63 protein-coding genes (1 of these 63 running past the window's edge) are annotated in these 57,671 nt (G+C 58.6%); 6 read left to right on the forward strand and 57 right to left on the reverse strand.

Going from position 1 to position 57,671, the window contains the following annotated elements:
- The 3 genes from BUB44_RS06530 to BUB44_RS06540 all read right to left on the reverse strand — a co-directional run.
- Positions 1–946: ISLre2 family transposase (locus BUB44_RS06530; protein WP_073164409.1), on the reverse strand; the 946-nt coding region annotated here is incomplete at its 3' end.
- Between the two features lie 377 nt (positions 947–1,323).
- The gene (locus BUB44_RS06535; RefSeq protein WP_073164412.1) at positions 1,324–2,466 is read right to left on the reverse strand and encodes an acyl-CoA dehydrogenase family protein; all 1,143 of its coding nucleotides are present in this window, start codon (positions 2,464–2,466) and stop codon (positions 1,324–1,326) included.
- Entirely contained in the window at positions 2,459–2,824 is a 366-nt protein-coding gene (locus BUB44_RS06540; protein ID WP_165611023.1) for a helix-turn-helix domain-containing protein, read from the reverse strand. The genes BUB44_RS06535 and BUB44_RS06540 overlap by 8 nt, the downstream gene beginning before the upstream one ends.
- Before the next feature lie 139 nt (positions 2,825–2,963).
- Between BUB44_RS06540 and BUB44_RS06545 the strand changes: the two genes are divergently transcribed.
- Entirely contained in the window at positions 2,964–4,199 is a 1,236-nt protein-coding gene (locus BUB44_RS06545; RefSeq protein ID WP_073164417.1) for an acyl-CoA dehydrogenase family protein, read from the forward strand.
- Between the two features lie 64 nt (positions 4,200–4,263).
- Positions 4,264–5,766 carry a class I adenylate-forming enzyme family protein gene (locus BUB44_RS06550; RefSeq protein ID WP_073164420.1) on the forward strand — a complete coding sequence of 501 codons (1,503 nt, stop codon included), beginning with the start codon at positions 4,264–4,266 and terminating at the stop codon, positions 5,764–5,766.
- Between the two features lie 49 nt (positions 5,767–5,815).
- On the opposite strand, the gene BUB44_RS06555 is transcribed toward BUB44_RS06550, so the two are convergent.
- The 24 genes from BUB44_RS06555 to BUB44_RS06670 form a co-directional block, all read right to left on the reverse strand.
- The gene (locus tag BUB44_RS06555; protein ID WP_073164423.1) at positions 5,816–6,379 is read right to left on the reverse strand and encodes a Uma2 family endonuclease; all 564 of its coding nucleotides are present in this window, start codon (positions 6,377–6,379) and stop codon (positions 5,816–5,818) included.
- A gap of 89 nt (positions 6,380–6,468) precedes the next feature.
- Positions 6,469–7,506, reverse strand: a complete 1,038-nt coding sequence (gene mreB, locus BUB44_RS06560; RefSeq protein WP_027355874.1) for a rod shape-determining protein — start codon at positions 7,504–7,506, stop codon at positions 6,469–6,471.
- 151 nt (positions 7,507–7,657) lie between these two features.
- Complete coding sequence (gene spoIIID / locus BUB44_RS06565; RefSeq protein ID WP_027355875.1) at positions 7,658–7,906, reverse strand: sporulation transcriptional regulator SpoIIID; 249 nt, start codon at positions 7,904–7,906, stop codon at positions 7,658–7,660.
- A 140-nt stretch (positions 7,907–8,046) separates the two neighbouring features.
- Positions 8,047–8,772, reverse strand: coding sequence for a M23 family metallopeptidase (locus BUB44_RS06570; protein WP_073164426.1), 726 nt, complete (start codon positions 8,770–8,772; stop codon positions 8,047–8,049).
- A 59-nt stretch (positions 8,773–8,831) separates the two neighbouring features.
- On the reverse strand, positions 8,832–9,788 hold the full coding sequence (gene spoIID, locus BUB44_RS06575; RefSeq protein ID WP_073164553.1) for a stage II sporulation protein D: 957 nt from the start codon (positions 9,786–9,788) through the stop codon (positions 8,832–8,834).
- A 549-nt stretch (positions 9,789–10,337) separates the two neighbouring features.
- Positions 10,338–10,739: a F0F1 ATP synthase subunit epsilon gene (locus tag BUB44_RS06580; RefSeq protein ID WP_073164429.1), complete on the reverse strand. Its 402-nt coding sequence runs from the start codon at positions 10,737–10,739 to the stop codon at positions 10,338–10,340.
- 1 nt (position 10,740) lies between these two features.
- Positions 10,741–12,144 (reverse strand): F0F1 ATP synthase subunit beta, encoded by a 1,404-nt coding sequence (atpD, locus tag BUB44_RS06585; RefSeq protein WP_027355879.1) that lies wholly within the window; start codon positions 12,142–12,144, stop codon positions 10,741–10,743.
- A 57-nt stretch (positions 12,145–12,201) separates the two neighbouring features.
- Positions 12,202–13,068, reverse strand: a complete 867-nt coding sequence (gene atpG, locus BUB44_RS06590; protein WP_073164431.1) for an ATP synthase F1 subunit gamma — start codon at positions 13,066–13,068, stop codon at positions 12,202–12,204.
- Positions 13,069–13,118: 50 nt separating this feature from the next.
- Positions 13,119–14,654: a F0F1 ATP synthase subunit alpha gene (gene atpA / locus BUB44_RS06595; RefSeq protein WP_073164434.1), complete on the reverse strand. Its 1,536-nt coding sequence runs from the start codon at positions 14,652–14,654 to the stop codon at positions 13,119–13,121.
- Positions 14,655–14,678: 24 nt separating this feature from the next.
- Entirely contained in the window at positions 14,679–15,221 is a 543-nt protein-coding gene (locus tag BUB44_RS06600) for a F0F1 ATP synthase subunit delta (RefSeq protein ID WP_027355882.1), read from the reverse strand.
- A complete protein-coding gene (atpF, locus tag BUB44_RS06605) occupies positions 15,215–15,709 on the reverse strand; it encodes a F0F1 ATP synthase subunit B (protein WP_027355883.1) in 495 nt (164 codons plus the stop codon). The genes BUB44_RS06600 and atpF overlap by 7 nt, the downstream gene beginning before the upstream one ends.
- Before the next feature lie 106 nt (positions 15,710–15,815).
- Positions 15,816–16,052 carry a F0F1 ATP synthase subunit C gene (gene atpE, locus BUB44_RS06610; RefSeq protein ID WP_013824414.1) on the reverse strand — a complete coding sequence of 79 codons (237 nt, stop codon included), beginning with the start codon at positions 16,050–16,052 and terminating at the stop codon, positions 15,816–15,818.
- A gap of 69 nt (positions 16,053–16,121) precedes the next feature.
- Positions 16,122–16,859, reverse strand: a complete 738-nt coding sequence (gene atpB / locus BUB44_RS06615) for a F0F1 ATP synthase subunit A (protein WP_073164437.1) — start codon at positions 16,857–16,859, stop codon at positions 16,122–16,124.
- Between the two features lie 19 nt (positions 16,860–16,878).
- Positions 16,879–17,334, reverse strand: coding sequence for an ATP synthase subunit I (locus tag BUB44_RS06620; RefSeq protein ID WP_073164440.1), 456 nt, complete (start codon positions 17,332–17,334; stop codon positions 16,879–16,881).
- Between the two features lie 6 nt (positions 17,335–17,340).
- Positions 17,341–17,592, reverse strand: a complete 252-nt coding sequence (locus BUB44_RS06625; RefSeq protein WP_341349369.1) for an AtpZ/AtpI family protein — start codon at positions 17,590–17,592, stop codon at positions 17,341–17,343.
- A 132-nt stretch (positions 17,593–17,724) separates the two neighbouring features.
- On the reverse strand, positions 17,725–18,870 hold the full coding sequence (gene wecB, locus BUB44_RS06630; RefSeq protein ID WP_073164442.1) for a non-hydrolyzing UDP-N-acetylglucosamine 2-epimerase: 1,146 nt from the start codon (positions 18,868–18,870) through the stop codon (positions 17,725–17,727).
- A gap of 66 nt (positions 18,871–18,936) precedes the next feature.
- Positions 18,937–19,545, reverse strand: a complete 609-nt coding sequence (locus BUB44_RS06635; RefSeq protein WP_027355889.1) for a hypothetical protein — start codon at positions 19,543–19,545, stop codon at positions 18,937–18,939.
- A complete protein-coding gene (locus BUB44_RS06640; RefSeq protein WP_073164445.1) occupies positions 19,533–20,189 on the reverse strand; it encodes an HAD family hydrolase in 657 nt (218 codons plus the stop codon). The genes BUB44_RS06635 and BUB44_RS06640 overlap by 13 nt, the downstream gene beginning before the upstream one ends.
- Before the next feature lie 66 nt (positions 20,190–20,255).
- Entirely contained in the window at positions 20,256–20,693 is a 438-nt protein-coding gene (locus BUB44_RS06645) for a deoxycytidylate deaminase (protein ID WP_027355890.1), read from the reverse strand.
- Between the two features lie 86 nt (positions 20,694–20,779).
- Positions 20,780–22,021, reverse strand: a complete 1,242-nt coding sequence (locus BUB44_RS06650; protein WP_073164451.1) for a serine hydroxymethyltransferase — start codon at positions 22,019–22,021, stop codon at positions 20,780–20,782.
- A gap of 35 nt (positions 22,022–22,056) precedes the next feature.
- Entirely contained in the window at positions 22,057–22,518 is a 462-nt protein-coding gene (gene rpiB / locus BUB44_RS06655) for a ribose 5-phosphate isomerase B (RefSeq protein WP_073164453.1), read from the reverse strand.
- A 100-nt stretch (positions 22,519–22,618) separates the two neighbouring features.
- Complete coding sequence (locus BUB44_RS06660) at positions 22,619–23,149, reverse strand: low molecular weight protein arginine phosphatase (protein ID WP_073164456.1); 531 nt, start codon at positions 23,147–23,149, stop codon at positions 22,619–22,621.
- An 88-nt stretch (positions 23,150–23,237) separates the two neighbouring features.
- Entirely contained in the window at positions 23,238–23,774 is a 537-nt protein-coding gene (locus BUB44_RS06665) for a manganese efflux pump MntP (RefSeq protein ID WP_073164459.1), read from the reverse strand.
- A 100-nt stretch (positions 23,775–23,874) separates the two neighbouring features.
- Positions 23,875–24,927, reverse strand: a complete 1,053-nt coding sequence (locus BUB44_RS06670; protein WP_073164559.1) for an L-threonylcarbamoyladenylate synthase — start codon at positions 24,925–24,927, stop codon at positions 23,875–23,877.
- A 163-nt stretch (positions 24,928–25,090) separates the two neighbouring features.
- On the opposite strand from BUB44_RS06670, the gene BUB44_RS15960 reads away from it, so the two are divergent.
- Positions 25,091–26,023, forward strand: a complete 933-nt coding sequence (locus tag BUB44_RS15960) for an ABC transporter ATP-binding protein (protein WP_083543136.1) — start codon at positions 25,091–25,093, stop codon at positions 26,021–26,023.
- On the forward strand, positions 26,020–26,790 hold the full coding sequence (locus BUB44_RS06680; protein WP_027355896.1) for an ABC transporter permease: 771 nt from the start codon (positions 26,020–26,022) through the stop codon (positions 26,788–26,790). Before BUB44_RS15960 ends, BUB44_RS06680 begins: the two co-directional genes overlap by 4 nt.
- A gap of 9 nt (positions 26,791–26,799) precedes the next feature.
- On the opposite strand, the gene BUB44_RS06685 is transcribed toward BUB44_RS06680, so the two are convergent.
- The 4 genes from BUB44_RS06685 to BUB44_RS06705 form a co-directional block, all read right to left on the reverse strand.
- A complete protein-coding gene (locus BUB44_RS06685) occupies positions 26,800–27,681 on the reverse strand; it encodes a metal ABC transporter permease (protein ID WP_051617815.1) in 882 nt (293 codons plus the stop codon).
- A 322-nt stretch (positions 27,682–28,003) separates the two neighbouring features.
- Complete coding sequence (locus tag BUB44_RS06695; RefSeq protein WP_073164468.1) at positions 28,004–28,759, reverse strand: metal ABC transporter ATP-binding protein; 756 nt, start codon at positions 28,757–28,759, stop codon at positions 28,004–28,006.
- Positions 28,756–29,676 carry a metal ABC transporter substrate-binding protein gene (locus tag BUB44_RS06700; protein ID WP_073164471.1) on the reverse strand — a complete coding sequence of 307 codons (921 nt, stop codon included), beginning with the start codon at positions 29,674–29,676 and terminating at the stop codon, positions 28,756–28,758. The genes BUB44_RS06695 and BUB44_RS06700 overlap by 4 nt, the downstream gene beginning before the upstream one ends.
- A 22-nt stretch (positions 29,677–29,698) precedes the next feature.
- Positions 29,699–30,154 carry a Fur family transcriptional regulator gene (locus BUB44_RS06705; RefSeq protein ID WP_034634352.1) on the reverse strand — a complete coding sequence of 152 codons (456 nt, stop codon included), beginning with the start codon at positions 30,152–30,154 and terminating at the stop codon, positions 29,699–29,701.
- A gap of 227 nt (positions 30,155–30,381) precedes the next feature.
- Between BUB44_RS06705 and BUB44_RS06710 the strand changes: the two genes are divergently transcribed.
- Complete coding sequence (locus tag BUB44_RS06710; protein ID WP_083543140.1) at positions 30,382–31,065, forward strand: nickel/cobalt transporter; 684 nt, start codon at positions 30,382–30,384, stop codon at positions 31,063–31,065.
- Here BUB44_RS06710 and prmC read toward each other — a convergent pair.
- From prmC to rpmE, 4 genes are all read right to left on the reverse strand, one after another.
- A complete protein-coding gene (gene prmC / locus BUB44_RS06715) occupies positions 31,062–31,934 on the reverse strand; it encodes a peptide chain release factor N(5)-glutamine methyltransferase (RefSeq protein WP_073164477.1) in 873 nt (290 codons plus the stop codon). The genes BUB44_RS06710 and prmC overlap by 4 nt on opposite strands.
- A gap of 16 nt (positions 31,935–31,950) precedes the next feature.
- Positions 31,951–33,024 carry a peptide chain release factor 1 gene (prfA, locus tag BUB44_RS06720; protein WP_027355900.1) on the reverse strand — a complete coding sequence of 358 codons (1,074 nt, stop codon included), beginning with the start codon at positions 33,022–33,024 and terminating at the stop codon, positions 31,951–31,953.
- Positions 32,987–33,889 (reverse strand): DUF1385 domain-containing protein, encoded by a 903-nt coding sequence (locus BUB44_RS06725; protein WP_027355901.1) that lies wholly within the window; start codon positions 33,887–33,889, stop codon positions 32,987–32,989. Before BUB44_RS06725 ends, prfA begins: the two co-directional genes overlap by 38 nt.
- Positions 33,890–33,973: 84 nt before the next feature.
- The gene (gene rpmE / locus BUB44_RS06730) at positions 33,974–34,174 is read right to left on the reverse strand and encodes a 50S ribosomal protein L31 (protein ID WP_013824439.1); all 201 of its coding nucleotides are present in this window, start codon (positions 34,172–34,174) and stop codon (positions 33,974–33,976) included.
- A 178-nt stretch (positions 34,175–34,352) separates the two neighbouring features.
- On the opposite strand from rpmE, the gene BUB44_RS06735 reads away from it, so the two are divergent.
- Positions 34,353–35,669 carry a diguanylate cyclase gene (locus BUB44_RS06735; protein WP_051617820.1) on the forward strand — a complete coding sequence of 439 codons (1,317 nt, stop codon included), beginning with the start codon at positions 34,353–34,355 and terminating at the stop codon, positions 35,667–35,669.
- On the opposite strand, the gene BUB44_RS06740 is transcribed toward BUB44_RS06735, so the two are convergent.
- From BUB44_RS06740 to iorA, 22 genes are all read right to left on the reverse strand, one after another.
- Positions 35,647–36,897 carry a radical SAM family protein gene (locus BUB44_RS06740; protein ID WP_242655882.1) on the reverse strand — a complete coding sequence of 417 codons (1,251 nt, stop codon included), beginning with the start codon at positions 36,895–36,897 and terminating at the stop codon, positions 35,647–35,649. The two genes, BUB44_RS06735 and BUB44_RS06740, sit on opposite strands and share 23 nt — an antisense overlap.
- 371 nt (positions 36,898–37,268) lie before the next feature.
- The gene (locus BUB44_RS06750; protein ID WP_051617822.1) at positions 37,269–38,162 is read right to left on the reverse strand and encodes a peptidoglycan DD-metalloendopeptidase family protein; all 894 of its coding nucleotides are present in this window, start codon (positions 38,160–38,162) and stop codon (positions 37,269–37,271) included.
- Positions 38,163–38,431: 269 nt separating this feature from the next.
- Complete coding sequence (rho, locus tag BUB44_RS06755; RefSeq protein WP_027355903.1) at positions 38,432–39,748, reverse strand: transcription termination factor Rho; 1,317 nt, start codon at positions 39,746–39,748, stop codon at positions 38,432–38,434.
- Positions 39,749–39,994: 246 nt separating this feature from the next.
- Entirely contained in the window at positions 39,995–40,450 is a 456-nt protein-coding gene (locus BUB44_RS06765) for a DUF2062 domain-containing protein (RefSeq protein ID WP_073164480.1), read from the reverse strand.
- Between the two features lie 21 nt (positions 40,451–40,471).
- A complete protein-coding gene (fsa, locus tag BUB44_RS06770; RefSeq protein WP_027355906.1) occupies positions 40,472–41,119 on the reverse strand; it encodes a fructose-6-phosphate aldolase in 648 nt (215 codons plus the stop codon).
- Between the two features lie 89 nt (positions 41,120–41,208).
- Positions 41,209–42,069 carry a class II fructose-1,6-bisphosphate aldolase gene (locus BUB44_RS06775; protein ID WP_027355907.1) on the reverse strand — a complete coding sequence of 287 codons (861 nt, stop codon included), beginning with the start codon at positions 42,067–42,069 and terminating at the stop codon, positions 41,209–41,211.
- Between the two features lie 231 nt (positions 42,070–42,300).
- Positions 42,301–42,822, reverse strand: coding sequence for a hypothetical protein (locus BUB44_RS06780; protein WP_073164483.1), 522 nt, complete (start codon positions 42,820–42,822; stop codon positions 42,301–42,303).
- Between the two features lie 39 nt (positions 42,823–42,861).
- On the reverse strand, positions 42,862–43,269 hold the full coding sequence (locus tag BUB44_RS06785; protein WP_027355908.1) for a response regulator: 408 nt from the start codon (positions 43,267–43,269) through the stop codon (positions 42,862–42,864).
- Positions 43,270–43,377: 108 nt separating this feature from the next.
- On the reverse strand, positions 43,378–44,094 hold the full coding sequence (locus BUB44_RS06790; protein WP_027355909.1) for a Yip1 family protein: 717 nt from the start codon (positions 44,092–44,094) through the stop codon (positions 43,378–43,380).
- 3 nt (positions 44,095–44,097) lie between these two features.
- Complete coding sequence (sppA, locus tag BUB44_RS06795; protein WP_027355910.1) at positions 44,098–45,072, reverse strand: signal peptide peptidase SppA; 975 nt, start codon at positions 45,070–45,072, stop codon at positions 44,098–44,100.
- 56 nt (positions 45,073–45,128) lie between these two features.
- Positions 45,129–46,739: a CTP synthase gene (locus BUB44_RS06800; protein WP_073164486.1), complete on the reverse strand. Its 1,611-nt coding sequence runs from the start codon at positions 46,737–46,739 to the stop codon at positions 45,129–45,131.
- A 218-nt stretch (positions 46,740–46,957) separates the two neighbouring features.
- Positions 46,958–47,119: a XapX domain-containing protein gene (locus BUB44_RS06805; RefSeq protein ID WP_073164565.1), complete on the reverse strand. Its 162-nt coding sequence runs from the start codon at positions 47,117–47,119 to the stop codon at positions 46,958–46,960.
- Between the two features lie 46 nt (positions 47,120–47,165).
- Positions 47,166–48,842: an arginine--tRNA ligase gene (gene argS, locus BUB44_RS06810; protein ID WP_073164568.1), complete on the reverse strand. Its 1,677-nt coding sequence runs from the start codon at positions 48,840–48,842 to the stop codon at positions 47,166–47,168.
- Between the two features lie 8 nt (positions 48,843–48,850).
- Entirely contained in the window at positions 48,851–49,279 is a 429-nt protein-coding gene (locus tag BUB44_RS06815) for a YwiB family protein (RefSeq protein ID WP_242655883.1), read from the reverse strand.
- A gap of 226 nt (positions 49,280–49,505) precedes the next feature.
- On the reverse strand, positions 49,506–49,679 hold the full coding sequence (locus BUB44_RS15370; RefSeq protein WP_157832958.1) for a hypothetical protein: 174 nt from the start codon (positions 49,677–49,679) through the stop codon (positions 49,506–49,508).
- Positions 49,680–49,969: 290 nt separating this feature from the next.
- Positions 49,970–50,677 carry a hypothetical protein gene (locus BUB44_RS06820; RefSeq protein ID WP_073164488.1) on the reverse strand — a complete coding sequence of 236 codons (708 nt, stop codon included), beginning with the start codon at positions 50,675–50,677 and terminating at the stop codon, positions 49,970–49,972.
- 28 nt (positions 50,678–50,705) lie between these two features.
- Complete coding sequence (locus tag BUB44_RS06825) at positions 50,706–52,019, reverse strand: sulfite exporter TauE/SafE family protein (protein ID WP_073164490.1); 1,314 nt, start codon at positions 52,017–52,019, stop codon at positions 50,706–50,708.
- Positions 52,020–52,258: 239 nt separating this feature from the next.
- Complete coding sequence (locus BUB44_RS06830) at positions 52,259–52,813, reverse strand: CBS domain-containing protein (RefSeq protein ID WP_073164493.1); 555 nt, start codon at positions 52,811–52,813, stop codon at positions 52,259–52,261.
- A gap of 41 nt (positions 52,814–52,854) precedes the next feature.
- Positions 52,855–54,507, reverse strand: a complete 1,653-nt coding sequence (locus BUB44_RS06835; protein WP_073164496.1) for an IS1634 family transposase — start codon at positions 54,505–54,507, stop codon at positions 52,855–52,857.
- Between the two features lie 366 nt (positions 54,508–54,873).
- Positions 54,874–56,388 carry an SLC13 family permease gene (locus tag BUB44_RS06840; protein ID WP_073164499.1) on the reverse strand — a complete coding sequence of 505 codons (1,515 nt, stop codon included), beginning with the start codon at positions 56,386–56,388 and terminating at the stop codon, positions 54,874–54,876.
- Positions 56,389–56,442: 54 nt separating this feature from the next.
- Positions 56,443–57,030: an indolepyruvate oxidoreductase subunit beta gene (locus BUB44_RS06845; RefSeq protein WP_027355919.1), complete on the reverse strand. Its 588-nt coding sequence runs from the start codon at positions 57,028–57,030 to the stop codon at positions 56,443–56,445.
- Positions 57,023–57,671, reverse strand: the 3' end of a protein-coding gene (gene iorA, locus BUB44_RS06850; protein ID WP_073164502.1) for an indolepyruvate ferredoxin oxidoreductase subunit alpha. 1,124 nt of this gene lie beyond the right edge of the window; only the last 649 of its 1,773 coding nucleotides appear in the window; its start codon lies off the right edge, out of view; the stop codon is at positions 57,023–57,025. The genes BUB44_RS06845 and iorA overlap by 8 nt, the downstream gene beginning before the upstream one ends.

Consider the following 57,671-nt stretch of genomic DNA (forward strand, 5'->3'; position numbering starts at 1 on the left):
AAATAGCTGTGGCCACCTTCCGGAAGGTTTCTTCATCATACCAGAGTGCTTCGGTTAAATGCTTGCTCAGATGGTATGGGTCTAACCGATATTCGGCGCCGGGAAAGTATTTCATTCCCTGCTTGAGCCATTCTGCCCCATCGCCGCCAATGTAGATCTTTTGGGTCCGGCTCAGATCCCATTTCCCTCCGATTTCCGCATAACCTTCTTCCCAGATTGCCTCACCTTCAGTTAAGCTGCTTAACACATGCTTGTTTTTCAGGACAAAGCGATCCCGGCCTACTTGCTTTTTGCCTTCGTATGCTACCATGTGTTTGATTTCTCCTCGTTTCTGCTCTGCCCTTTGCAGGCGGATCATCACCCCGTCGGCTTCGATGCACAACTCCGGGGCCACCTCTTTCCCACCGGGAGCTTCGCCATCTTCAAAAACCGCTGCTCTTTTTTCTTTTCCTTCTTGCTGGAGGACCTCGCCTACTTCCCGGGTGGCCTGCCAGATGGTCATGGGGCTTACTCCGGGAACAAGGTAGCTTAAAATCTCCGCGGCCCGATCAAAGGGAAGCTCGGTGCTTAGTTTGACAGCCAGTTCTTTTAAGCGGGGGGTGATCCTGGCCCGGGCCGGCCAGCCCAGTAGCTCATCTAAAAAGAAGCTGGTTTCCCCGGTTTTTTTGTTTTTGTACAGGCGCCTTTTGTAGAGAAATTCCCCAAAGGTGCTGATGGCTGTTTTATCCCGAAACCCGACCACTTCCCAGGTGCTCCGGTCACGTTCATTCATCAGGCGGGTATCGAGCTGTTCCAGTGCCCAGGTGAATATTTGGTTGCTGACCTTCTGACAAAGCTCGTGGATACCTTTTTCAAGTTCATAGAAGTCTTTGCACCCACCAATTAATTTAACCAGGCCGGTGACGAAAAGAAGGACTGCACCCACTATTTGGCGAATATTTAGCATGAGACCTCACACTCCTTTTTGGGGTGTTTTGGCGCGCGAGGTCTCATTTCTTTTTCAGGGGGCTGATCCCCTTCTGGTGCCTACTGAAATTTTACACGACCCAAGACTCTATATGTGCCCCGGTTTTACATTAGGAGCGGCCTGGAGTGAGCGCTGCCGGGCCAGGCCACGTGCCGCGGACCGGATGTCCGCGGAGGCCACCTGAGCACAGGATGTGTGAATGTGGCCGGTACCCGCCGAAGACCGGAGCCGGGGCCTTTTGGCCCGGCCAGCGAAACGACCGGGAGCGACGGGTAAAACCGGGGCACATCCTGAAAAAGCTAGCCTGCAACCTAGCCGGGACCGGAGGCCGTGGGAAAAAGCCGATAGAGGCCATTTTACAGCAGGGAAGCGATGACGGCCTTCTGGACGTTATCGGTGCCCTCGATCAGGGGGAGCACCCGGGCGTCGCGCAAATACCTTTCCACCGGGTGACCCTGCAGGTAGCCCTCCCCGCCGCATATTTCCATGGCCAGCGCCGCTGCCTCCACGGCCGCCCGGCTACCGGCAAGTTTGGCCATGGAGGAGGCCATGGTATAATCCAGATCCCGGTCGATGAGCCAGCACGCCTTCCAGACCAGCAGCCGGGCCGCTTCAATTCTGGCGGACAGCTCGGCCAGGGCAAAGGAAACCCCCTGGTTGGCATAGACGGGGCGCCCGAATTGAATCCTCTCCCTGCTGTACTGCAGGGCGTATTCAAAGGCAGCCCTGGCTATGCCCACCCCGATGGCTCCGGCCAGCGCGCGCCCCCGGTCGAAGGTCTGCATTAAGAGCAGGTAGGCGCTGCCCGGCCCGCCGATGGCGTGTTCCTCCGCCAGCTCCAGGTTTTCAAACAACAGCTGGACGGTATGGGCATAGCGGATGCCCATTTTCCGGCGCACGGCACCCACCTTTAGTCCCGGCGTGCCCTGCGGCACCACCAGGCAGAGCATGCTCCCCCTCACATTGCGCGGGCTGGTGGCCGTAAAAAGGGTGACAAAACTGGCTACACCGCCATTGATGACGTAGTCCTTGGCCCCGTTGACCACCCACCTCCCTTCCCTGGCCACCGCCAGCGATTCCATGGCTCCAATATCCGAACCGGCCGATTTTTCCGTCAGGGCAAAGGCGGCCAGGTGGGGGGTGGAACGCGTGAGAAGGGGTAAATAGGTGTATTTCTGCTCCGGCGTACCGGCCAGAATGATGGGGCTGGCGGCGTGAATGTTGGCCGTAACCACCGCCGCCAGGCCGGCACAACCGGCCCCCAGTTCCTCCAGCAAAAGTGCGGTGGTAAAGTAGTCCAGCCCCCGGCCGCCGTATTCCCGCGGGATGGTGGGGGTGAGCAAATTGTCCCGGGCCAAAAGCGCGGCCAGGGAAAAGTCAAATTCCTCATCCCCGGCCCGGTCGAACCTGTGGGCGGCCGGGGCAATCTTCTCCCGTACCAGGGCGCGCACCTCTTCCACCAGCAGCGACTGCTCCCGGGTCAGGGCAAAATCAACCATTTTGCGCTTCCTCCCTTTCCTTCATCCACAGGACAAAATCCACCACCAGTTTTCTTGAGGCCGGCGAGAGCTTCTGCAGGGCGTCCAGCACCGCCTGAATTTCGGCATCGTCCGGGGCTGCCACAGAGCGGTGCGGCGCCGCACTTTTTTCTTCCACGGGCTGAAAAAAGTAGTCGATGGGTTTCTGCAGCACCTGCGCAATTTTTTCCAGCTGGGCGAGGTACAGCCGGCGCTTGCCCTGTTCATAATGGGAAAGGGTGGACTGGGAGCAGCCTATCTTTGCCGCCAGCTGTTCCTGGCTCAGGCCGGCTTCCTCCCGGGCCAGCTGGATGCGCCTGCCGATGGACTTATACCCCACTGGCATTCCCCCACAAGCGTATAACCGCTATATAAATTTTTGAATATTCTTGACTGCATTACAAACCGTAATATATTATTACAATAACAAATACCTCTTAAACCTTTATAATTCCTTCTGCTACGGGAGGGGTTAAGTGATGTTTGATTTCATGCTCACCCCGGAGCAGTTAAAGCTCCGGGAAGAAGTGCGCTCCTTCGTCAAAGCGGTGCCCCGCCAGCTGGTCCTGGATATGGACGCCGAGCGCGTGCAGTTCCCCCGCCAGTTCATAGAGGAAGCGGGGGCCAGAAATCTGCTCGGGCTGCGCTTCCCCCGGGAGTACGGCGGCCGGGGCCTGAAGTGGTGCGACGAAATAATTGCCCTGGAAGAAGTGGGAGTCCTGAGCATGGCCCTCTCCTGCCTGTATTCCATGCCCAGCATTGTGGGCGAGGCCATCGACAAGTTCGGGACCCCCGCCCAGAAGGAAAAGTTTTTAAAACCCACCCTGGCCGGCAAAATGGCCTCCGCCGAAGGCCTGACCGAACCCAGGGGCGGTTCCGACTTCTTCGGGGCCACCACCGTGGCCAGAAAGGAAGGGGATTATTATGTGCTGAAGGGCCAGAAAAGGTTCATCGTGGGAGCCGAGGGAGCCGATTATTTCCTCATTTACGCCCGGACCGCTCCCGGCGCCCCGCCCCACAAGTCCCTGTCCGCCTTCCTGGTGGAAAGGGGCCCCGGGGTGAAGGTGGAGTACGTCTACGGGTTGATGGGCACCAGGGGGGGCGGCACGGGACGCCTGGTGCTGGATAACTGCCGGGTACCGGCGGAAAACCTGCTGGGGCGGGAAAATGAAGCGGCGCAGATTTTTTACCAGATGATGATCCCCGAGCGCATGACCAGCGCCGCCGGTTCCCTGGGGATGGCCAGGGCCGCGCTGGAGGTGGCCGCACGTTATACCACCCGCCGCAAGGCTTTCGGCCAGACCATCAACCGGTTCCAGGCCGTCAGCTTCAAAATTGCGGACAGCATCACCATGCTGGATGCGGCCCGGGGGCTGGTCTACGCCGCCGCCAGGGCCATAGATGCAGGGGCGGATCCCGCCCGCTGCCGGCGGATGGTTTCGGAGGCCAAAAAATTTGCCACGGAAACGGCGTGGGCGGTAATCAACAATGCCATGCAGGTCATGGGGGGCATCGGCTATACCCGGGTCTACCCCATTGAAAGGCTGCTCCGGGACGCCCGCCTGGGCATCATCTGGACGGGTACCAGCGAGATCATGAACCTGATCATTCAACACGAATACTACAGGGAATTAACCGGCCTGCCGTCTTCCCACCGCGACGTGGAACATGATGCCCATGACGCCGAACGGGTGGAAGAAAAGGTGTACGAGTAACTTCACAGCAAAAAACCTGCCGAGTAGAGAGCCTTCCACACCTTATCAGAATGAGGTGAAAGAAATGGGCGAACTGGTTCACCGGTTACTGGAGAGAAATGCATCCAAGTATCCCCGGGCGCTGGCCGTCCGGTGGCCCCAAGGGGATGTTTCGCTGAACTGGTTTCAGCTGAATGCTGAAGCCAACAGCCTCGCCCGGTACCTGCAGGCCCGGGGCTTTAAGCCGAACGATAGAGCCGCCCTGTTGGTTTCAAACCGGCCTGAATTCATGGTAGCCTATTTTGGTATACTCAAAGCAGGCGGAACGGTTACCCCGTTGAATATAAAGTTTACGGCCTCTGAAATAGCCTATATCCTCCAGGACAGTGAGATATCTGTAATCATTTATGAGGATAACCTAAGATCGGTGGTGGAGGAAGCCACAAAAGGTTTACCCCATGTAATCGCTGTTTCCACCCGGGAGATGTCCGGTTTAATGGAGAAATATGAATGCCATAATCTGGACCTGCCCCTCAATCCCTCCAGCCTGGCCGAAATATTATATACTTCCGGCACGACCGGGAAACCAAAAGGGGTAATGCTGACGCATAACGCCGTCACTCTGGTGGCTATCATGATGGCCTACGAGGCGGATATATACTTCGGTGACCGCTGCCTGCATTTAATGCCCCTCACTCATTCCGCCCCTTTAAACCTGATCCTGGTAGGAGGAACATGGGCGGGGGCCACCCACGTGCTGGGTAGCTTCACCCCCCAAGCGCTGCTGGAACTGACCGACCAGGAAAAGACCACCCACTTTTTCGGCGCACCGGTCGCCTACAACCTGGCCGCCAAGCTGCCCAATTTCAGCAGGTACGATTTAACCTCGGCCAAGCGCTGGATCTATGGTGGGGCTCCCATGCCCCGGGCCGGCCTTGACACCATGATGAAACTTTTCCCCGGCGGCTTTATGGGCGTTTATGGCCTGACGGAAGCGGGCCCCAACGGAACGGCCCTGCACCCCCATGAACACCCCCGTTTTGCCGGCAGCATCGGTTGCCGGGGCTCGGTAACCGCCGAGATTAAGGTGGTTAATGCCGGGGGACAGGAAGTGGCGCCCGGGGAAGTGGGGGAAATCATCATTAAAACACCGAGTAATATGGTTGGTTATTTAAACCGTCCCCGGGAAACCGCCGAAACTCTGGTCAATGGCTGGATCTATACCGGTGACCTGGCCGAAAGAGATGAATACGGTTATATCTGGATAAAAGACCGCAAAAAGGACATGATCATCACCGGTGGGGTAAACGTATACCCCAAGGAAGTGGAGGATGTACTGTCACTCTGTCCCGGAGTGGCCGATGCCGCTGTAGTCGGTATACCCCATCCCGACTGGGGCGAAACGGTAATGGCGGTAGTGGTACCCATGCCGGGACACCAGCTGCAACCGGAAGAAATACGTCAATTCTGCCGGCAACACCTGGCTGATTATAAAGTGCCGCGCATCTTCCAGTTTACCGATGTCATCCCGCGAAACGCATCGGGTAAAATCCTGAAACACGTGATCAGGGAAAAATACAGCCGGTAACCGTTACAATTCACAAGGCCGTCATTTTCCGCAGAAAATGACGGCCTCTTCACGCCCAGACCCTTTCCAGTTCCACCACCAGGCCGGGAAACATCTCGGGGGTAAATTGAGCGTTTTGCTCCCAGCGGCGCACCGGCAGGTAGATACCCCGCTCCAGGCGAAATTCGTCCAGGGTCTTTACCTCCGGGTCCACCACCCAGTAGTAGGGTACGCCGTAGCGCGCGTAAACCTGGGCCTTGGTAACCTGATCAACGCTCGATGTGGAAGGGGAGAGAATCTCCACCACCAGATCGGGGGCGCCGGCTATATTTTTTTCCGTGATCACACTCTGCCTTTCCCGGGAAACGTAAAGGAGATCGGGCTGGGTGACGCTGATATTACTGAGGACCACGTCCAGCGGGGCGTAAAAAACCTCTCCCAGGTTATTTTCCGTAACATGGGCATGTAAAATGAAATGCAGGTTACGGGAAACCCGCTGGTGGCGGGTGGTGGGCGAGGGCGTCACATGCAGCACCCCTTCCAGGATCTCGTAACGTTTCCCATCGTCGGGTAACTGCAGGTAATCGTCGTAAGTAAGGATTATCTTCCCCGCCGGAGGTACGAGCAGGCTCACGGCGATCCCCCCTTCCGGCAGCCGCTTATTTTTTATGATATTTTACGATCACCACCAGAACCTGTCAAACCGGGGGCCGGCCCCGGTCATTAACCGGTCTTTTTCACCGGCCGCTTTTTATTCTGGGAGCTGGTGTTGAGAACGCCCAGCATGGAGAGCGCCCGGCCCGTTCCCAGGGCCACGCAGGAGAGGGGGTCTTCGGCAATATGCACCGGGACGCCCGTTTCCCGGCTCAGCAGGATGTCGATGCCGTGCAAAAGGGCACCGCCACCCGTTAAGACCATACCCTTGTCCATTATATCCGCGGCCAGCTCCGGCGGCGTGTGCTCCAGCACTTCCTTTACCGCCCGCACCACCGCCTCCAGGCTCTCCGCGATGGCCTCGAAAACCTGGTGGGTGGAAATAACCACCGACCGGGGCAATCCGGACACGAGATCCCGCCCGCGAACTTCCATTTCCCGCCGGGGGGCACTGTCCGGCTCGGCGCTGCCGATATTGATCTTTATCTCTTCCCCGCTGCGCTCCCCTATGGCCAGGTTGAACACCCGCCGCACATAGCGCACGATGGCCTCATCAAACTTGTCCCCGCCCAGCCGCAGGGACCGGCTGCAGACCACCCCGCCCAGGGAGAGTACGGCCACATCGGTGGTACCGCCGCCAATATCCACCACCATGGTACCCGATGGCTGGGAGATATCCAGTCCCGCTCCCAGAGCGGCCGCCAGCGGCTCCTCAATAACGAAAGCCTGCCGGGCACCGGCCTGAATGGCCGCCTGGCGCACGGCCCGCTCTTCCACACTGGTTACGCCCGAAGGAATGCAGACCATCACCCGGGGGCGGAAAGGACCTTTCTTCCCGCCGGCCCGGCTGATGAAATAGCGCAGCATCTTCTCCGTCACGTCGTAGTCAGCAATGACGCCGTCCCGTAAAGGTCTTATGGCCACAATGTTGCCGGGGGTGCGGCCCAGCATGCGCCTGGCCTCGGAACCCACCGCGATAACCCGGTTGTTATCCCTGTTTATAGCCACCACTGAAGGTTCCCGCAGGACAATGCCCTTTCCCTTAACGTAGACCAGCACATTAGCTGTTCCCAGATCTATGCCCATATCATTGCTTATGCCGAGCACGGGGTGGTCTCCTCTCTTTCTGCAACCACTTTCAGATTAACCTGCCAACCTGTCCCCCGGTCATACCCCGGGCGGGCTTAACTATGAGGCAGGCACAACTGGTAGTTTTCTACATTTTAAGCCAAAATCCTTTAGCCCGGCCCATAAATTTCTATGATTCCTTATATTTTTTCCGCGTTGCCTCGCCACCCCTTAAATGCCGCTCGGCCTTGTTCTGCTCCAGAACGGCCCTGACCTGCTGGGCCAGCTTCTTATTCAGCGAGGGCAGTCTCTCGGTCATATCCTTATGTACCGTGCTCTTGCTCACCTGGAACACCTGCGCCGCCTGACGTACTGTAGCCCTGGTTTCCAGGATATAGGCGCAAATCTCCAGCACCCTTTTCTGGATGTATTCCTGCATTGCCCTACCTCCCCGGCTTGGTACCTGATAATATTTATATGCGCCGGGAGGAGGTAAATTGCTAAAAACCACGACGGGCGCCCAAACCCGGGGAGCCGGCACAGTCTTGACCGGTTATAAACGGACCGTATAGTATGAATTTACCAGTGAATGTTTTCCACCAGGTACCTTTCCGGGTCCCGGGCAGCCCCATCCTTCAAGAGCCCGAATTCCAGCTTCCCCGCCGAAGGGGGCAGGGTGCCCAGGGGGGCCCGGGCACTCAGGTGCTGCCCGGCCTTTACCTGCACCTCGCCCAGTCCTTTATAGATTGTCTGCCAGCCGTTGCCGTGGTCGATGACAACCGTATAACTCACAGGGACCGGCCTGTCCGGTAAGATCCTGCCGTTTTCACCCGCCTTCCCCAAAGATGCCCCGGACTGCACCGCCCTGACCGTTCCGGCAGCGGCCGCCTTAACCAGTGCCCCGGCCCCGGCATCGAAGGCCACCGTCCGGTTGAACCTGAAGTCGCCGTATATTTCGGAATAGCCTCTCCCGTAGGCCTGAACGATCGGGCCGTCCACCGGCGGGTAAATGATCAGGCGGCCGCTATTCCCGCCCGGTGCTTTTCCGTCAGCTGGTTGAGCTGCATCAATGGATGAAGAATGGAGCACCTGCACCCCCCGGTCCCTGTCCGGAGCGGGTACGGGAATGGAGCTGGCCGGCTGCCAGGAGCTGATTATGGCCCAGAGCAAAACCATAACCAGGGCGATTACCACCGTACTTATTACGGCATAATGCAGCCGGCTGCCCAGGAGCCAGCGGCGCAGCCAGTGACGGAATTTTTTCACCGGGTCCTGTTCGGACAAACGTTTACCAAACGGCCACATTTTTATCACTCCTGAAAAAGCTCATTCCAGCTTTCAGAAGTATTGTGGCCATTTAGCGTTTAATTTATACGGGTTATTTCCACGCCGGTGTAATAATGCTTTAAAATGCGATCAAATGTATAACCGTGCTGGGCCAGGCCTTTAGCCCCGTACTGGCACATGCCCACGGCATGGCCGTATCCCCGGGTGGTTATCTGGATCTGACCGCCCTTCATAGACATGGTGAAATCGGTGGAGCGCAGGCCCAGGCGATCCCTTACCAGCGTGGCCGCCAGCTCCTTTCCCCCAATGCGCACAATTCTGGGACGTCCGGCCGGTGTCCGTTCCACCACCTCCAGGGGGTTACCTGTTCCGCCGGCCGTCACCGGCACCGCTTCTATATGCACGCCCAGGGCCCGGTCAACCTGCTCCAGGGGCAGAATAACCGTGCGCACGGGCTCCGGATCGGCATCGTAGGGGCAGGGTACCCCTACCAGGTAGGGCAGATCCGCCGCCCACACTGCGGAGGCGCTTTCCGTTCCCCGGCCGCCACAGGAAGAATGGTAGGCCGGTTCAATAAGCTGGCCCTGGTAGGTGAGCACCATACCCCGGGTTTCATCCACCGCCTTTTTAATCTTGTAATAGTATTCATAATAGCGGAGGGTACCCCAGCGCCGGCGCATTTCCTCCCGGGAAATCCAGGCCTGGCCGTGGGCATGATCATCGCAAACATCGGCTCCGGGGTGGTCGTTGTTTATCACCCCGCCCGCGTTCAGCCGGCGGACGATGTAGGTGCGGGCCGCCACCGCCTGGACCTTCAAAGCTTCCATGGGAAAGGACGCGGGCATTTCAGCAGCCACCACCCCGGTCACATATTCTTCCAGGGGTATTTCTATAACCTGCCCGGTGCTGTGCTGGTACAGGCGCACCCGGGTCTCCCTTTCCTGGATCTGCACCGGTGACAGGTAGCTCACCAGCACAGGCAACCCCATGGTAATGGACACTACCAGGCAGATCAAGCCAAGCAGCCTGCGCACCCGCTCCACCTCCCCTGTCCACCTTTGAAATTTATATGCCCGGCAGGTGACGGACATGCCCTGGAAATTCAGTGTACGTTTATCACCCATTGTTGCCCAAAAGTTTCCTGTTCATACAGGGGGCGAAATTATTCAGTAAAGTCTTTACCAACGGCAGGTGCCGCGTTGTCCAGAGCGAGCGACTTGCGGAGCACTGGGTGGACAACGCGGCACCATAGCAGGCCGGCAAAAATTTAAGGTGGCAGTTGGATCTGCCACCTCTGCGTGTAGACAAAGTACTTCTGGTATGTGCCCTGGTTTTAGTCGTCGCTCCCGGTCGTATCGCTGGCCGGGCCAAAAGGCCCCGGCTCCGGTCTTCGGCGGGTACCGGCCACATTCACACCTCCTGTGTTCAGGTGGCCTCCGCGGACGTCCTGTCCGCGGCACGTGGCCTGGCCCGGCAGCGCTCACTCCAGGTCGCTCCTCCTTTAAAACCAGGGCACATCACAGAATTATTTTGTCTACAAACTGAGGCGGCAGATTGATCTGCCACCTCGAGTTACCCCTCACTTACGATATGGCCTTCAACCGGGCCAGGGCGCGTTTTAGAGCCAGCTCGGCCCTGACCACGTCAACGTCCGGTGTTCGGGCGGCCAGGCGCTGTTCAGCCCGGGCCTTGGCTGCTTCAGCCCGCTCCCGGTCGATCTCTTCGTCCCGTTCCGCGGTGCGGGCCAGGACGGTAACCCGGCTGTTCCGCACCTCCACAAATCCCCCGCTGATGGCCACCTTGAAGGTCCTGTTTTCCTCCTGCACCTTCATTACCCCGATTTTCAAGGCACTGACCAGGGGGGCGTGCTCCGGCAGGAAGCCCAGCTCGCCCTCAACGCCCGGCACCACCACAAAGCGGACATCGCCGCTGTATACTTTACGCTCGGGAGTGACAATCTCCAGGCGTTGGGTTTTCTCCGCCATTTTATGCACTTCCCTCTGCTAAGCTTTTCGCCTTGGCCACCGCGTCGTCGATGGTTCCCACCATGTAGAACGCTTCTTCCGGCAGGTCGTCGTGCTTGCCTTCCAGGATTTCCTTGAAGCCGCGGATGGTTTCCTTAAGCGGCACATACACGCCCGGCCGGCCGGTAAACTGCTCGGCCACGTGGAAGGGCTGGGAGAGGAAGCGTTGCAGCTTCCGCGCCCGGGCCACGACCAGTTTGTCCTCGTCGGACAGTTCTTCCATACCCAGGATGGCGATGATATCCTGCAGCTCCTTGTAGCGCTGCAGTACCTTCTGCACGCCCCGGGCCACTTCGTAGTGCTCCTGGCCCACCACGTTGGGGTCGAGAATGCGGGAGGTGGAATCCAGGGGGTCCACCGCCGGGTAGATACCGAGTTCGGCAATCTGACGGGACAGCACCACGGTGGCGTCCAGGTGGGCGAAGGTTGTGGCCGGCGCCGGGTCGGTCAGGTCGTCGGCAGGCACGTACACGGCCTGCACCGAAGTGACCGAACCTTTGGTGGTGGATGTGATCCGCTCCTGCAACTGGCCCATCTCCGTGGCCAGGGTGGGCTGGTAACCCACGGCCGAGGGCATCCGTCCCAGCAGGGCGGAAACCTCGGAACCGGCCTGGGTAAAGCGGAAGATGTTATCGATGAACAGGAGCACGTCGGCCCCTTCCTCATCCCGGAAATATTCAGCCATGCACAGCCCCGTCAGCCCCACCCGCAGGCGGCATCCCGGCGGTTCGTTCATCTGGCCGAATACCATGATGGTTTTGTCCAGAACGCCCGCTTCGGTCATCTCCCGGTAGAGGTCGTTGCCCTCGCGGGTGCGCTCGCCCACGCCGGCAAACACGGAAATACCACCGTGCTGCTTGGCGATGTTGTTGATGAGCTCCATAACGATAACCGTCTTGCCCACGCCGGCGCCACCGAACATGGCGATCTTGCCGCCCTTCAGGAAGGGGACCAGCAGGTCAACCACCTTCAGGCCGGTTTCCAGCTGCTCGGCCCGGGTGGACTGCTCGGCCAGGGGCGGTGCCGGGCGGTGAATGGGGTAATAGTAATCGCTCTTGATGGGACCTTTACCGTCAATGGGCTCGCCCAGCACGTCCACCAGGCGCCCCAGAACGGCCCGCCCCACGGGAACGGTGATGGGTTTACCTGTATCAATCACTTCCATGCCCCGCACCAGTCCGTCGGTGGAGGACATGGCTACCGTCCGCACGATGTTATTCCCCAGGTGCTGCGCTACTTCCAGGGTCAGGTCCGGTTGTCCTTCCCGGCGAATTTTCAAGGCATTATAGATATCAGGTACCTGGCCCGGTGGGAAGCGGACGTCCACCACCACGCCAATGACCTGAACTACATGACCAACATTCATCAGCTACTCCGTACCTCCTTCGCGCGAAGCTTGAGTTAGCCAGGGGAACGGTAACGCTTACTCCAGAGCCGCCGCGCCGCCGACAATTTCGGAAATTTCCTTGGTGATGGCAGCCTGGCGGGCCCGGTTCATGGACAGGGTCAGTTTATCAATCATTTCGCCGGCGTTCTTGGTGGCATTGTCCATGGCGGTCATGCGGGCACTGTGCTCGCTGGCCTTGGACTCCAGAAGGCCGTGAAAAACCATGTTTTCCACGTACATGGGCAACAGCTCGGACAGCACGCTCTCCGCCGAAGGCTCAAAGATGTACTCCACCCTGGCGGGCTTATCCCGGCCGTTTTCCTGCTCTTCGGGAGGTTCCACGGGGAGGAGTTTTACCACCTTTGGCCGCTGCACCAGCACGTTGATAAACTCGCTGTAAATGAGGTAGACGACGTCAAACTCTCCGGCCGAGTATTTTTCCATGACGTAACGGGCGATTTCCCGGGCCTGGCTCACCTTGATGGTTTCACCCAGGCCCACGTACTGCTGGACGATATTGTAACCCCGGCGGCGGAAGTAATCCCGGCCCTTGCGCCCGACGCAGATCAGGCTTACTTCCGCGTTGAGGTTGTTTATTTCCTGGATGGTCCTGCGGATCAGGTTGGCGTTGAACCCGCCGCACAACCCTCTATCGGCAGTAATCAGAACATAGGCTACCTTCCTGGGCTCGCGCACCTCCAGAAGGGGGTGCTTGACCCCGCCCGCGGCGGTGCCCACCCTGCCCAGAACATCCTTCATCCGCCTGGCGTAGGGCCTGGCGGACAGCACCTGTTCCTGAGCCCGGCGCATCTTGGCGGCGGAAACCGCCTTCATGGCCTTGGTAATCTGCTGGGTGCTCTTGATACTTTTAATCCGACGCCGCAAGTCCCGTAGACTTGGCACTCTATTTCACCACCTCGCGTCGCTGTTACCGGATAACTGGAACGCGCCTATCAGGCCATCCGGGCCACAAAGCCTTTCTTGAATTCCACAATAGCCGCCTTCAGCTTCTCTTCCGTTTCCTTGGACAGTTCGCCGGTGCGGGCAATGGCCTCGCCCACGTCCGGGTGGCTGGTGTGCATGTAGTTCAAAAACTCCTCTTCAAAGGGCAGCACCTTCTCCACCGGCAGATCATCCAGGTAGCCGTTAACACCGGCATAAATAACCATCACCTGGTCCTCCACCGCCATGGGAGCGTACTGCTTCTGCTTGAGTAATTCCGTCATGCGCTGGCCCCGGATCAGGCGGGCCTGGGTGGCCTTGTCCAGGTCAGAACCAAACTGGGCGAAGGCAGCCAGCTCGCGGTACTGGGCCAGGTCCAGGCGCAGCTGTCCGGCCACCTGCTTCATGGCTTTGATCTGCGCGGCACCACCAACCCGGGATACCGAGAGACCCACGTTAATGGCCGGCCGGACACCGGCGTAGAACAGGTCGGGCTCCAGGTAAATCTGGCCGTCGGTAATGGAGATCACGTTGGTGGGGATGTAGGCCGAAACGTCACCGGCCTGGGTTTCAATGATCGGCAGAGCAGTTATGGAACCGCCTCCCAGCTCGTCATTGAGCTTGCAGGCCCGCTCCAGCAGGCGGGAGTGCAGGTTGAACACGTCACCGGGATAAGCCTCGCGGCCAGGCGGGCGGCGCAAGAGCAGGGAAAGCTCGCGGTAGGCCACGGCCTGCTTGGAAAGGTCATCGTATACAATGAGCACGTGCCTGCCCTGCTCCAGGAATTCCTCGCCCATGGCGCAGCCGGCATAGGGAGCGATGAACAACAGCGGTGCCGGATCGGAAGCCGTAGCCGAAACCACGATGGTGTAATCCATGGCGCCGAAGTCACGCAGCCGCTGCACCACGTTGGCCACCGTGGAGGCCTTCTGCCCGATGGCCACGTAAATACAGATAACGTCCTTGCCCTTCTGGTTGATGATGGCGTCCACGGCAATGGCCGTTTTACCGGTCTGGCGGTCACCCAGGATCAATTCCCGCTGTCCCCTGCCAATGGGGATCATGGAGTCGATGGCCTTCAAGCCGGTCTGCAGGGGCTGGTGCACGGGTTTACGGGTGATGACGCCGGGTGCGATGCGCTCAATGGGGCGGAACTTATCGCTCTTGATGGGGCCCTTGCCGTCCAGGGGACGTCCCAGGGGGTTGACCACACGCCCGATCAGGGAATCGCCCACCGGCACGGAGGCAATGCGGCCCGTCCGCTTAACCGTGTCTCCCTCTTTGATATGGGTGTAGGCACCGAGCAGAACGCACCCGATGTTGTCCTCTTCCAGGTTGAGGGCCATGCCCAGGGTGGGCTCGGCTCCCTCCGCGGGTGCCGGAAACTCCAGCAGTTCCATGGCCATGCAGTCTTCCAGGCCGTAAACACGGGCAATACCGTCGCCGACCTGGATTACGGTGCCCACATCGCGCATTTCAATTTGCGCCTGGTATTTTTCAATCTGCTGCCGAATGATCGAGCTGATCTCTTCCGGTCGCAAATTCATGCTCCTAATTTCACCCCTATCGCCTTAACTTATTTGCCTGAGGTGCTCTCTCATGGATGCCAGACGGGTACGCAGGCTGCCGTCGATAACCCGGTCGCCAATGCGCACCACCACCCCGCCGATTAGCGCGGGGTCCACGCTGTATACGGTCTGCACTTTTTTGCGGGTGATCCTGTTCAACACTTCCCCCAGTTTTTTCTTTTCTTCCCTGGTCAGCTCAATGGCACTGGTAACTTCTGCCTTCACGATATTGCGGGCACGATTGGCCAGGCTGATGTAGTAGTCTACTATGTCGCTTAAGAAGGCTTCCCGCTGCCTGTCAACAAGCAAGAAGAGGAAGTTCTCGGTAATGGGGGAAACTTTGCCGGAGAAGATGTTTTTCAGCACATCTTTCTTTTCCTGTGCAGTGATGCGGGGATGATAGAGCACCTTTTGGAATTCACGGGAACTGGCTACGATCTCTTCCACTGACTTTAACTCCTGCTCCACCTGATCCACCAGACCTTGCGTCTCTGCCAGTTCATAAAGGGCCTGGGCATACCGCTGGGCTACGGCCCCTTTTAGCATGGCAGATCACCCGTTTCTTTAATGAATTCCTGGACCAGGCTGTGCTGAATTTCGGGGGTGATGGTCTGGTTGATGATCTTCTGGGCCACCAGGATGGACAGCGTAGCCACCTGGTCGCGCAATTCTGCAACCGCCTTCTCCTTCTCCCGGGCAATTTCCTCAAGGGCGCTCTCCTTAATCCGTTGCGCCTCAGCTTTTGCCGCTTCTACAATCTCTTGCGCCTTTTCTTCACCGGCCTTGGTAGCCTGCTGGATGATGGCCTGGGCTTCTTCCCTGGCTTTCTGCATTTCCGCCAGGTATTGCTGGCGCAGCGCCTCGGCCTGTTTACGATCCTCTTCCGCAGCGGCCACGTTGCTGGCTATATACTGCTGGCGCTGCTCCAGAATATTGACGATGGGTTTATAAACAACCAGACGAAGGAAAATAAGCAGGATGATAAAGTTTATAATCTGGGCTACCAGGGTATAATTAATTCCCAGCGCTTCCACCGGTTCCCCTCCTTCCTAACTACCTACCCGTTGCCGTGGACAAAAGGAAGGCAATAGCAGGTAATACTTAACCCGCTATGCCACCTTTTACCCACCTTGACCTGCATTAACCACCGATTTTACCAAACAGCATGAAGGCAATAACTACTGCAATAATGGGCAGGGCCTCGATCAGACCCACGGAAATGAACATAGTGGTCAGCAGGTTACCTCTTAACTCGGGTTGACGGGCCATCGCCTCCACCGTGCGGCCGGTCACCAGGCCGTCACCGATACCGGCACCCAGGGCAGCCAGACCTACGGCCAAAGAGGTACCGAGGGCAGCAGCAGCTCCCACATCCATCCTTTTCCCCTCCTTTCTCCAAATTTCCATTTCTGGTAAACCATATCTTTATATGGGTTGAAAAAGCTTTTAATGCTCGTGTTCTTTAACCACCTGAGAAATGTAGGCAATGGTTAGCATGGTAAAGATAAAGGCCTGGATAAACCCGACAAAGATACTGAATGCCAGCCACACCACCGAGGGGATAAACCCGCCAAAGACAAAGGTGTTCAACCCCAAAAGTCCCAGGAGTACAGCAATCAAGACCTCGCCGCCATAGATGTTACCGTATAGACGGAAGGCCAGGGTAACCGGCTTGGCCAGTTCCTCAACAATGGTCAGCGGCAGGAAGAAGGGAAATGGTTCCAGGAAGTGTTTGAAATGACCGGCCCCTTTATAGCGGATCCCCATAAACTGGACGAGGAAGAAAACCATTATGGCCAGCCCGGCAGTGGTATTTACGTCGGCGGTGGGTGACATCATGGTGGGTACCAGGCCCCAGAGGTTGCTGAAGAGAAGAAAGATGAAGAGGGTAAAAATAAGGCACATCAGGCCGGCACCCTTTTTGGGGTCCATATTTTCAAAAACCAGGCCCCGCAAAAACTGGAAGATCTCCTCCACCATCAGCTGGAGCTTCCCCGGCCGCTTCATATTCATGTTGCGGGTGGCGGAAACAGTGAAAATGATCACCAGCAACATGACTATCCAGGTCATCACCAGCGTCTTGGGATTAAGCATGACGTGTGTATTGCCTATGGTAAATTCCCAGGGATGGTGGGGAAAACCCCATACGTTTAGTTCCTCGTGTACCTGCTCCAGGCTTTTCACCCGTTATCACCTCCCCCTTTTAAATTTTTTCTTCCATCTTAGAAAACTTAGAATTAGAAAACTTAGAAAACGTCCCTTCCTCAGCGCGGCTCAAGCGCACAGCCCTGAGGGCAGCGTCAACGGCGGTAATGCAGGGAACAAGCAGCATGCCCGCCCCCAGCCACCATACATTCACCCGGGCCACCCGTCCGGCCAGCAAAACTACCACCATTACCAGAACCAGGCGCATGATCAGGCCCTGGCGCATGTAGCCGCGGGCAGTGCTTCTTTCCACCGAGCCCAACCGTTTGACCCGCAGGGCCAGGGAAATGGTGTTGTAGAGCCCGGTGGCCAGACCGAGAAAAAGGCCCCAGGCCAGGGAATCACCCGGGTTAAAGGCAATTGCCAGGAGCACCAGCGCAAGCAAACCCCCGGTGATGCAGGTCGTGCGCTTTAACTGGTTATCCAGTTCGGGAACGGGCGGTAAGGAAGGCACCGGTTTTTACCCCCAGTTTTTAAAAAAGCGTGTTACCGTCTGAACAACTCCCCAGATGCCTGCGGCCAGGCCTGCCAGAATGCCCGCCGTCATCAACCAGGGTCCCGTATGTAGCCGTTCATCCAGCCACCGGCCGGTGTAAAAACCGGCCGTAACCATTATGGCCAGTTCCATGCCGATAGTTGTGGTCAGGGCCAGGGCCGCCAGGACACGGCCCTTCACCCGGCGCTCGACCATGGCCGTCACCTTTCCCGGCACGGGTGCAGCAGCCTGTAACATTTTGTCAGAAAATTGTCAGCTGCGTTACACCCGTCACAAAGTATTTCTTCTACATAAACTCTTTTATTCCTTCACCAGCGGAAGACTTTTTTAGGAGAAATGGTCTTACGTTTACTTAAAGGGTTCCGGAGGTTTGTCACCAAGGCCGAAGCAGTAGAGAAGCGCCTGGCAGATGCGCCGGGAAGCCTGACCATCCCCGTATGGATTTACCGCTTCGGCCATCTGCCGGTAGCGGGCCGCGTCTTCCAGCAGGAGGCGGGTTTCCTTAAAAACTGCTTCCCGGGTGGTACCCACCAGGCGCACGGTGCCGGCCCGGACAGCCTCGGGGCGCTCGGTGGTATTCCGCAGCACCAGCACGGGCTTGCCCAGAGCCGGGGCCTCTTCCTGCAGGCCGCCCGAATCGGTAAGCACCAGGTAGCAGCGGTTCATCAAATTTACAAAATCCTGGTAAGGAAGGGGTTCAATGAGGTGCACCCGGGGCGATCTTCCCAGAATTTCCTGCACCACTTCCCGCACCGCCGGGTTCCTGTGCACGGGAAAGACCACCTCCACGTCGGGATAAAGGGCCACGATATCCCGCAGGGCCAGGTAAATTTCCCGCATCGGCTCGCCCAGGTTTTCCCGGCGGTGGGTGGTTACCAGCAACACGCGGCGGCACTGGAAGTCAATGCCGGCCAGCACGGGGTCGGCAAACCGGTAGTCCGCCTTTACCGTGGCCAGCAGGGCGTCAATAACGGTATTTCCCGTAACAAAGATCTTTTCCGGGTTTATCCCTTCCCGGAGCAGGTTATCCCGGGCAGAGGCGGTGGGGGCAAAATGGAGATCCGCCAGCACCGCCGTAAGGTGGCGGTTGATCTCCTCGGGAAAGGGAGAGTATTTGTCCCCGGTACGCAGGCCCGCCTCCACGTGCCCCACCGGTATCTGAAAATAAAAGGCGGCCAGCGCAGCAACAAAGGTGGTGGTGGTATCCCCGTGCACCAGCACCAGGTCGGGCCTTTCCCTTTTTATAACCTGTTCCAGGCCGGCCAGGGCCCGGCGGGTGATGTCAAAGAGGCTCTGGCCCGGCCTCATTATGTCCAGATCGTGGTCGGGTGCAATTTGAAAAAGTTGCAGCACCTGATCCAGCATCTCCCGGTGCTGGGCGGTGACGGCCACCCGGCAGTGAAACCGGTCCGGATGGCGCCGCATTTCCCCGATCAGCGGAGCCATTTTAATGGCTTCCGGTCTTGTACCGAAAACAACAAGAACCCTGAGCATAGTTTGTCTCCCTGGTTCAACTATATGCGGCCGGCCCCACGAATATAAGAGGAGGTCTGCCCATCTTTAAACTTTTTGAAAGCGTCCCCGGGGGCCGCCCACATTGTGAAAGGCGGAGTTAAAATTGCGGTAAAGGGATTTGTAATCCCGGATGCGGTGCCATTTTTTAATCAGCCCGGGCGGCAGATCTTCCCGCAGCGCTACCTGGGACCAGCCGCCGGGCAGGGGGTAGGCGTAATAGGGCCTGTCCTTGGGCACGCCCCGGATAAAAATTACCTGGGGAATGACCCATTCCAGGCGGGCCAGGTAAACCCGGTGCATGCCGTCACAGATGATATTGAAAACCGAACCGTCGGCTTCCACCGATTCCTCGATCACCGGGGGCAAAAGGTCCACCGGCTCGTCGTATCCGGCCAGGTGAAGGGTAACGTAACCGTCGAGGTGAAAGAGGTCGTAACCGTGGCGGGCCAGTTCCCATTTAAGCTCCCGCACCTTCTGCAGCTCACCGGTGAGCACATAGGACTGGGCCGGCGCCAGGCAACGGGTGTGGATTTTTTCCAGGGAAATAAAAACATCGCGATAGATGTAGCAGTCCGGATCGGTGAGCATGGTCACCCGGCGCAGCTTCTCCAGCAGCTCGCCGGGCGAGTGGTGTACCACCTTTAATACTTCCATACGCAGGTGTATCTCTCCTTTTTTGCAAGTTCCTCCAGCACCCGGGCAAGCTGAGCCGTACCCGGCACGATGAAATCGGGCCGGGGCCATTCATCCCACAATACGCGGGCCATGGCCGGGTACTCCCGCTCGGGGCGGGAAAGAACCCAGATGGTGGCCAGCCCCAGTTTTTTAGCCGGCAGGATGTCCTTCTCGTAGGTATCGCCGATCATCACCGAACGCCGCGGGTCAGCATCCAGGGCCTCCAGGGCGGCCCGGAAGAGCTCTTCAGCGGGCTTTTTCCTCCCCACCCGGAAGCTTAAGGCGGCATATTCCACCAGGGCAGCTATGCCCGGGCAGGCACGCAAAAAAGCCCGGTAATAGGGAACCCAGATATCCGAAACCAGGCCCACGACATAACCCAGTTCCCTGGCCCGCCTTACGGCCGCAGCCGCGCCCGGTATCTCCACCGCCGCGTTTTCCTGCTCCAACCAGAGGCGGGCCAGCAATTCCTCCTGCTGCCGGCTCAAGGGGACCACTTCCGACAGGGCGGCACAGACCTCACGGGGGCCGGCAAACTCGCGGCACATGATCAGCTCCCCCACCAGCCGGTCCTGTTCCGGGGACAGTTCCAGCAGGCGGGAAATCTGCCTGGCCGGGGACACCTCCGGGCCGGTGATCAGGGTGGCTCCGATATCAAAAAGGGCTGCTCTGCGTCCGCCGATAAGCGCTCACTCCCACAAGTCCACCTGCACACCGTGACGGCGCAGGAAGTCAATGCCCTCCTCGCCGCCCCGGTAATCCCTCCTCACCACTACCCGGGAAATGGCACAGGAAACAATGAGCTTGGCACAGGTCAGGCAGATGTCGGCGTTCACGTACATGGTGCCGCCCCCCACGGCCAGGCCGCGCTTGGCGCAGAGGCAGATGGCGTTCTGCTCGGCATGGACGCAGGGCTTGTAATCTTCCCGGCCCGCCAGGTCTTTCAGGCACCGCCCGGTATCAATGCAGTGTTCCGCCCCGCTGACCACGCCGTTATAACCGTGGGAAATAATGCGCCGGTCCACCACTATGACGGCTCCCACTTTCTTCCGCAGGCAGGTGGAGCGCCGGGCAATAACGTCGACCACTTCCATATAAATCTCATCAAAGGAAGGCCTTTTAACCAGGGCCGCTCACCTCCGGTGTCCGGGAACGGCGGTGTGCCGGTCTCCTGCCCTTTTAACAACACCAGGCAACAGTTTCGCGTTTCGCCTTAATACAGCGGGTAACGGCGGCACAGCCCGGCCACCATTTCCCGCACCTGTTTGAGCTTGTCCGGATTGTCCCGGAAACGCAGCGCCAGGTGGATGATCTCGGCCACCGTCTCCATATCTGCCTCCCTCAACCCCCGGGTGGTTACAGCCGGCGTGCCGATTCGTATGCCGCTGGAAACGGCCGGGGGCTGCGGATCGAAGGGAATGGCGTTCTTGTTCACGGTGACCCCGACGGAATCCAGAACGGTTTCCGCCTCGCGACCGGTAACTCCCCGGTTGCGCAGGTCCACCAGGATCAGGTGATTGTCAGTGCCGCCGCTGACCAGTTCAAAGCCCCGGTCCTGCAGCGCCCTGGCCAGGGCCCGGGCATTTTTCACAATCTGCCGCTGGTACTCCTTAAATTCCGGCTGCAGCGCCTCTTTAAAGGCCACTGCCTTGGCAGCAATAACATGCATCAGGGGACCACCCTGGATGCCGGGGAAAACCGCTTTATCAATAGCCGCGGCATACCTGCCCCGGCACAAAATCATACCTCCCCGGGGACCGCGGAGGGTTTTGTGGGTGGTGGTGGTCACCACATCGGCGTAGGGCACCGGGTTCATATGCTCCCCGGCAGCCACCAGCCCGGCAATGTGGGCCATGTCCACCATCAGGTAGGCCCCCACTTCTTCGGCAATTTCCTTGAATTTATAAAAGTCAATGGCCCGGGGGTAGGCGCTGGCCCCGGCCACAATAATTCTGGGTTTATGCTCAAAGGCAGCGGCAAAAACCTTTTCGTAGTTGATCAGGCCCGTCTCCTTTTCCACACCGTAAAAGGCCACCCGGAAGTACTTCCCCGAAATGTTTAGAGGGCTGCCGTGGGTGAGGTGACCGCCGTGGGCCAGGTTCATGCCCAGGATGGTATCCCCCGGTTCCAGGAGAGCAAAATAAACAGCCAGGTTGGCCTGGGCTCCGGAGTGAGGCTGCACGTTGGCGTGTTCGGCACCAAAAAGCTCCCTGGCCCGCTTAATGGCCAGCTCCTCGGCAATATCCACAAACTGACAGCCGCCGTAATAACGCCGCCCGGGATAACCTTCGGCGTATTTGTTGGTGAGCACGGAACCCTGGGCTTCCATTACCGCCCGGCTGGTGGCGTTTTCGGACGCAATCAGTTCCAGGGTGTCACGCTGGCGGCCCAGTTCCAGCTCGATTGCCCGGGCTATTTCTGGATCCACTGCCGCTAAAGGCCGGTTCATATGCATTGTTCTGGTTCCTCCCCACGACAAGCTTCTTGTGGCTAACAACCGCTGCCACCGGCGTACTTTCTTTCAATCTCAGCGATTTTGGCCACCCGCCGGGCATGGCGCCCGCCGGTAAATTCAGAAGCCAGCCACACCCGCACAATCTCCCTGGCCAGGCCGGGCCCGATCACCCGCTGCCCCATGGTCAGGATATTGGCGTCGTTGTGTTCCCGGGAAGCCCGGGCGGAAAAAGTATCGTGACAGAGGGCGGCCCGGATGCCGGGCACCTTGTTGGCTGCAATAGCCACCCCGATACCCGTGCCGCAACAAATTATACCCCTCTGGTACTCGCCGCTACGCACGGCCTCGGCCACCAGGAGGGCAAAATCAGGGTAATCCACGGCTTCTTCTGAATAGGTGCCAAAATCGTGGCAGGGAATGCCGTTTTCCCGCAAAAAAGAAAGGACTTCTTCCTTTAAGCGAAAGCCACCGTGATCGGCGGCCAGGGCAACCCGCACTTAAAATTCACCCCTTATCAGGCTAAAGAGAATTGTTTTCCTGTTTTTACTGCCTGCAGCAACATGTTTTAGTTTCTACAAAAAACGCTTTTTTCCTGCTTCAATTTTCGCCCCCCACACCGTTGCCCGGCCGGGCCCCTTCCGGACCGCTTGCAGACCGGCCATCCCCCGCTTCACCTGCAGCCAGCCTGTCCAGAACCAGGGAAATAAGTTCCCTCAGTTCGCCGGCGCACCGGCGGTAAACCTCCACCGGCGCCCCGAAGGGGTCGGGAACATCGCCATCCCGGCCGGCAAATTCGGCCAGGGTGAACACCTTGCCCGCCAGATCCGGAAACCGGTCCTGGATTAGCTTCTTGTGGCCTGCCGTCATGGCCAGCACCAGATCGGCTTCCTCCACGTCCCGGCGGGTGAGCAGGGATGCCCGGTGGGACTTTAAATCCAGGCCCATTTCTTCCATCACCGCCACGGCCTGCGGTGATGCCTCGCTGCCGGGCAGGGCGGCTATACCCGCGGAAACCACTTCCACCTCATCCTGCAGGCCTCTTTCGGCCAGCATACCCCTGGCCAGAACCTCGGCCATACTGCTCCTGCAGGTATTGCCGGTGCAGACAAAAAGCACTTTTTTCGCCATAAGCCATGCCTCCCGGAAAACACCTTGATGGAGAAAAGCATCACCCCTGCTTTTCCCAAAGCCAGGGGTTTAAAAAACCGGGTGTATTTCAGTGAAAAAAGAGCTTGACCCCGATACCTATAAGGATCAGGCCTCCCAGAAGCCGTGCCCGCTCTCCCGCCACCTGCCCCAGAAAACGGCCCAGCACCAGGCCGGAAAAGGTCATCAGGCCGGCCACCAGCCCGAAGGTGACCACGGTAAAAATAAGCTGCGCCTGCAGGGTACCCAGGGTGAATCCCACGCTCAGGGCATCCATGCTCACACTGGCCCCCAGAAGGAGCAGCCCCCAGTTGTTCAGGAGCATAACCCGCGGCGCGTCCCCGCCGGAGGACTCCCTGATCATGCGCACCCCCAGGTAGAGGAGCAGCACTGCCCCCACCAGGGTAGCGGTGCGCCCCAGGAATCCCCCGGCCAGCTCCCCGAGCTGAAAACCCAGCAGGGGCATGGCAATGTGGAAAAGGAGCACGGTCAAAGTTATCAGCAAAACCTGCAGGCGTTTAACCCCGGCCATACCGATACCCAGGCACATGGAAAAGGCATCGGTACCCAGGGCCACGGCCAGCAAAAAGAGGGCTGGAATACTCAACCGCTCCGCCTCCAAAAAATGCATTTGTGCTGGATAATCCGGTTCCGGTCCCCGCTATTCCACCGGCGCGGGTACGCCGGCGGAACCATCCCGGCAGCACCTACACCCTTTCAATGTGACCACCCGCCGCCCGCCGCAGCCGGTTCATCACGGCCAGCCCCAGGCCCCGGGGCTCGATACCTTCCGCCAGGATCACATCCACTCCCCGCCCCTCCAGCTGCCGCAGGGCGGCAAAAAGGCGGGAAGCAATGGCGGCGGGGTTCTGCCGGGAACCGGCCACCACCACCTGGCCCCCGTTTAACTTCCCGGCCGTTTCAGCGGTGGCCAGAATTCCCACCCGCCGGCCCAGGGCACGGTAATTATCGGCCAGTTCCTTTAAACGGGCCGCCACCCGTTCCGGCTCCCCTTCCACCAGCACAAGGGGAACCCGGGGGGCATAGTGCCGGTACTTCATGCCCGGTGAACGGGGACGGGACACATCCCCCCCGTCAGCACCCGGGTCCACTTTAACCTTACCAATAACTTTTTCCAGTTCCTCGGGCGTTATACCACCGGGGCGGAGGATAACGGGCACATCCGCCACCAGATCCAGGACCGTGGACTCAACACCCACCCCGGCCGGACCGGCATCCAGAATGGCATCAATACGGCCGTTCAGGTCCTGCAGGACGTGCCCGGCAGTGGTGGGACTGGGGCGGCCGGAAAGGTTGGCGCTGGGCGCGGCCACGGGAATCCCGGCCGAAGCAATCAGGGCCAGGGCCACGGGATGCGCGGGCATACGGATTCCCACGGTATCCAGCCCCGCCGTAACTTCCCGGGGAACGCCGGGTGCGGCGGGAAGCACCAGGGTCAGGGGACCGGGCCAGAAGGCCGCCATTAATTTTTCGGCAGTGGCAGGCCAGCTGCGAACCAGCGGCCGGAGCATTTCCCGCCCGGCGACATGGACAATCAGGGGGTTGTCCGGAGGGCGCCCCTTGACCTCGAAAATGCGCCTGACAGCACGGCCATCCAGGGCACTGGCTCCCAGGCCGTAAACCGTCTCGGTGGGAAAGGCCACCAGCCCTCCCCGGCGCAAAATCATTCCCGCCCGGTCTATGATTTCGGACCGGGGCTCCACCGGGTCCACCTGCCAGTATGCCGTCCGCAGTTCCATACCAACACCTTCATCCAGAAAAATGTACATACCGCCGTGACACAAAAAGTATACCACAAAATAGCGTTTAAAAATATTACCGGAAAGTACCCCGTGGCAGGCCGGCATTATTTGTTATAAAATAGGGCATGGGTCAGCCGAAATCATTATGGGGAGAACTGGAATGGATGCTGTAGTGGCAGAAAAGTTAACCAAAGAGTATAACGGTAAGGTAGCCGTACGCGGTATTTACTTTCGTGTTCATTACCGGGAGTGCTTCGGCTTTCTCGGGCCCAACGGGGCGGGGAAAACCACCACGGTAAACATGATTTACTGCCTCTCACCCGTTACTTCCGGAAAACTCACCGTCCTGGGAATGGACGTCCGGAAACACCCCCGGGAAATTAAAAGCCGGCTGGGGGTGGTGCCCCAGGAAAACAACCTGGATCCGGATTTAAAGGTACTGCAGAACCTGCTGGTTTATGCCAATTATTTCCGCATCCCGCCCGCCACCGCCCGCAGCCGGGCCCTGGAACTGCTGGAGTTCTTCGACCTGGCCGACCGGGCCGGCGAAAAGGTGGACCGCCTCTCCGGGGGGATGAAGCGCCGCCTGACCATTGCCAGGGCCCTCATCAACAATCCCGAACTGGTAATCCTGGACGAGCCCACCACCGGGCTGGACCCCCAGGCCCGGCACCTGGTCTGGCAGCGCCTGCGCCGGTTGAAGGAGAGGGGGGTGACCCTGCTTTTAACCACCCACTACCTGGAAGAAGCCAGCCAGCTCTGCGACCGGCTGGTGATCATGGATCGGGGGGAAATCCTGGAGGAAGGAAAACCCGGGGAACTGGTGGCCAGGCACATCGGGCAGGAAGTGGTGGAAGTGGGCCTGGAACAGATGGAGGAAGCAGCAACGGCACTGGTGGTGGAGCGAACCGGCCACCTGCTGCGGGAGCACCTGGAGGTGGGGGACAACCTCTTTCTTTTCCCCCGGGAAAAGGGCCAGGCCGTGCTTCAGGCCCTGCAGGACCTGCCCCTGCGTTTCTCCCACCTGCTGCTGCGCCCCGCCACCCTGGAGGACGTTTTCTTAAAACTTACGGGAAGGGGGTTGCAGGCTTGAGGTTCCCGGACGTCTCCCCGCTGGTGTGGCAGGTACTGCGCCGCCACCTGATTGTTTTCAGCCGCAACTGGGTGACAAACCTCACCTTCAATTTTTTTGAACCCCTGCTTTACATCACGGCACTGGGCGTGGGCCTGGGTGCCTATGTACAGGACATGGAAGGGCTGCCCTACCTGCATTATCTTGCCCCGGGGCTGGTGGCCTCCTCAGCCATGTTTGCCACCACCTACGAGTGCACCTACGGCACCTTCGTGCGCATGGAGTTCCAGAAAACCTTCCACGCCATGGTAGCCACGCCGGTAAGCATTGATGACGTTATCGTGGCGGAAATATTGTATGGCACCTTCAAGAGCGTGCTGTACGGCACGGTAATCCTGCTGGTCATTCTGGTCCTGGGGCTGGTAACCTCGCCGTGGGCACTTCTCGTCCCGCCGGTGCTGGCTGTCGCGGGATTCCTCTTTGCCATCCTCTCCATGATCTGGACGGGGCTTGTACCCAATATGGAGAATTTCAATTACTTTTTTTCCCTGATCATGACGCCCCTGTTCCTTTTCTCGGGCGTCTTCTTCCCTTTAAGCGGCCTGCCCAAAATCATGCAGGATCTGGCCTGGCTGAGCCCCCTCTACCATGTGGTCAACCTGGTCCGGAGCCTGGTGCTGGGGCAGGTCCATCCAGGCCTGCTGGGGGATTTCCTCTGGCTCTCGGTGCTGGCAGCCGTACTGTTCCCCCTGTCCCTGAAGTTGATACGCCGGCTGATCATCAAATAGCCCGTTTTTTCAGGGGCCGGATGTCCGCTCTCCGAGTTTAACCAGGGGGAGCTTTTCTTCTCCCTTCACCAGGCGGCGGCGCTGCCAGGCACGCCGGGCGGCGATAAAGAGCTGGGTCAGCAGGAAAATGGCCGCCGCCAGCAGGACGATGGAGCCACCGGGAGCTGTGCCCAGGTAGTAGGAGAAGAGAAGGCCGCACAGGCAAACCGTCACCCCCAGAACCAGGGAAACCCGGAAAAGGCTCCGGAAACTACCGGCGAAGAGCTGGCCGGTAAGCACCGGGATGACCATCAGGGCTCCGACCAGCAGGACTCCCACCACCCTGGTGGCCACGCTCACGGTGAGGGCCACCAGCAGGATGAAGAGCATGTTCAGGCGGTCCACCGGCAACCCGGCCACCCGGGCGCACTCCTCGTCGAAGGAAATGAAAAATAATTCTTTGTAGAACAGGAACAGCAGGAGCATGGCCGCTGCTCCCACCACCAGGATCAGCAGCAGGTCCGCCGGGCTGACGGTAAGAATACTGCCAAAGAGGTAACCCATGATGTCCACATTAAAGCCCCGGACCAGGCTGATCAGGACCACGGCCAGGGCCAGCCCGGTGCTCAGCATCAGGGCCAGGACCGCCTCACCGTGCAGGCGACCGGTAGCCCGCAGGCGCTCCACGCCCACGGCAGCCGCCAGGGTCACCCCCAGGGTGGTCAGGGAGGGGAAAATACCCAGGATCATACCCAGGGCCAGCCCGGCCAGGGAAACATGGGCCAGGGTATCGGCCATGAAGGCGTAGCGGCGCAGAACCAGAAAAACGCCTACCGCCGGGCAGATCACGCCCGCTACCAGCCCGGCCAGAAGTGCCCGGACCATAAAATCATACGCAAAAATTTCTCCCATGACCGGTTCCCTTCTTTGTTAACCAGAATTAAAAGTTGTTCCCAAATAACCACCCCTCCCGGGGTGGTGTAGACAGAGCATCCGGGATGTGCCCTGGTTTTAGTCGTCGCTCCCGGTCGTATCGCCGGCCGGGCCAAAAGGCCCCGGCTCCGGTCCCCGGCGGGTACCGGCCACATTCACACCTCCTGTGTTCAGGTGGCCTCCGCGGACATCCTGCCGCGGCCCCGCCTCATCCCGTCGCCTGTGCCTGGCCCGGCAGCGCTCACTCCAGGTCGCTCCTCTTTTAAAACCAGGGCACATAAAGAGTTTGCCAGCAGCCTGATCACCCCTCCCAGTGGCTGTGCACCACCCGCCGCACAGGTGCGCCGTAGAGGCGGGACAGGTTGGCGGCAGTTAATACCCGGGAGGGGGCACCGCAGCAAACCAGGCGCCTGTTAATGCAGGCCACCCTGCTCACCCGCTGCGCCACGGCACCGGTGTCGTGGGTCACGGTGATCAGCGTGATACCCAGGTCCCTGTTCAGGTGCTCCAGGAGGGAGTAAAAAGAGTCGAGAGCCCTGCTGTCAAGACCCACCACCGGTTCGTCCAGCACCAGCAGCTCGGGCCTGCCCACCAGCGCCCGGGCAATAAACACACGCTGCTGCTGCCCGCCGGACAGACAGCCGATGACCCGGTGGCGGGCCCCGGCCATGCCCACCAGTTCCAGGGCTTCCTCCACCGCCCGGCGGTCTTCCCTCCCCGGCTTCCGGCCGGGACCCAGCAGACCAAAGCGGCCGGACAGGACTACCTCCTCCACCGTGGCCGGAAAGCGGGTATCAAAACTGGTGGCCTTCTGGGGTACGTAGCCAATCCGGTGCCACTGGCGAAAACGCTGCACCGGGACACCAAACAACCTTATTTCCCCGGAAAGCGGTTTTAACAGCCCCAGGACTAACCTGATCAGGGTTGTTTTACCCGATCCGTTGGGCCCCATCAGAGCCAGGAAATCTCCCGGCAGGACGGACAGGTTAATTCCCTCCAGGATTAATTCCCCGCCGTAGCTGAAGAACAGGTCCCTGACCTCAACCACAGGTTTCATGAGTGATCACCCAGCGCCACTTTCAACCGGGCCAGGTTTTCCCTCATTATGGAGAGATAATTTTCCCCCCGCTTCTCCTCCTCCGGGGTTATGTTTCCCAGGGGATTGAGCACCAGCGTTTCCGCTCCCACTTCCCTGGCCAGGGTGCGGGATACTTTGGGGCTTACCAGGGCTTCAAAGAAAACGTATTTAACATCATGCTCCCGGCAAAAAGCCACTATCTCGCGCATGCGGACCGGATCGGGCTCACTTTCCGGTGAAAGACCCATCAAGGCCACCTGCTGGAGCCCGTATCGCCGGGCCAGGTAGGCAAAGGCCGCGTGGGAGGTGACAATTTCCCTGCGCCGGAAATCCTGCGCGGCTGCCCGGTACTCCCGGTCCAGTTCCCGCAATGCGGCCAGGTATTCATCAGCCCGGGAGCTGTAGTAGGCAGCGTGATCCGGGTCGACGGCAATATAGGCATCCCGTATTTTTTTTACTATTTCCTGGGCCAGAACCGGATCCAGCCAGACATGGGGGTCCACCCCCGCTTCACCGTGGTCGCCCGGGCCGGCAATCAGATCCAGGCCCCGGCTGGCTTCGACCACCCTGACCCCTTTCTCCTCCAGCAAGCCCAGCTGCCGCTGCACCCAGGGTTCCATGCCGGCACCGTTGTAGATGAAGACCCTGGCCCGGGCGAGAGCAGCCATGTCTTTCGGCGTTGGCTCCCAGGTATGGGGCTCCGCACCTGCGGGCAGAAGCCTGGTTACTTCCACCCTTTCTCCCCCCACCTGGCGGGCAAAGTCGTAAAGGGGGTAAATGGTAGTCACCACGGCTATCTTCTCCCCGGCCGCCGGCACAGCGGTATTCCCGCTGCAGCCGGGCAGCCAGAGCAACAGCAAACCGGCCAGAAATAAAAAGGTTTTCCACGCTTTCAAATTCCCGCTCCTCCTCAGCCCGTTAAGAGTGGTGGGAAGACCCGTCTGACACTTGTTGACATTTTGGGCAATATCCGTATATTTTAAACGCGTGGCCGGTAATTTTAAAGCCCGGCTTTTCAAACTGAGCCCGGATCAGGCAGTCCTCGGGGCAGAAGGCCAGTTCCTCAGCCCGGCCGCATTTCAGGCAGACCAGGTGGTGGTGATGCCCGTTGCCGGCAAATTCAAAGCGCCGGCAGCCGTCGGGGAAATCCAGCTCGCTGGCCAGGCCGCAGCGGACAAACAGGTTTAAAGTGCGGTAAATGGTATCAAAACTGATGCTGGCATAGCGCTTCCGGACCAGCCGCCAGATCTCCTCGGCGCTCAGGTGTTCCTCCCCGCCCGCCTCTTCAATTAAAATGCGCAGCACTTCCTGGCGCTGCGGTGTCAGGCGCACGCCCTGCTCCTTCAGCTTGTGCAGGGCCTCCTGTAATTTCATAGCTATGCCTCCTAGATCAGAATTATTCCTATGTACCAGTGCTTATTACTTATTTAATCAAAGGGCCCGGCTTTTGTCAAGTTATAAAACGTCCCAGGTTAACCCATTTTCCACCTGTTTTCCGGCCAGCACCCGGGCTCCTGCTCAAATTTTACGCGGCCCGTTCTAAAAACTACCAGCCGGTTATATGTTTTATAACAATAACGTCCGGAAATTCGGGGTTCGGAGTGAGGGGCTTGTCTTTCGGGATCACCTATTTATCAGCCTTTACCCTGGGCCTTTTGCATGCCCTGGAACCGGGTCACGGGAAGAGCATCATGGGGGCCTACCTGGTTATTTCCCGGGGACGGGCTGTTGATGCGCTGCTCCTGGGGCTGATCACGGCCATCACCCACACCCTGGTGGTTATGATCCTGGCCCTGGGCGCCCGCTGGGTCACCTGGTTCACCGTGGCAACAGCCGGGGTACCCCGGCAGGAACTGGAAGTCTGGCTCCGGCTGATCTCCGGCCTGCTCATTGCCTTCATCGGCCTGCGCCTGCTCTTCTACCGGGGAAACAGGTGCCCGCACTGCGGTCACAGGGTGCACCTGCCCGCGGGGGCCGGGGTTGGACGGGACCGCTGGGGTGTATTGCTGGTGGGAATTACAAACGGGCTTTTCCCCTGCCCGGGGGCCCTGACCGTAATGCTTCTCTCCATTGGCAGCGGCACACCCCTGGTGGGACTGGGCCTGGTGCTGGCCTTCGGCCTGGGTGGCGCGCTGGCCCTGGTGGGGGTGGGATTATTATTTGTCAAGCTTTCCCACCTGGCCCAGAACATGCTGGGACAGCGCAGCTGGCGCTGGCTCACGGTAACCAGCGGCCTGCTGATTTTTTTTACCGGCCTTTTAACCGTGTGGACGGCCCTGCCCTAAAAAGGCGCCTTCTTCCGTGCCACCACCAGCCGCTCCCGGCCGGCCAGATCCCGGTGCACCCGGTACTGCCAGGTATCCGGCGGGAACAGGGGGCCGAGCAGGGAAACCTGGCCGGGACTTATCTCCATAAGCAGGTGCCCGCCCGGCACCAGTAACTCCCGGGCCTGGGGAACCAGGCGGCGGTAGAGCTCCAGGCCGTCCGCACCGCCGTCTAAAGCCAGGTGCGGCTCGTAGCAGGCCACATCCGGCATCAGCCGGCCAATATCAGCCGATGGTATATAGGGCAGGTTGGCGGCCACCAGGACCAGGCTGCCCGGGGGAAGTATTTCCCGCACCGGGGCCAGCAGGTCTCCGGAGAGAAAAACAATGCGGCCGGTTACCCCGTGCCGCCGGGCATTTTCGGCAGCCACCGCCAGGGCTGCCGGGGAAATATCGGTGGCATAAACCGTACCCCGGGCCAGGTAGCGGGCCAGGCTGACGGCAATGGCCCCGCTGCCCGTTCCCACATCGGCAAGCAGGGGCTCCCCGGGGACGTCCCCCCTGCCCAGAATTTCCAGGGCCATCTCCACCAGCAGCTCCGTTTCCGGGCGGGGAATGAGCACATCCCGGGTGACCAGGAAGTCCAGTCCCATAAACTCCCGGTGGCCCGTCAGGTAGGCCACCGGCTCGCCGGCGGCGCGCCGGCTCAGCATTTCCTCAAATCTTACCCTTTCCTCCCGGGTTAAGGTGCGGTGGGCTTCCCGGTACAGACCCACACGGTCCGTACCCAGAACGTGGGCCAGGAGCACCTCCGCCTCCAGGGCAGCAGCCTCAATTCCCTTCCGGTGCAAAAAGGCCCTGGCCCGGGCCAGGGCAGCAGCGATATTCATATTGTTTCCTCCCCGTTCAGGCGCTGTCCGCCTCTTGCAGGCGCCTGGCCTGGTCCGTAGTCACCAGGGCATCGATAATTTCATCCAGTTCACCCATGAGAACATCCTCAAGCCGGTGGATGGTCAGGCCAATCCGGTGGTCGGTAACCCGGTTTTGCGGGAAGTTATAGGTGCGGATCCGCTCGCTGCGGTCCCCCGTGCCGACCATGGAACGGCGGGCGGAGGCAATTTTTTGCTGCTGCTCCTCCTGCAGCCGGTCCAGGAGGCGGGCCCGCAGGACCCGCATGGCCTTCTCTTTATTTTTATGCTGGCTTTTTTCATCCTGGCAGGAAACCACAATTCCTGTGGGCAGGTGGGTGATGCGAACCGCCGACTGGGTCGTATTCACCGACTGCCCCCCGGGCCCCGTGGAGCAGAAGACATCTATCCGCAGGTCATTGGGGTTGATCTCCACTTCCACTTCCTCAGCTTCCGGCAGGACGGCCACCGTCGCCGCGGAAGTATGGATGCGTCCCCCCGATTCGGTGGCGGGAACCCGTTGCACCCGGTGCACACCGCTTTCAAACTTCAACTTGCTGTAGGCGCCCTTGCCTTCTATTAGAAAAATGATCTCCTTAATCCCGCCCAGGTCGGTGTAGCTGGTATTCATCAGGTCAATTTTCCAGCCCTGGCGCTCGGCATACCGGGTATACATCCGGAACAGGTCGGCAGCAAAAAGCGCCGCCTCTTCACCCCCGGTACCGGCCCGAATTTCCATAATCACGTTCTTCTCATCATTGGGGTCCCTGGGCAGCAGGAGAACCTTTAATTTATGTTCCAGTTCCTCTTTTTTTTCCTCCAGGGTTTCCAGTTCCGCTTCCACCAGTTCCCGGAAATCGGGATCCAGTTTTTCACGCAGAAGTTCCTTTGCCTCCTGGAAATCCCGGCATACCTTTTTATAATCCCGGTAGACAGCAACAATCTCTTCCAGCTCGGCGTGGGTTTTGACATACTGCTGCCAGCGCTGCCGGTCGTTCATTACTTCCGGGTCGGCAATAAGCCTGCCCAGTTCCTCATAACGCTGCTCCAGGCTGTCCAGCTTTTCCAGCATACCTGGCATCACCTCCTAGCACCGCACCCAGGGCGGCAATGGCTACCTCCACCTGGTCGTCGTCGGGTTCCCGGGTGGTCAAGCCCTGCAGCCACCGGCCCGGAATGATGAAAAGACGGCACAGAAAGAACCGGGGGTACCTGGCCGATAGCTTCAGCAGTTCATAGGAAACCCCCGCCAGCAGGGGCAGCAACAGGATGCGGGAAGTTACCCGCCACCAGAGAACCTGCTCGCCCAGCAGGGAGAACAGGAATATGCTCACCACCAGCACAATCAGGATAAAGCTGGTGCCGCAACGGGGATGAAAGGTGGAATATTGCTGCACCCGGGAAACCACGAGCTCATCCCCGGCCTCGTAAGCGTTGATCACCTTGTGTTCGGCCCCGTGATATTGAAAAACCCGCCGGATATCGGGCAGCATCCCGATGGATACCACATACAGGAGAAAGACTCCCAGCCGGATCACCCCTTCAACCAGGTTCTGGAGAAAGGGGCCCCGCAGGAATCCGGCCAGCAGGTGGGCCAGGCCGGCGGGAAGAACCACGAATAAAAATATCCCCAGGGCCAGGGCAACGGCCAGGGTTAAAATAATATCCCGGGTGGTCAGTTCTTCCTCTTCTTCCACAGCCTGGCTGGCTGAAAAGGAAAGGGCTTCCAGGCCCATAACCAGGGATTCAACCAGCACCACCACCCCCCTGATGAAAGGCCATTTCAACAGGGGAACACGGGCCGCCAGGGAACCCACGGGCCTGGTATCCAGAACCAGGGTGGCATCGGGCCGGCGTACTGCCACTGCTCTTAAAGCCGGCCCCCGCATCATCACACCCTCAATAACAGCCTGCCCGCCGTATTGAAAATTGCCCATTGTCCTCTCCCCTTACCCGAGCTGGAGGAAAATACCCGGGCAGCACACGCCTCCAAGCAAATAGCAGAGCGCCCGCTCTGCTACCTATTTCAAGCCATATTTTTTACGGAACCGGTCGGCCCTTCCCCTGGTCTCCACCGTGCGCTGGGAACCAGTAAAGAAGGGGTGACACTTGGAACAGATTTCTACCCTGAGCTCCTTTTTGGTGGAGCCGGTCTCAAAAGTATTGCCGCAGACGCAGATCACCCTCGCCGGCCCGTACTTGGGATGAATGCCTTCTTTCACCGGAAAATCACCTCGCTTAAAAGCACATCATGATCGTAAATTACATGCTCAATCATTATAACATAGTGTATAATATGGAGCAAGGTTAAATCACTTGAAGAGCATAGATATTACATGATATGTTAATGTCAGGTAAAACTGATATTCATCACCAACCTTCCTGCAGGAGGTTTTTTATTTGACAGGTTCCACCCCGCATCCCCTGGTACTGCTCCTATCCGGCAACCGGGAAACCATCTCGGCTGTGGCTTCCCAGCTGGAATACGACCTGTACAACCTGCTCATCACCGCCCGGGAAGAGGAAGCCGTTGAGCTCCTCCGCCAGCACAGGGCCGACGTGCTCATCTTCGAGCCCCTAAAACCACAGCCCCATGCCGGCTGCCTGGAATCATTTTTACAGGAAGAGGGCAATAAACTCCCGGTAATTCTTGTCACCAGTTCCCGGGACAATTTTACCAGCCACCCCTGGTTAAGGGTGGACGAGGTCCTGCACACACCCGTAAGCCGGGTGGAACTGGCGGCGCGGCTGAGATCCGTGACCACCCTGCGGCAGCTGGAAAAGCAGCTGGCCGACCAGCCCCTGGCTCCCCGCGGGAAAAGCCGGGTCCTGCTGGTGGAGGACAGCCCCCTGCAGCGCAGGATCCTGGCCGGGTACCTGGCCGGTGAAGGTATGGAAGTAATCACCGCCGCCGACGGTGCCCAGGCCCTGCTGCTGGCCAAACAGCAGAAGCCCGACCTGATCCTCCTGGATGTAATCCTGCCCGGGATGGATGGTTTTGAAGTCTGCCGCCGCCTGAAAGAGAACCCGGGCTTAAAAGATATCCCGCTGGTATTCATCACCTCCCGTCAGGGAAAACAGGATAGAATTCGCGGCCTGGAGTGCGGGGCAGATGATTTTTTATACAAGCCGGTGGACAGGGAGGAACTGCTGGTCCGCACCCGCTCCCTGCTCCGGCGCAAGCAGCTGATGGACACCCTGGCCCGGGAAGCCAGCCGGGATCCTCTGACCGGCCTCTACAACAGGCGCCAGCTGGCTCTCGACCTGCAACGGGAAATTTCCCGGGCCTGGCGCTACTCCACCCCCCTGGCCTTAATCATGGCCGATGTGGATTATTTCAAAAACTACAACGATACCAACGGCCACCTGACCGCGGACGAGGTCCTGCAGCAACTGGCCGCCCTGCTTGTTGCCCATACTCGAAATGTGGACACCGTGTACCGCTACGGGGGTGAAGAGTTCATCATCCTTTTGCCCCAGACGGGTCAGGACGGGGCACTTACCGCGGCAGAGAAACTGCGCCGGATGGTGGAACAGCACCCCTTCCCCCACCGTGAGAAACAACCGGGGGGGTGCCTGACCATCAGCCTGGGGGTGGCGGTATATCCGGACCACGCCCGGGACGCGGAAGAGCTCCTCCTGGCCGCCGACCGGGCCATGTACCGGGCCAAAAGGGAAGGCCGCAACCGGGTTGCTATGGCCGCACCTCCCGGCTGAAATTCCCCACCGTAAGCCCCGGGACCTTTTGCAGCCGGTTGACGAGTTCCCCGATACCGGCCGGCTCACCCCGGGCCGGCGGCAGGTGGTTAAAGAGATAATCGGGATCGATGTTTAAATTGCGCAGCTGCACCATCTGCACCCCCGTCTCCTCGACAAAGGTGAGAAGAGCCTCCATTTCCTCCTCCCGGTCGGTCAGGCCGGGCAGCACCAGGAGGTTCAGGGAAACAAACACCCCGCTCCGCCGGGCCAGCAGGATGGAGCGGCGCACATCGCCGAGATCGTAGCCGCGGGGCCGGTGGTAGGCCCAGTATATACCCGGCCTGGCGCTGATCAGGCTCACCCTGATAGAATCCACCCCGGCGGCGATAACCTCTTCCATGCCGGCGGTATGGCCGGCATTGGTATTTATATTAATCGTTCCCCGGGATACCCGCCGCCGCACCCGGGAAGTGGCGGCGGCAATGATTCCGGCAGCCAGCAGCGGTTCCCCTTCACACCCCTGGCCGAAGCTGATAATCGCGCCAGAGGCGCGGCGCAAATGCTCCTCCATTACTTCCACCACCGCTTCCAGCGGAGGGGCGGATGGGATCCGCTCCTGCGGCGAAGGACAGCATTCGGGCGGCTGTCTGGAAATGCACCCCAGACAGCGGGCATTGCAGCGGGGGGAAACGGGCAGCCCTCCCTCCCAGCGACGGTAAAAAATGTTCTGGGCGGTAAAGCAGGAGTATTCCCGGGCACAGCGGGCCAGCCCGGCCAGGACGGGATTGCCGGGATGGCGGCGCAGGCGCGCGGTAATCAGAGCATCCAGTTCCGGGGTGTTGAAGTGCACGGGATCCCAGCGGTAAGGATCATCCGTCTGCCGGGCCGCCACCCACAGCCCTCCTTTATGCCAGGCCACTGCCGTGTAACCCAGGAGGGGCAGGGGCTTTTCCCCCGCCGGCCGGCGGTAAGCCGGCAGGAGGGTACGGGTGTAACCCTGGGGCAGAAGGGCAGCCACCGCATAAGCGGCCTTCCCCCTTACCCTTTCTACCAGCACAAAGTTGCCCCGCCGGTCGAGCCCCACCGGGCTGCCGGCGGGAATGAGCACCAGGGAAGCGCCCCGGGGCAGGGGCATCATCTCGGAAGGGGTTATCTCCACAAAGCAGTCCCCGGTCCGCCCGGCTGCGGCCATTTCAGGATGATCGTAAAAACGCCCCCGGTAATCGGCATATACCAGACGATACACGAAAAAAACCTCCGCGAAAGACAGGCTCTTAAACCATGCTTCCATTATAGGCAAGGGGGAGGAGCAGGTCAACAATTTGAACAGGCCCGCAAAAGAAGCGGGCCTCCAGCATTTAGACAAAATACTTCGGGGATGTGCCCTGGTTTTACCGCAGGAGCGACCTGGAGTGAGCGCTGCCGGGCCAGGCCCGTGCCGCGGACAGGATGTCCGCGGAGGCCACCTGAACACAGGAGGTGTGAATGTGGCCGGTACCCGCCGAAGACCGGAGCCGGGGCCTTTTGGCCCGGCCAGCGAAACGACCGGGAGCGACGAGTAAAACCAGGGCACATTAAGAGCCTGTTCACGAGCAGGCCCGCAAAAGAGGCGGGCCTTTAAACTCTGGTACGGGTGAGGCATAACATGGGGTCGTAGGGTATACCGTTCAGGCGCACCTCCAGGTGCAGGTGAGGACCGGTGGACCGGCCGGTGCTGCCCACCAGGGCGATCACTTCCCCGGCCTCCACCCATTGCCCCGGCTCCACCAGCACCTGAAGGGCGTGGGCGTAAAGGGTTTCCAGCCCGTCCCCGTGGTCAATGATGACCGTATTGCCGTAAGTACCCCGCGGGCCGGCGAAAGCGACCCGGCCGGAACGTACCGCCCGGATGGGCTCACCTTCCGCAGCAGCTATATCCAACCCCTCGTGGGGCCGGCCGTCCCGCCAGCCGAAGGGGGAGCTTACCCACCCCATTACGGGCCAGGATAGCTGGCCCACGGGCAGGGCCGGGATAACAGCTCCTGCTTCCGGCCCGTCACAGGCAACAGGTACGGTAACCTCCTGACCCGGGAACAGGGCATCGGGGTCTGTTAAACCGTTAACGGCCACCAGCCGGGATACGGGTACGCAGTAGCGCCGGGATATCTCCGAGAGGGTTTCTCCCGGCAACACCGTATGGGCCACCACCCGGGCGGGTACCTGCAGCACCTGCCCTTCCACGATGAAGTCGGCGTCCCGGATGCCGTTTATCTCCTGCAGGGCAGATACCGGCAGGCCGTAACGGCTGGCTATGCTCTCCAGGGTATCACCCGGCTGCACCCGGTACTCCTGCCGTTCAACTGCCGGCGATTCCTCTTCCACTGGATGAAGAATGCCGTAGCTGCCGCTGAGAATGGCCTCATCGGGGGCGGCATAAGAAGACACCCCCGGCAGCAGGCTGGCCACCAGAATGGTCCCCCCTACCAGTAATATACCTAATTTACCCAGACCTTTCTTAACTAACTCATCCATATGCAGTCCTCTCCTTTAGCTGCTTCCCGGCGGAACGCTTTCAAAACGCACCGCCATTTTGTAATCAAGCAGTCTAAAAAAGAGGATTGCCAGCAGGGGGGCAGTTTTATACATGGGACGCAAGGATTAAGGCATAAAGGCAAGGCGTTATCACCGCGCGCTTCGGCGGGTGCTGTTACCGGGCTCCGCAAAGTCGCAGGCTCAGGACAACGCCGTACCCCAACCGGGGAAACAAATTTTAATTGATTATTTGCGCATGGCGCGAACTGTCACTGGCTTTCGGGGGAAATATCCCGGCGCACGTCGGGAGGCCTGTCAGGAGGGACCACCGGGCCGCTTTTACGGGCCGCGCGGAAGAGGCGGAGGAGCTCTTCGTTGGTTTTGGTCTTTTTCATCCGCTCCACGAGCATCTCCATGGCCTCCCAGGGGGCCATACCCACGGTAGCTTTGCGGAAAAACCAGATCCACTCCAGTTCATCCCGGGACAGCAGCAGCTCTTCCTTGCGCGTGCCGGAACGCTGTACATCGATGGCCGGGAAAAGGCGCCGCTCAGCCAGGCGGCGGTCCAGAATAAGCTCCATATTTCCCGTACCCTTGAACTCCTCGAAAATTACATCATCCATCCGGCTGCCCGTTTCGATGAGGGCGGTGGCCAGTATGGTCAGGCTGCCGCCTTCTTCCAGGTTGCGGGCAGCACCGAAGAACCGCTTGGGTTTATGCAGGGCTGCCGGGTCCACACCACCGGAAAGAGTGCGGCCGCTGGGGGGAATGACCAGGTTGTGTGCCCGGGCCAGGCGGGTGATGCTGTCCAGGAGGATCACCACATCCTGTTTGTGCTCCACCAGTCGTTTGGCCCGCTCCAGCACCATCTCCGCCACTTTCACATGATTTTCCGGCGGCTCATCAAAGGTGGAACTCACCACTTCGCCTTTCACCGAGCGTTCAATATCGGTAACTTCTTCCGGCCGCTCATCGATGAGAAGCACAATGAGGTTTATCTCCGGGTGGTTCCGGGTGATACTGTTGGCAATCTCTTTTAACAGCATGGTCTTGCCCGCCTTGGGCGGTGCCACAATCAGCCCCCGCTGCCCCTTACCGATGGGAGCCACCAGATCAATGATCCTGGTGGCAATTCTGTCCGGTTCGGTCTCCAGGCGAACCCGCTCCTGGGGGTAGAGAGGGGTGAGGCCGTCGAAGTGCAATCGCTCGGCAGCTTTCTCCGGATCGACACCGTTCACCTGTTCCACCCGCAAAAGGGCATAGTAGCGCTCGTTTTCCTTGGGCCCGCGCACCTGCCCGGCTACCAGGTCCCCCGTGCGCAGGTCAAAGCGGCGGATCTGGGAGGAAGATACATAGATGTCATCGTGGCTGGGCAGGTACTGAAAAGGCCGCAGGAAACCGTAGCCGTCAGGGAGGATCTCCAGCACTCCCTGGGCATAAATTAACCCGTTTTTCTCCGCCTGGGCTTTAATGATCTCAAAAATAAGCTCCCGCTTGCGCAGGCGGGAATAGCCGGTAAGCTCCAGCTCCCGCGCTATTTTATATAACTCCTGCATGGTTTTGCTTTCGAGTTCCGAATAATTCACATTACATCCATTCCTTTCCATCCCGATATGGAAAATAAATTGCTTCCCGCCCCTGCCTTCCCGGAACTGCGGGAACCAAAACTCAAAAGGATATGCTCGCTAAAGGAGTATATTGCTGCTCAAGCAGCCGCAATACTTGTACTCCGGAATACAATAAAGGGTAATACAGCCAGGCAAAAGGGAAAAGAAAATAATTACAGGGAGAACAACCGGCCGGTTTTGAATTTATGAGGAGGGTGTGTACATTTATGGGTGTTTGGTGGTCCGCCGCATTTCCAGGATGCGGCGGACGGGGAAATAAATCAACAGCCACGCCGCAGCAGCATTTATGGCCGCCCCCACAAAAAAGGGGTAACTCAGCTGCTTGAGGGTGGGAAGGGACCCCCCGGTACCGGTTTCCACCGCCACGCTGCAACCGGTTACAGCATTGCCCACCAGGTAATTGAGGATGTAAAAAAAGGGGACGGCCCATTTGAAAAATGCAGCTGCAAGGGCGGCAGCAACACCATTTACCTTCAAGCAGCGGGCCAGAAGGTAGGCCACAGGGATGCTGATGAAAGGTATGGGAAAAAAATCCAGGGCCGTCCCCAGGGCAACCCCATGGGCAATTTTATGCGGTGCCCCGGGAAGGACCATTATTTTGTGATAATATTCTACCACGATTTTGTTTTTCCAGCACAGGATCTTCTCTTTTATACGCATTACCACCGCAAGACAGCAGGTTTATTTCCGGGGTACCCTGGCCCAGTCGGCCAGAAACTTTTCAATGCCGGCATCCGTCAGGGGATGCTTGAGCATTTGCATCAAAACTTTATAGGGCACCGTAGCAATATCTGCCCCGGCCCGGGCGGCCAGGATTACGTGCACCGGATGACGAATACTGGCGGCAATTACTTTGGTGGGGAAATCGTAGTTGCTGTAAATGGCCATGATTTCCTGGATCAGCTCCATCCCGTCGTGGCCCACATCATCCAGGCGGCCGGCAAAGGGACTGACATAGGTAGCCCCGGCCAGGGCCGCCAGGAGAGCCTGGTTGGCTGAAAAGACCAGGGTTACGTTGGTTTTGATCCCCCTGGTCGCCAGGACCTTTACCGCCTTGAGCCCCTCGGCGGTCATGGGTATTTTAACCACAATATTGGGATGGATGGCGGCCAGTTCCTCCGCCTCTGCAATCATGCCTTCAGCATCAAGGCTCACCGCCTCGGCACTGATGGGCCCGTCCACAATGGTGGTGATTTCCCGGACAACTTCAGCAAAATCCCGGCCCTCCCTGGCAATCAGGGACGGGTTGGTGGTTACACCGCTGATTACACCCAGGGCGTACGCTTTCCTGATCTCCTCCACATTGGCAGTATCCAGAAAAAGCTGCATGAACAGTCCTCCTCGAACTCAGCCATAATGCTGTCTTATTTCTGCAAAATTCATCAGGGGAGCGCCGCGGGGGTTCAAATAAGCCGGCCTTACCATTTAGCCTTTCCGGAGCAGCCAAAGACCCTCATCTTTTCCCGGATTGTTTCCACCGCCGCGTCCCGGGCCGGACCCAGGATCTTGCGGGGGTCAATTTCCCGGGGGTCTTCAGCAAGCCTGCGCCGGATGGCTTCCACAAAGGATTCCCGGATATTGGTATCAATGTTGATCTTGCGTACCCCCAGCCGGATGGCTTCCTTTAAATCATCGTCGGGTACACCGGAAGCTCCGTGCAGGACCAGGGGAACGGACACCTGTTCCCTGATCCGGGCCAGGCGGGCAAAATCCAGCTGCGGCCGGCCCTTATAGCGGCCATGGGCCGTACCAATGGCCACGGCCAGCGAATCCACTCCCGTTTGCTCGACAAAATACCGGGCCTCACCGGGATCGGTGAAGAAGGCTTCCCGTTCATCAACGGCAATATCGTCTTCCACACCGCCTATTCTCCCCAGTTCGGCTTCCACCGAAGCACCCACCGGCCTGGCCACGGACACCACCTGGCGGGTCAGGGCAATGTTTTGCTCCAGGGTCAGGTGGGAACCGTCAATCATCACGGAAGTAAAGCCGGCTACAAGGCAGCAGACCACCTGGTCAAAACTGGTACCGTGATCCAGGTGCAGCGCCACCGGTACCCTGGCTCTGCGGGCGGCTGCCCGCACCATGGCCGCAATATAATCAACACCGGCATATTTGATAGCACCCTGGCTCGCCTGCAGGATTACCGGGGCCTTTTCCGCTTCCGCCGCCGTCACGATGGCCTGTACTATTTCCATATTATTGCAGTTGAAGGCTCCGACAGCATAACCTTCAGCGGCGGCATCCTTGAGCAGGACGCTTACCGGGACAAGGGGCAATTTCCCTCCCCCTTTCTTTTTATTTCCATTATCCCCCGGGGGGAAAAATATTATTTATGGCTCTTCCTTTTTTCCATCATTCCTTATCCGGCTCTGGCATTACCAGTTATGGTGGGGTTTATCCGGAGGGCTACCGAAGCATCCGCAGGTATGCCGGCTCAGCTTGATTTTCCAGGCCCTCTCTATGGCGTCCAGATCCTGCCTGGTTTCCGCGTATACTATATAATAGTTTTAACAGCGCCTGCAGTGCAACTCCAGGCGATCGGGAAAGACATCCACATCAATATGCTGGTTGCCGCATTCGCAGTAAATTCTTCCTTCCCGGCCCAGGTTATGCAAATGTCTTATAACTGCCGACATCACTTCCTGGTTATGGAAGAAACCGTCCGCCAGGAAATCCATTCCATCCAGGGTATTTCCCAGATAAACCTGATCCCTCATCCGGCTCTGTACTCCCAGATACCCCAGCTCCAGGCCGGTAACCTGACAAAACAGCTCGATATTATCGGTCCTCGACCACAACGCACGGGCCGTGACCAGGGATGTGTGGCTCGACCCACAGACCACGCAGGGAACCTCTATGTACACCCTCTTCCGCCGCACAACGAAGGAAGACTTGAGGGCACCGCAGGAACAGTGGATATGCAGGGAGGAGCGGGCACCTGCCAGGGCAAACCGGGAAACCTCATGACGCTCCAGCTTGCCGCATTCCGGACACCGCATAACCAGGGTCGTCTGGGTATTGATAATCACGCAAACCAAGCCCCCACTAAACCTGCCTGTGCAGTATCTTTAGCCTATGACCTCCAGATAGCTCCTGACCGGGCGCTTGTCCGCGAGGAGGGCCCGGACGAAATAACGTACCTCCTGGAGATCAAAAGGCTTGCTTACATAATGCTTGACTCCCAGCGTCCTGGCCTCGCCAAGCAGTTCATATTCTCCATAAGCAGTCATTAAAATTACCGGCAGATCCGGATTTAACCTGCGGATTTCCCGAAGAACATCCAGCCCGCTCATACCGGGCATTTTCATATCCAGCAGCACCAGGTCTATGCCGCCCTGTTTAACTTTCTGGAGTGCCTCAGGCCCGGAAGCTACCGACACCACTTCATAGCCCTCATCGTTTAGGGCCTCCTGCAGCATACGACGTACTCCGGCCTGATCGTCCACCACCAGCAAATAATACCGGCAATCCGCCATCCAGCCACACCCCCGCTGAAACTGTTTCACCCCATAAATGCGATGCGTTAATGTACTGATTCGGCAGGGGGTACCAAATCCCTCCCGGGAGGGAAATTTTTTTCACCTTCAGCCGGCCAGCGGTAAAAGGGAAGAAATACCCGCCGCAAAGATCACCAGCAGGACTATCCCGCTCAGGACAATTACGGCCGGGGGCAGCAATACCACAAGCACAGCCCGGCCGGCGGAAAACCGGTACATCTCCATCAGCCCCAGGACTACCAGGACAACACCCCACAGGAAAACAGCCAGCCCCAAAACAGCCGTGACCGCGGTAAGGCCCGTTCCCCGGACGTTGAACAGGTAAAGCAGCACATCCACAGGGATCATGAGCAGCCCCGGCAGCGCCGCCAGGGCAGTTATGGTCAGAACCCCGGAAGCCCTGGCCTGCCCGCCCAGCAAACTGGCAGTAAGGTAAAGGAGGGCGCTTACCACCACCCACTTTATGTACTGGAAAATCAATCCCGCCACCGCCATCATGGGTGCAACCGGGGTCAGCCAGTGCATGCCCATGTAAGGAGGAACGGCCTGCATGCTTAAATGATAGCCCATCAGCCCACCGGCAAGGGCGCCGGCCAGGTTGACCAGGGTAAAGATTATAACGGCCAGGCCAAGGGGCGGATTGGCTGACAGCCGCCGGAAAGTAGAACGGGGTTCAAAAAAAACACCGTAGATTAGATCAAGAAAGCCCGGGGGTGACTCCGGAGGGGCAGCAGGACTGCCTTCACCGGGGATTGTGGTCTCGCCGGAAGTTCCGGTATACTCTTCCACCTGGATCACCTCCATAACTTATCCCCGGGAAGGGGGAAACACAAGTTCATCACCATCCGTAACGGGAGGGAGGCAGGGAGGGCAAATCAGCCAGATGGCCGTTGGCAGGTCGGAATTACCGCTGCCCCTGAAGGGGGAAAAGGTTCCGGCCAGGAAACCGGGCGGCCAGATGCCCCGGGGACCCAATTCGGTGATGGCGGGCTCGGGGCCCAGGCCGGCCAGACGCCCGGCCAGGCGCACGGCATCCCTCAGGTTGCCCAGCTCATCCACCAGCCCCAGCTTCTGCGCCTGGCGCCCGGTATATACCCGCCCGTCGGCCAGCTCCCTCACCCGGTCCAGGTCCATTTTCCTGCCCTCGGAAACAGCATGCAGGAACTGATCATATATGTCGTCCACCATACTTTGAAAGATGTCCTGCTCCGCCGGGGTCACCGGCCGGTTTGGTGAACCCATATCCTTGTACGGTCCGCTTTTGAAGGTGCGGGTATTGATGCCCAGCTTGCCGTAGAGGCCCTGCAGGTCCTGGGTCTGCATGATTACACCAATGCTGCCGGTCAGGGTGCCGGGGTTGGCCACAATTTTATCCGCACGGCTGGCAATCCAGTAAGCCCCCGATGCAGCGGTATCACCCATGGAGGCCACCACTTTCCTGCCACTTTTACGCAGCCGGTCCACTTCCGCGGCAATCTCCTGGGCCCCGGCGGCGGTACCACCCGGGCTGTTCAACCGCAAAACCACGGCTTTAATGGCCGGGTCCCGGGATGCCCGGCGTAATTGCTCCATTACTTCTTCCGAACCGGTTCCCGTACTGAAAAGCCCCGCGCCGGCCCGGCCGCTGACAATGGTGCCGTTAATGGCAATAATGGCCACCGTTCCGGTATTCCCGGCAACCCTTATCCTGCCGTCCGCCCGGCCTAAAACGCTCACCAGCCCGGCACCCAGGGAAAGCAGCACTGCCAGGCACACCGCGGCGGCAATAAACCTTTTTTTCATACCGGAAAACCTCCCACAGGGCTATTTTTACCCGGCCGGCCGATATCATGCAGGGATCAGACCCGTTTCCCCCGGAAAGCCAGGGAAGCGCCCACAAAGTCCCGGAAGAGAGGATGGGGCCGGTTCGGCCTGGATTTAAACTCGGGGTGAAACTGGGTGCCCAGGAACCAGGGGTGCCCCGGCAGCTCCACAATTTCCACCAGGTAGCCATCGGGACGCAGGCCGCTGAAGACAAGCCCCCCGCGGGACAATTCATCCCGGTAGTTATTGTTCAATTCGTAACGGTGGCGGTGCCGCTCGTAAATTATTTCTTCCCCGTAGGCCTTGTAGGCCAGAGTTCCGGGAACCAGACGGCAGGGATAGCGGCCCAGGCGCATGGTTCCACCCAGGCGTTCCAGCTCTTTTTGCTCGGGTAATAAATCAATTACCGGATAGGGTGTCCGGGGATCAAACTCGGAGCTGTTGGCTCCAGCCCAGTTCAGGACATGGCGGGCATACTCCACCACCGCCAGCTGCATGCCCAGGCATATGCCCAGGAAGGGAACCTTTCTCTCCCGGGCATACCGGATGGCCTTAATTTTTCCCTCGATACCCCGGTCCCCAAAACCTCCGGGGACCAGTATGCCATCCACTTCCAGGAGGTAATCTTCAACCGGCCTGCGCTCCAGTTCCTCGGAATTGATCCAGCGAATGTCCACCGCCGCACCATGATGGAGCCCTGCATGGCGCAGGGCCTCGGCCACGCTGAAATAGGCATCGGGCAGGGAAACATACTTGCCCACCAGGCCGATGACCACTTTCTCCCGCAGGTTTTTCATGCGGTTGACCATGTCCTCCCAATCGGACAGTTCAGGGGGATGGCACTGCAGGCCCAGTCGTTCCACCGTTATTTCCCCCAGCCCCTCCTTCTCCAGCATCAGGGGCACCTCATAAATGGAAGGGGCATCCACAGCCTGGATTACCGCCCGGGGGTCAATATCACAAAAGAGGGCTATTTTTTCCTCCATCTCCCGGGAAAGGGGTTTTTCCGTCCGGCAGACAATCACGTCGGGTTGAATACCGATGCTGCGCAGCTCTTTAACACTGTGCTGGGTGGGCTTGGTTTTTAACTCGTTGGCCACCTTGAGGTAAGGTACCAGGGTGACGTGGATGTACATGACGTTCTCCCGGCCCAGGTCGGTGCGCAGCTGGCGTATGGCTTCCAGAAAGGGCAGGGATTCGATATCGCCCACGGTGCCGCCGATCTCGGTAATTACCACGTCCGGGTTGGACTCGGCTGCCACCCGCAGGATCCTTTCCTTTATTTCGTTGGTAATGTGGGGGATCACCTGTACGGTGGCACCCAGGTAGTCGCCACGCCGTTCCTTGGTGATCACCGACCAGTATATGCCTCCGGTAGTCACGTTACTGCTGCGGCTCAAATTGCTATCAATGAAACGTTCATAATGACCCAGGTCCAGGTCGGTTTCCGCACCATCCTCGGTGACAAAAACCTCCCCGTGCTGGTAGGGGCTCATGGTTCCCGGGTCAATGTTGATGTAGGGATCCAGTTTTTGAATGGCCACTTTCAGGCCGCGGCTTTTTAACAGGCGGCCCAGAGAAGCGGCGGTAATACCTTTGCCCAGGGACGACACTACTCCACCGGTGACAAAAATAAATTTGGCCATGATAGCCTCCTGTCCAGTAATTATGGCTAGATTTTTTATGAATTCTATAATTCCTCTCTAATTCCGGGCATCAAAAGAGCCACGGCCAGTTTTTTTAAAAAAGCGGCCTGCAGCCCCATGCAACAGGCACCGGCAGGCAGGTACTTACCTTCAGGTTATCAGGACTCACCCTGTACCTATCCTATTCTAGCCGTGGTAGCAGATCATGTCAACAGAATTTAACGGTTAAGCAGGCGGGCCACCAGAATATAACCCAGAAAAAGGCCCACCACCCCCATAACCCCCGCCAGGGTTGGGGGTGCGGGCACAGGCAGCTTCAACCAGGCAAAGGCCGCACCGACCACAATACCCGTGATCAATGCCAGAACAGCTTCTTTCAACAAGTAAACACACTCTCCCATCCCGCCTGCGGCCGGGTAAACCCATTCACATTCTCTCCGGCGCGGAGAGGCCCAGCAGGCGCAGTCCGTTCCTCAAAACAATTCGGGTGGCGCCCACCAGCACCAGCCGGGCGGCAGTCATGGCTTCATCACCGGTGATTACCCGGTGGCTGTTGTAAAAACTGTGCAGCAGCCCGGCCACTTCATGGAGATAACGGGCCATGCGGTGGGGAGCCAGATCCTTTGCCCCCAGGGCCACCTCTTCGGGAAAATCAGCCAGCCTGCGGGCCAGGGCCAGCTCCTCTTCTTCCCTCAGGAGGTCCAGGTCCACCTGTTCGGCCGGGGGGAGTGACCCGTCCACCTGGCGCAGAATGCTGCATATGCGGGCATGGGCATACTGGATGTAATAAACCGGGTTCTCATTGGTCTGCGCCCGGGCCAGGTCCAGGTCAAAATCCAGGTGGCTGTCGGCACTGCGCATGACGAAAAAGTAGCGCGCTGCATCCCTGCCGACCTCTTCCACCAGCTCCTCAAGGGTAACGAACTGGCCGGAACGCTTGCTCATGCGTACCAGTTCGCCGCCCCGGTACAGACGCACCAGCTGCATGATCACTATTTCCAGGGCTTCGGGATCATAACCCAGGGCGGCCATCGCCCCTTTCATACGGGCCACATGGCCGTGGTGATCCGCCCCCCAGATATTGATCACCCGCTCAAAGCCCCGGCGGAATTTGTCCCTGTGGTAGGCAATATCCGCCGCAAAGTAGGTGGGTATGCCGTTGCTGCGCACCAGAACCTCGTCTTTTTCCGCCCCGAACTCCGTCGCCTTAAACCACAGGGCACCCTCGTATTCATAAATGTAACCCCGGCGGCGCAGGATATTGATGGTCTCCTCCACCGCCCCCGATTCATGGAGGGATTTTTCCGAAAACCAGACGTCGTAATGAACCCCGAAATCCTCCAGGGCCTTTTTGATGGCCGCCAGCTTTTCTTTCAGGGCATAATCAGCCAGCGCCTGGCGCCTTTCCTGCTCCGTGGCCTGCAGGTAACGGTCCCCAAAACGCTCCACAAAACCTCTTACCGTATCGATAATGTCTTCCCCGTGGTAGCCTTCCTCGGGCACCTGGGCGGGCAGGCCGAGAAGCTGGAAATAACGGGCCTCCAGGGACCGCCCGAAGTTTTCAATCTGGTTGCCGGCATCATTAATATAATACTCACGGGTGACCCGGTAGCCGGCAAAATCCAGCAGGGCGGCAATGCTGTCTCCCAGGGCCGCCCCCCGGGCATTGCCCATATGTAACAGCCCGGTAGGGTTGGCGCTGACAAATTCCACCTGAACCCGCTGGCCCTGCCCAAGGTTCACCCGGCCGTAGTCGTGATCGGCGGCTATGATGCGGGGCAGCTCGGCCAGCGCCCACCGGGGGGCCAGGTAGAAATTAATAAAGCCGGGCCCGGCCACTTCCACCCTGTCCACCGGGATCCCGGTCAGATCCAGATGTGCCACCAGGGTCCCGGCAATCTTACGGGGCGCGAGACGGGCCGGCCTGGCCAGGAGCATGGCCAGGTTGGTGGCAAAATCACCGTGCTCCTTTTCCCGGGGCACTTCCAGCACATAGGGCGGTATCTCAACCGCGGGTAATAAGCCCCTGCTAACAGCAGAAGCCAGTGCCCTCTCCAGGGCACCGGCCAGGTGTTCCCGCACTTCCTGGACTATTCCCTTCATCAAAAAAGCTAGACCTCCTGTACGGTAATGGATAATTCATTGTAACCAATTCTCTGCCGGCATAACTCCAGCTCGTATTCCAGATTAATACTTCCGCCCACCTCTGTCAAGTCCACCTCCACCTTCCAGGGCAGGACCCGGATCCACATGGACCCGTAAGGCGTTACATAACTGGTTTCATGGTGAATCCCTTCTTCAAAAACCTGCTTCACTTCGGCCGTACCCATGCGGTTCAAAGTAACCCGGCTGGGTTCGGCCTTTAACGAAGTGGTGGTTCCGGCCAGGCCGGAAATTTCAGATTCATTATAAATGATGTAAAAGGACCTGTTTTTCTGATAATAATTGGCCTTTGTTACCATTTCAATGGTCTCCCGCTCCCCCAGGTCATTGGTCTGCGTCCCGCGGATGGTTACCAGCACCTCTTTGCGCAATACCAATCATTCCTTTCCCCTTAAGAGCCGGGCAGGGCATCTTAAAAGCTAATTTTAAATATTATATCCTGTTTTCCTCCAGGTTTAAAAGGATTATTTTTTGCGCGCCGGGCCGGTAACAGGCCGGTGCGGGACCATAATCGCAGGCAAAAAGCAAAAAACAGGCGCTGGCGCCTGTTTCGGGTCTGGATATCGTTCCGCCGGGCCGGGCCTGCTGCCCGCAGGCCGCCGGTTAGCGGAGGAAAAAAGTCACCACATTGTTATACAAATCATTCATAAACACCTTGAGCAAAAGCAATGCGGTCATGCTGGATATGGTACCCACGCCCAGGATATCCACCGCCAGGCCCAGGTTAACCAGCCAGCGGGGATCCTCCCGCAGCGAAGACGATTGGCTTTTGTGCATTTTCCCGTCCCCCTCTTCCCGTTGAATTTGGGGTTTCCCCGCCTGGAAACGGTAGTGACAAGAACAGGGTTTGCTGTAGTGACAACAGACACGCCTGGCGAAGGGTACCCCCTTTCCGCCCTGTTGACATTATTATAGCTCGAAATATTCAGAAATCAATAGCCGGATGACAAAAAGAATGATATCACATGCACAAAAAAAGCGGTGCTCCGCGCACCGCTTCTCATACCATTTCCTGCTTCCTTATTTTCACCATCACCGCTGGCCCGGGCAGGGCCGCAGCAGGCTGCTCAGGCCTCTGCCTTTTCGCCGTGTGCGGAAGCCGATATGCCCAGGCCCTCAAAAATGAGCATCACGGCAAAACCGTACCAGATGGTGTAGATGACGTAAAAGGCCAGCATGAATGTGGTTACCCCCGCTTTATCCGCCACCCGGGAGGATGGAATCCCCTCAAAGTTGTAGGCGGGTTCCAGCCCCTTGGTCATTACCGAACCGGCGAAGGACATTTCACCGGAACGGGACTCCAGCTTGTATTTCTTCTCCAGGGCTTTGAACAGGTTCCACCAGTAGTAAATGGCCTCCCGGGATGGGATACCGTAACGGCTGCTGATTTCTTCGCCCCGGTTATTGAACTCCGCATCGGCATCGGCCAGTGCCGCCCGGGCTATTTTGCCCAGGTCACCGCTGACCGTAAGTGTTTGCTCCTGCACCGCCACCATGGCCCCGGCGGCTGTAAAAAGGCTGTTCATTTTTGCCGCTTCTTCCTGACCTGCAGCCTCCAGGGTCACCTGGAAATTCTGTCCTTCAAAATTTTCCGCCCTGCTCATGAGATCGGGAATGTAATAGGTCGAGCCTTTGGTTAACTCGTTAAAGAGATCGTCGGCGTAGCCAATTACGGTTTTGCCGTTCATTACCGGGCTCAACATAACAACCAGAACCACGGTGAAGGAGATGAGCAGCACCACACCGATAAAGAATTCCCTCTTCTTAATTATCATGCCGGTTCACCCCTTTATCCAGGCTGCCTTAATGCCCCAGGCCCGCGCTGCCGGCCGTAAGGGCCTGCCGCTCGGCTTCCCGGATCTTGCCGGCGCCCTTGAAGAACACGGCCAGGATCCACAGCGAGAAAATACCTACCAGGGCAAAGAAGATCACCGTACCTACAGTGTTAATCAGGGTAGCGGTGGAGCTGTTTACGCTGATCCAGCCAACTTCATTGAGCTTGCCCGGGAGGGCGCAGACGCGGTTCACAAAGCCGGCCAGGATGGTCAGGGCGTAAAAGGCCCTTATGGTAACCCCCTTCACCATTCTGGTTACCAGGGCACCCATCTGCACACCCACCAGGGAACCCAGGAGCATGCCCATGGCCACGGTGTAAAATACGTAGCCGTAAATGGCGTACTGGGTGATGGAAGAATAACCGGTGGTAAAGATAATCTGTAATATATCGGTGCCCACGGTGGTGAAGGTGGATACACCCAGGCCGTATACCATCATGGGGAAGGTCAGGAAGCCACCGCCCACACCCATGATGGCGGCGACAAAGCCGACGATGAAGCCGCAGATGATAATGGGATACACGGCGATGCTCCGGCCGCCGGGAACAATGTGCTCATCGAACTTTACCCGCGGTTTCAAGGGAAGGGACTGCAGCCACCGGGCAAACCTGGTGGTGGCATCGGCACCTGATGTTCTGGTTCCGCCGGTGATACCTTTACGCATCCTGAGCCAGTCCGCCAGGGCGTAAAATCCCAGAATACCCAGCATGAACACGTATACCGCGCTGATGAAAGCATCGCTTAAAGCGGGGCTTTTCTGGTAAATGGCCCTGTTGATCACACCGCCCACGGAGGCCCCGGTTACGGAACCCAGGACAAACCAGGCAGCAATCCAGAAGTTCACGTTACCCATCCTGCGGTGGATAACCGTACCCATGATTGCCTTGGCAAAGAGGTGGAACTGGTCGGTACCCACGGCCATAATCCCTTTCACCCCGATGCTCATCAGCGCCGGGGTCAGGACGTAGCCGCCGCCCGCACCAATAACGCCGGTAATCAATCCAGCCATGATGCCTATAAAGATGGAGCCCACAAACATCTCGGTGGTGGCAAAGCTGGGCATATAGGCCTTATGCCCGCCGAGGTGTTCGGGCAGACCGGCCGCCGCAGCCATCTCCATCCCCAGGCCCAGAAGAACGGGGAACAGCGCCACCAGCAGGAGTTTCCAGCGCCGGCCCAGAATCACCCGGCTCATTTCCAGTTCCCACTGGGCCTGTTTCCTGGACAGGGCAGTCAGGAATTCGCCCGCGGCCAGTCCGCCGCCAATAAGCCGTTTAAACATGGATGATACCCCCTTAAATTTCCACACGATTGGAGTCTGACCGTTTCCGCTTTCGGAGATCTCCTTTACCCCCTGCCGGCGGGACGGTTTTAACCCGCTACCGTACCGCCCATCTCACCCCCTCTCCTTTTGGCACCACAACCTGTGGTGACAAGATCCGAAAACCCACGGCTGTTTGCCGGCCGGTTACTGCAGTCCAGCTTGTGAAAAGTTTCACTATACTGGGTAAATAATTGTCACTACCCCGTAATGTTAAGGCTTCCTTTCCGGCGGAAGCGGTCTGCAAAAATAACCTTGCCCCGTCCGCCTTTAACTTCCAGTTCACGTACAATTTCTGCAAATAATTCCTTCATCCCTACCACCCCCACAAGCCGGTCCCCTTCCCAGACGGCTACCGGATCCTGGGCGTTTCTGATAATAACGTGGGCGGCCTTAAGCGCACTGTCCTGAACTTTAAGCTGGCGCGAAACGGGCATCATGATCTCCCTGGCCGGGCGTTCGGCCAGGTCTGCACAGCGCTCCTGAAAGCAACCTGCCAGCAGCACCGGTTCCGTCCACTCCGGGTTGACGACCCAGCCGCCATACGCATCCTTCTTAAAGGCCACCGGGTTCAACCCGCGGAGAACCTCCTTCATCCCGATCATCCCGGCAATCTTCCCATTTTCCGTAACCAAAACCACCGGATATCGCCGGCAGACCTTGAGAGCTGCCACGACCTCTCTTACCGTTGACTCCCCATCCACCGTGGCCAATTCCATAATGGGCACCATGAGCTCCCCAACCTTCTTTTCCACCGGGTGCACCTCCTTTCCACGGGAACAGCAGCTCGGTGTTCTCAGACCACCAGTGCCCCGGGGTCGGAAACCCCTATGGCCTGCAGGATCGCCGCCTGATTTTTTTCCACGCTGGTGACCGATTTTAACTCCACGTCATCCACCCGGTTGACGGCTACCTTCACTTCTTCCAGCAATTCCAGGGCCTGGCGGGAAGTCAGGGCAATGCCCGCCCGTCTCAGCAGGTATTCCAGGGTTTTCTCCAGCACGGCCGCCAGCAGGCAGACGAAGATGCTGGCGGAAAGGTTGCGCTCACGGTAAAATTCCCCCGACCGGGACTCAAAATTCCGGATTTGTTTAAAGAACTCCCCGAGCTGGTTCAACCGGGTGTAGGAAAGCAGCAGCTCTTTACCCTCCAGCAGATCCGTGCTGGTCTCCAGAAGGAATGCCCCCGCCGTTTTTTTCTCCCGCGCTATCACATCTTCCCGGCGCCGACAGGTCAATTCCCCGGTAGTTTCGTTAAAATGCCAGTCAAAATAACGGCGGCAGTATTTATCCCTCAATATGACAGCGCTCTTGAGAAGGTTCTTTCTTCCGGCACGGTTTTCCGCAGCCAGGTTCTTTTGAAGTTTCAGCAATTCGCCTTCCACCCTGGCCAGACGTTCGGTCAGGACGCCAATCTTTTCCCTTGCCGCAGCCGGGCTGTAACATACCAGGTAACGCACCCCCCCTTCCACCACTTCCCTGTACCACAGGGATTCGTCAACTTCCTTGAACCCCGCCCGGTTCTCCACCAGCTCCCGCTCACAAAGTTCCAGCTCCCATTCCGACCGTACCCTGCGGCGCACCAGGTAAGGATAACCGTGGGACATCAAAACCTCCAGGTGGGGGACGGACATGGGGCGGCGATCTCCCACAAATATGCACTGCCCGGTGCCATGAGCATCCCGCAGCCGGTGGATGATCTCCCGGAAATCCCCCTCGTCGGGTACTTCATTCAGGATCCGGCAGCCGATGGGCATTCCCTCGCGGCTGACCATGATCCCCAGGTATACGCGCAGTTCCTCCTGCGGCAGCTGCAAAAAGTACCGGCCATAGGCAGAATGCTGCAGCTCGCCCGGGGGAGCGGGCTCAACGGTGGCCGTGGTCAGCAGGCAGAAGGCCAACTCCCGGCTGAGCCGGGTAATGGTACCCAGTCTCCGGAATAGTTCCACCTCCAGCTCATCCTTCACACCGGCCACACTTTCCAGCACCCTGTAAAAGTGCTGCTCCAGGAATTCCTTGCCCTGTGCCTCGGGGAAGTACAGGCACCGGTACCATTCACTGAGGGCCTGTTTGTTCGGGGGATTGATAATCTGGTTTAAGGTCATCAGCTCCAGAAGCAGGGCGGTATCGGGCTCAATCTTTTTACCGGAAAAAGCCGCTTCCACGGCACCCTTAACATCCAGCAACTCCCAGATCCGGTGCAGGGCCAGCACTTCACCGAAGCGCAGCACCTTCCGGGCTTCTATGCTGGCAGGCCGCCGCTGGACGCCACAAATACGGGCCAGGCCGTTAATTAATCCCTCCACCTTTTCCGGCGTCAGATTCTCCAGGTTGCCCAGGTTGGCGATTACCCTCTGCTTAACCTTATTTCCTTCCCGGTAGTTTTCAATAAGCTTTAAGTACGTGTACTCCTTTCCCCCGCTGCGGCTGGTAACTTTCCGGAAGAACACGGGATATCACCCCCAAGTCAACCCGGCTGAGCAGTATATGTGCCTTACCAGTACCGGGCCGGCACCCGGCGCCGGGGTTTTTGTCACCACGCCATAACGCGTTTATGCAGGCTTGTTATATTATTCACATGCACGTTTAGTCCCTACCCTCGTTTTTCTGTAACCGGCCTGCAACCCGGTCTTCCCCGGTATTTTCACCACGCATGTACACTACGTTTTTCACCAGCAACCCTGGTTGTGCATATATTCACATTCGTTTTTTATACCCTTTCCTTGTTATAAAAGTATAGCACAGGCCATCGATTTGTGCAATAAATCACTAAGTAATTTTCCAAAGCTACAATTTTCAGAAAAGTCCGTTCCATCCTACCACAGCCCCAGAATCCTCCACCAGAAATTGCCAAGCAGGGCTACGGTAAGGAGCAAGGAAACCAGAAAGAGCACTCCGCCGGCCTTTAAAAAATCCCGGGCCTCCAAATATCCCGGGCCGTAAACTATGGCGTTGGCGGGAGTGGCAATGATCAGGAGATAAGAAAAGGCCGAGGCCAGGGAAGTTGATACGCCGATTACCAGGGGAGAGGTCCGGGAAAGTTCGGCCACCTTCAAAAAGATGGGACCGAGGGCAGCCACCGTTGGCCCGTCGGCCATGGTATTGGTCACCAGGGCGGTTACCGTGGCGGTAACCGCCAGCAGCGAGAGGCCCTGGCTCACCTCGGCTACCTCCGCCAGGTGCAGGAACTGCCCGGCCAGCCAGGAAGCAGCCCCGGTTGAAATGAGCGTTTTACCCATGGAGATGGCCCCGGCATAAAGCAGGACCACCCCCCACTGCGTTTTTTGCTGCAGGTAGCTCCAGTCGACCAGGTGCAGGACCACTGCCAGCAGTATGCCCGTCATGGCAATGGTACCCACCCCGTAGCGGTGGCTGGCGAAGATCCAGCCGACCACCACGGCCAGGAAAATAGCCAGGGCCAGCCGGGCCTGGACGGTCAGGGGGCCACTGGCTTCCATTTCCTCCCTGATAGCCTGCACGATACCGGAAAGGTCCTTGACCTCCGGGGTGAAGAGGTTCAGCAACCAGTAGCTGACCACGGGAATCATGACCAGCGTGAAGGGCATAACCATGAGCATCCATTGCCCGTAACCAATGTTTATATTCAGGCTGCTCAGCAGGCCCAGCATCAAAGCATTGCGGGCACCCCCGGAAGGTGCGGCAACGCTGCCGATCATCACCCCGTAGGCAATGGAGAGCATGACCAGCTTGGCCAGGTTGGGCACCTTTTTATATCCGCCGCTCAGGGAAACAATTCCCACCCCGATGGGAAGCATGATCATTACCGCAGCATGTTCGGTGATAAAACCGGCGCTAAAAGCACAGAAGGCCACAATTCCCAGGATAACCCTTTCAATGCGGGTGCCGCATAGCTTGAGCACAAAGAGGGCCACCCGGTTGTGAATGTTATATTTCATCAGCATGGCCCCCATCATCAACACGCCCATGATGAAAATTACAGCGTCGTCCATAAAAGCGCGGGGGGCATCCCGGAAACCGGCCAGGCCGGTGAAAACCTGGTAGCACCCGATAATAATGGCCGTTGCCGGCAGGGGAATGGCTTCCGTCAGGAAGCAGATGATGACAAAAACCCAGAGCCCCAGGGCGTACTTGCCCTCCACCGTCAGGCCCCGGGGAGCAGGCAGCAGGCAGATGAGAGCCATTACCAGCAGGGCCAGCAGGAGCCACTTTCTCTCCTTCAGCAGTCCTCTGATGGAACCCGGGAACACGTAAAAGGAGAGTTTACCCCTTCTTTTTCCCTGCTGGTCGGGCCCGGCCACAGCATCCCTTTTCCGGTAATCATCCAGGTTAAAAATTTTCCGCTTACCCATATCTCGACCCCGGCCGCTTTGCCGCAGATTCCCGCATCCCGTTTAAATAAACGGCTAGAGAGTATAACCGCTCTGGAAGGCGGCCCGGTTGACCTCCAGGTAGCGGGCGGGAACGCAGGCCTCCAGGGCATTCATCCAGTACGAAAGGGGGATGGACATCCTCCTGGCCAGGCTGCCCAGGAGTACCACATTTGCCGCCCGGCTGTTGCCGCATTCCAGTGCCTTCTGCAGGGCGTCCACCATTATGGTCCTGGCCCTGCGGGAAAGGTGGGCCGGTATGTTTTCCGGGTACCGGGACATACCGGCCAGTACCGGTACGGGATAAATGACCTGGCTGTTAACAATAATGGTACCCGTATTTTTTACGTAGTTCACCCAGCGCAGGGCTTCCAGCTGTTCGAAAGCCAGGATTACATCAGCTTCCCCTTCGGGTATAAGGGGGGAATAAACCTTTTCCCCCAGGCGGACCTGGGTGACCACACTCCCCCCCCGCTGGGCCATGCCGTGGATTTCCGAAACCTTAATATCATACCCGGCCGCTCTGGCGGCATGAGCCAGGATCCTGCTGGCCAGAATAATCCCCTGGCCTCCCACCCCGACCATCAGTATATCCACCGGTAAACGAGCCGCTTCTTCAGTCATTGTTTTCTCCCCCTTCTTTCAGGGCGCCAAAACGGCACACCTGGACACAGAGGCCACAGCCGTTACAGGTTATGGCTTCCACCGCCGCCTTTTTATCCTGTACGGAAATGGCCGGGCAACCCAGCTTGAGGCAGCTCCTGCAGCCGGTGCAGGCTTCCCGGTCCACCATAACCGGCGGCCGTTTCTCCCTGTGCAGCAACGCGCAGGGCCGCCGGGCAATGATCACCGACGGGGCCCCGCAGGCCACCTCTTCCTGAATGGCCTGCGTCAATTCCGCTACTTTCAGCGGGTCCACCACCCTTACCCGGCTGACCCCCAGCGCCCGCACCAGCGCTTCCAGATCCACCGCGGGTGCAGGTTCTCCCATCAGCGTTTTACCCGTACCGGGATGCTCCTGGTGGCCGGTCATGGCCGTGGTACGGTTATCCAGTATGATTACCGTACCCTGGCCGCCATTGTACACCATGTTCAGAAGACCCGTGATACCGGAGTGGAAAAAGGTGGAGTCGCCGATAACGGCTACAGTACGCCGGGACAGGGTAGAATCGGCCAGCTCACAGCCATGGGCCATACCAATGCTGGCCCCCATACAGACACAGGTATCCATCCCTTCCAGGGGGGGCAGGCCGCCCAGGGTGTAG

This window comes from Desulfofundulus australicus DSM 11792 (assembly GCF_900129285.1).
Lineage (GTDB): Bacteria > Bacillota > Desulfotomaculia > Desulfotomaculales > Desulfovirgulaceae > Desulfofundulus > Desulfofundulus australicus.

Coding starts and splice junctions, on each gene's coding strand:
- atpD (WP_027355879.1), bottom strand. CDS start 12,144: ATGAATGTTGGTCATGTAGTTCAGGTCATTGGCGTGGTGGTGGACGTC.
- atpA (WP_073164434.1), bottom strand. CDS start 14,654: ATGAATTTGCGACCGGAAGAGATCAGCTCGATCATTCGGCAGCAGATT.
- fsa (WP_027355906.1), bottom strand. CDS start 41,119: ATGCAGCTTTTTCTGGATACTGCCAATGTGGAGGAGATCAGGAAAGCG.
- BUB44_RS06570 (WP_073164426.1), bottom strand. CDS start 8,772: ATGTGGCCGTTTGGTAAACGTTTGTCCGAACAGGACCCGGTGAAAAAA.
- argS (WP_073164568.1), bottom strand. CDS start 48,842: ATGAAGGGAATAGTCCAGGAAGTGCGGGAACACCTGGCCGGTGCCCTG.
- atpE (WP_013824414.1), bottom strand. CDS start 16,052: ATGGATGTGGGAGCTGCTGCTGCCCTCGGTACCTCTTTGGCCGTAGGT.
- BUB44_RS06785 (WP_027355908.1), bottom strand. CDS start 43,269: ATGGCGGATTGCCGGTATTATTTGCTGGTGGTGGACGATCAGGCCGGA.
- BUB44_RS06580 (WP_073164429.1), bottom strand. CDS start 10,739: ATGGCGGAGAAAACCCAACGCCTGGAGATTGTCACTCCCGAGCGTAAA.
- wecB (WP_073164442.1), bottom strand. CDS start 18,870: ATGCTCAGGGTTCTTGTTGTTTTCGGTACAAGACCGGAAGCCATTAAA.
- prfA (WP_027355900.1), bottom strand. CDS start 33,024: ATGCTGGAAAAGCTGGACAGCCTGGAGCAGCGTTATGAGGAACTGGGC.
- BUB44_RS06705 (WP_034634352.1), bottom strand. CDS start 30,154: ATGAAATTACAGGAGGCCCTGCACAAGCTGAAGGAGCAGGGCGTGCGC.
- BUB44_RS06840 (WP_073164499.1), bottom strand. CDS start 56,388: ATGGGTAAGCGGAAAATTTTTAACCTGGATGATTACCGGAAAAGGGAT.
- BUB44_RS06825 (WP_073164490.1), bottom strand. CDS start 52,019: ATGTTTAAACGGCTTATTGGCGGCGGACTGGCCGCGGGCGAATTCCTG.
- BUB44_RS06600 (WP_027355882.1), bottom strand. CDS start 15,221: ATGCTAAAAGGGGCCGTAGCCCAGCGGTATGCCCAGGCCCTTTATGAA.
- prmC (WP_073164477.1), bottom strand. CDS start 31,934: ATGAATATCGCTGCTGCCCTGGCCCGGGCCAGGGCCTTTTTGCACCGG.
- BUB44_RS06790 (WP_027355909.1), bottom strand. CDS start 44,094: ATGGAGGTGATCCAGGTGGAAGAGTATACCGGAACTTCCGGCGAGACC.
- BUB44_RS15370 (WP_157832958.1), bottom strand. CDS start 49,679: ATGCACAAAAGCCAATCGTCTTCGCTGCGGGAGGATCCCCGCTGGCTG.
- BUB44_RS06660 (WP_073164456.1), bottom strand. CDS start 23,149: ATGGCGAAAAAAGTGCTTTTTGTCTGCACCGGCAATACCTGCAGGAGC.
- BUB44_RS06750 (WP_051617822.1), bottom strand. CDS start 38,162: ATGGATGAGTTAGTTAAGAAAGGTCTGGGTAAATTAGGTATATTACTG.
- BUB44_RS06685 (WP_051617815.1), bottom strand. CDS start 27,681: ATGGGAGAAATTTTTGCGTATGATTTTATGGTCCGGGCACTTCTGGCC.
- BUB44_RS06765 (WP_073164480.1), bottom strand. CDS start 40,450: ATGCGTATAAAAGAGAAGATCCTGTGCTGGAAAAACAAAATCGTGGTA.
- BUB44_RS06535 (WP_073164412.1), bottom strand. CDS start 2,466: ATGGTTGATTTTGCCCTGACCCGGGAGCAGTCGCTGCTGGTGGAAGAG.
- BUB44_RS06650 (WP_073164451.1), bottom strand. CDS start 22,021: ATGCATATGAACCGGCCTTTAGCGGCAGTGGATCCAGAAATAGCCCGG.
- spoIIID (WP_027355875.1), bottom strand. CDS start 7,906: ATGCAGGAATACATCCAGAAAAGGGTGCTGGAGATTTGCGCCTATATC.
- BUB44_RS06820 (WP_073164488.1), bottom strand. CDS start 50,677: ATGATAATTAAGAAGAGGGAATTCTTTATCGGTGTGGTGCTGCTCATC.
- BUB44_RS06800 (WP_073164486.1), bottom strand. CDS start 46,739: ATGGCCAAATTTATTTTTGTCACCGGTGGAGTAGTGTCGTCCCTGGGC.
- BUB44_RS06550 (WP_073164420.1), top strand. CDS start 4,264: ATGGGCGAACTGGTTCACCGGTTACTGGAGAGAAATGCATCCAAGTAT.
- BUB44_RS06545 (WP_073164417.1), top strand. CDS start 2,964: ATGTTTGATTTCATGCTCACCCCGGAGCAGTTAAAGCTCCGGGAAGAA.
- BUB44_RS06845 (WP_027355919.1), bottom strand. CDS start 57,030: ATGACTGAAGAAGCGGCTCGTTTACCGGTGGATATACTGATGGTCGGG.
- BUB44_RS06670 (WP_073164559.1), bottom strand. CDS start 24,927: ATGGAACTGCGGACGGCATACTGGCAGGTGGACCCGGTGGAGCCCCGG.
- sppA (WP_027355910.1), bottom strand. CDS start 45,072: ATGAAAAAAAGGTTTATTGCCGCCGCGGTGTGCCTGGCAGTGCTGCTT.
- BUB44_RS06725 (WP_027355901.1), bottom strand. CDS start 33,889: ATGGGCAATTTTCAATACGGCGGGCAGGCTGTTATTGAGGGTGTGATG.
- BUB44_RS06695 (WP_073164468.1), bottom strand. CDS start 28,759: ATGAAACCTGTGGTTGAGGTCAGGGACCTGTTCTTCAGCTACGGCGGG.
- BUB44_RS06635 (WP_027355889.1), bottom strand. CDS start 19,545: ATGGAAGTATTAAAGGTGGTACACCACTCGCCCGGCGAGCTGCTGGAG.
- BUB44_RS15960 (WP_083543136.1), top strand. CDS start 25,091: ATGGATGCTGTAGTGGCAGAAAAGTTAACCAAAGAGTATAACGGTAAG.